The organism is Streptomyces sp. RG80 (genome assembly GCF_040446465.1).
Classification (GTDB): domain Bacteria; phylum Actinomycetota; class Actinomycetes; order Streptomycetales; family Streptomycetaceae; genus Streptomyces.
The window spans coordinates 1-57,671 of record NZ_JBEAAJ010000020.1; the positions used below are offsets into that span (position 1 = coordinate 1).

Annotated in this window: 44 protein-coding genes, 1 tRNA gene, 2 pseudogenes and 1 riboswitch (1 of these 48 running past the window's edge); of the genes and pseudogenes, 21 read left to right on the plus strand and 26 right to left on the minus strand. The window is 69.9% G+C overall.

What is annotated here, in order from left to right:
- Window positions 1-449: 449 nt before the first annotated feature.
- Window positions 450-998: a MarR family winged helix-turn-helix transcriptional regulator gene (locus tag ABKA17_RS45335; RefSeq protein ID WP_353698320.1), complete on the minus strand. Its 549-nt coding sequence runs from the start codon at window positions 996-998 to the stop codon at window positions 450-452.
- A gap of 107 nt (window positions 999-1,105) precedes the next feature.
- Here ABKA17_RS45335 and ABKA17_RS45340 point away from each other — a divergent pair, with 107 nt between their 5' ends.
- Window positions 1,106-2,386: an MFS transporter gene (locus ABKA17_RS45340; protein ID WP_353698321.1), complete on the plus strand. Its 1,281-nt coding sequence runs from the start codon at window positions 1,106-1,108 to the stop codon at window positions 2,384-2,386.
- Window positions 2,387-2,465: 79 nt separating this feature from the next.
- Here ABKA17_RS45340 and ABKA17_RS45345 read toward each other — a convergent pair whose 3' ends face one another.
- Window positions 2,466-4,106 (minus strand): ATP-binding SpoIIE family protein phosphatase, encoded by a 1,641-nt coding sequence (locus tag ABKA17_RS45345; protein ID WP_353698322.1) that lies wholly within the window; start codon window positions 4,104-4,106, stop codon window positions 2,466-2,468.
- Between the two features lie 173 nt (window positions 4,107-4,279).
- Window positions 4,280-5,659: an NAD(P)/FAD-dependent oxidoreductase gene (locus tag ABKA17_RS45350; RefSeq protein ID WP_353698392.1), complete on the minus strand. Its 1,380-nt coding sequence runs from the start codon at window positions 5,657-5,659 to the stop codon at window positions 4,280-4,282.
- 379 nt (window positions 5,660-6,038) lie between these two features.
- Here ABKA17_RS45350 and ABKA17_RS45355 point away from each other — a divergent pair, with 379 nt between their 5' ends.
- On the plus strand, window positions 6,039-6,800 hold the full coding sequence (locus ABKA17_RS45355; protein ID WP_353698323.1) for a TetR/AcrR family transcriptional regulator: 762 nt from the start codon (window positions 6,039-6,041) through the stop codon (window positions 6,798-6,800).
- Window positions 6,801-7,078: 278 nt separating this feature from the next.
- Window positions 7,079-8,953: a sigma-70 family RNA polymerase sigma factor gene (locus ABKA17_RS45360; protein WP_353698324.1), complete on the plus strand. Its 1,875-nt coding sequence runs from the start codon at window positions 7,079-7,081 to the stop codon at window positions 8,951-8,953.
- On the opposite strand, the gene ABKA17_RS45365 is transcribed toward ABKA17_RS45360, so the two are convergent.
- Together ABKA17_RS45365 and ABKA17_RS45370 are read right to left on the minus strand one after the other, a co-directional pair.
- Window positions 8,940-12,314 (minus strand): AfsR/SARP family transcriptional regulator, encoded by a 3,375-nt coding sequence (locus ABKA17_RS45365; RefSeq protein WP_353698325.1) that lies wholly within the window; start codon window positions 12,312-12,314, stop codon window positions 8,940-8,942. The genes ABKA17_RS45360 and ABKA17_RS45365 overlap by 14 nt on opposite strands.
- Before the next feature lie 543 nt (window positions 12,315-12,857).
- On the minus strand, window positions 12,858-14,951 hold the full coding sequence (locus ABKA17_RS45370; protein ID WP_353698326.1) for an asparagine synthase-related protein: 2,094 nt from the start codon (window positions 14,949-14,951) through the stop codon (window positions 12,858-12,860).
- A gap of 694 nt (window positions 14,952-15,645) precedes the next feature.
- On the opposite strand from ABKA17_RS45370, the gene ABKA17_RS45375 reads away from it, so the two are divergent.
- The 4 genes from ABKA17_RS45375 (at window position 15,646) to ABKA17_RS45390 (ending at window position 20,949) form a co-directional block, all read left to right on the plus strand.
- Entirely contained in the window at window positions 15,646-17,070 is a 1,425-nt protein-coding gene (locus ABKA17_RS45375; protein WP_353698327.1) for an NsdA family TPR-like regulatory protein, read from the plus strand.
- A 280-nt stretch (window positions 17,071-17,350) separates the two neighbouring features.
- On the plus strand, window positions 17,351-18,592 hold the full coding sequence (gene lhgD, locus ABKA17_RS45380; RefSeq protein WP_502994549.1) for an L-2-hydroxyglutarate dehydrogenase: 1,242 nt from the start codon (window positions 17,351-17,353) through the stop codon (window positions 18,590-18,592).
- A gap of 142 nt (window positions 18,593-18,734) precedes the next feature.
- Window positions 18,735-19,583, plus strand: coding sequence for a tRNA (guanosine(46)-N7)-methyltransferase TrmB (gene trmB, locus ABKA17_RS45385; protein WP_353698328.1), 849 nt, complete (start codon window positions 18,735-18,737; stop codon window positions 19,581-19,583).
- A gap of 52 nt (window positions 19,584-19,635) precedes the next feature.
- On the plus strand, window positions 19,636-20,949 hold the full coding sequence (locus ABKA17_RS45390; RefSeq protein ID WP_353698329.1) for a PrsW family intramembrane metalloprotease: 1,314 nt from the start codon (window positions 19,636-19,638) through the stop codon (window positions 20,947-20,949).
- A gap of 185 nt (window positions 20,950-21,134) precedes the next feature.
- Here ABKA17_RS45390 and ABKA17_RS45395 read toward each other — a convergent pair whose 3' ends face one another.
- From ABKA17_RS45395 to ABKA17_RS45420, 6 genes are all read right to left on the minus strand, one after another.
- The gene (locus tag ABKA17_RS45395) at window positions 21,135-22,082 is read right to left on the minus strand and encodes an aldo/keto reductase (RefSeq protein WP_353698330.1); all 948 of its coding nucleotides are present in this window, start codon (window positions 22,080-22,082) and stop codon (window positions 21,135-21,137) included.
- A 142-nt stretch (window positions 22,083-22,224) separates the two neighbouring features.
- Window positions 22,225-23,268 (minus strand): M23 family metallopeptidase, encoded by a 1,044-nt coding sequence (locus tag ABKA17_RS45400; RefSeq protein WP_353698331.1) that lies wholly within the window; start codon window positions 23,266-23,268, stop codon window positions 22,225-22,227.
- An 11-nt stretch (window positions 23,269-23,279) separates the two neighbouring features.
- A riboswitch (cyclic di-AMP (ydaO/yuaA leader) is annotated at window positions 23,280-23,438 on the minus strand.
- 233 nt (window positions 23,439-23,671) lie between these two features.
- Window positions 23,672-24,757 (minus strand): PP2C family protein-serine/threonine phosphatase, encoded by a 1,086-nt coding sequence (locus ABKA17_RS45405; protein ID WP_353698332.1) that lies wholly within the window; start codon window positions 24,755-24,757, stop codon window positions 23,672-23,674.
- Window positions 24,758-24,864: 107 nt separating this feature from the next.
- A tRNA-Met gene (locus ABKA17_RS45410) sits at window positions 24,865-24,938 on the minus strand.
- A 75-nt stretch (window positions 24,939-25,013) separates the two neighbouring features.
- A complete protein-coding gene (locus ABKA17_RS45415; protein WP_502994550.1) occupies window positions 25,014-26,237 on the minus strand; it encodes an alginate lyase family protein in 1,224 nt (407 codons plus the stop codon).
- 422 nt (window positions 26,238-26,659) lie between these two features.
- On the minus strand, window positions 26,660-27,775 hold the full coding sequence (locus ABKA17_RS45420) for a dihydrofolate reductase family protein (RefSeq protein WP_353698333.1): 1,116 nt from the start codon (window positions 27,773-27,775) through the stop codon (window positions 26,660-26,662).
- A gap of 68 nt (window positions 27,776-27,843) precedes the next feature.
- Between ABKA17_RS45420 and ABKA17_RS45425 the strand changes: the two genes are divergently transcribed.
- A complete protein-coding gene (locus ABKA17_RS45425; RefSeq protein WP_353698334.1) occupies window positions 27,844-28,347 on the plus strand; it encodes a MarR family winged helix-turn-helix transcriptional regulator in 504 nt (167 codons plus the stop codon).
- Window positions 28,348-28,465: 118 nt separating this feature from the next.
- Window positions 28,466-29,107, plus strand: coding sequence for a GTP cyclohydrolase II (locus ABKA17_RS45430; protein ID WP_353698335.1), 642 nt, complete (start codon window positions 28,466-28,468; stop codon window positions 29,105-29,107).
- Here the strand turns inward: ABKA17_RS45430 and ABKA17_RS45435 are convergent, their stop codons facing one another.
- Together ABKA17_RS45435 and ABKA17_RS45440 are read right to left on the minus strand one after the other, a co-directional pair.
- Window positions 29,108-29,758, minus strand: coding sequence for a response regulator (locus ABKA17_RS45435; RefSeq protein WP_353698336.1), 651 nt, complete (start codon window positions 29,756-29,758; stop codon window positions 29,108-29,110).
- Window positions 29,746-30,900 carry a sensor histidine kinase gene (locus tag ABKA17_RS45440; RefSeq protein WP_353698337.1) on the minus strand — a complete coding sequence of 385 codons (1,155 nt, stop codon included), beginning with the start codon at window positions 30,898-30,900 and terminating at the stop codon, window positions 29,746-29,748. Before ABKA17_RS45440 ends, ABKA17_RS45435 begins: the two co-directional genes overlap by 13 nt.
- 205 nt (window positions 30,901-31,105) lie before the next feature.
- Here ABKA17_RS45440 and ABKA17_RS45445 point away from each other — a divergent pair, with 205 nt between their 5' ends.
- Window positions 31,106-31,732 carry a restriction endonuclease gene (locus ABKA17_RS45445; RefSeq protein ID WP_353698338.1) on the plus strand — a complete coding sequence of 209 codons (627 nt, stop codon included), beginning with the start codon at window positions 31,106-31,108 and terminating at the stop codon, window positions 31,730-31,732.
- Between the two features lie 332 nt (window positions 31,733-32,064).
- On the opposite strand, the pseudogene ABKA17_RS45450 reads toward ABKA17_RS45445, so the two are convergent.
- The 7 genes and pseudogenes from ABKA17_RS45450 to ABKA17_RS45480 form a co-directional block, all read right to left on the minus strand.
- Window positions 32,065-32,282: pseudogene (locus ABKA17_RS45450) on the minus strand (hypothetical protein); the annotation flags it as partial.
- 320 nt (window positions 32,283-32,602) lie between these two features.
- Window positions 32,603-33,388, minus strand: a complete 786-nt coding sequence (locus ABKA17_RS45455; protein ID WP_353698339.1) for a DUF6602 domain-containing protein — start codon at window positions 33,386-33,388, stop codon at window positions 32,603-32,605.
- Window positions 33,381-33,866 carry a M67 family metallopeptidase gene (locus ABKA17_RS45460; protein ID WP_353698340.1) on the minus strand — a complete coding sequence of 162 codons (486 nt, stop codon included), beginning with the start codon at window positions 33,864-33,866 and terminating at the stop codon, window positions 33,381-33,383. The genes ABKA17_RS45455 and ABKA17_RS45460 overlap by 8 nt, the downstream gene beginning before the upstream one ends.
- Window positions 33,859-35,256: a ThiF family adenylyltransferase gene (locus ABKA17_RS45465; protein WP_353698341.1), complete on the minus strand. Its 1,398-nt coding sequence runs from the start codon at window positions 35,254-35,256 to the stop codon at window positions 33,859-33,861. The genes ABKA17_RS45460 and ABKA17_RS45465 overlap by 8 nt, the downstream gene beginning before the upstream one ends.
- 50 nt (window positions 35,257-35,306) lie before the next feature.
- The gene (locus tag ABKA17_RS45470) at window positions 35,307-36,302 is read right to left on the minus strand and encodes an SMODS domain-containing nucleotidyltransferase (RefSeq protein WP_353698342.1); all 996 of its coding nucleotides are present in this window, start codon (window positions 36,300-36,302) and stop codon (window positions 35,307-35,309) included.
- 489 nt (window positions 36,303-36,791) lie between these two features.
- Window positions 36,792-37,319, minus strand: a pseudogene (locus ABKA17_RS45475) (GNAT family N-acetyltransferase); the annotation flags it as partial.
- The gene (locus tag ABKA17_RS45480) at window positions 37,316-38,602 is read right to left on the minus strand and encodes an NsdA family TPR-like regulatory protein (protein ID WP_353698343.1); all 1,287 of its coding nucleotides are present in this window, start codon (window positions 38,600-38,602) and stop codon (window positions 37,316-37,318) included. The gene ABKA17_RS45480 and the pseudogene ABKA17_RS45475, both read right to left, overlap by 4 nt.
- 241 nt (window positions 38,603-38,843) lie before the next feature.
- On the opposite strand from ABKA17_RS45480, the gene ABKA17_RS45485 reads away from it, so the two are divergent.
- The 7 genes from ABKA17_RS45485 (at window position 38,844) to ABKA17_RS45515 (ending at window position 47,854) form a co-directional block, all read left to right on the plus strand.
- The gene (locus ABKA17_RS45485; RefSeq protein ID WP_353698344.1) at window positions 38,844-39,290 is read left to right on the plus strand and encodes an ATP-binding protein; all 447 of its coding nucleotides are present in this window, start codon (window positions 38,844-38,846) and stop codon (window positions 39,288-39,290) included.
- A gap of 227 nt (window positions 39,291-39,517) precedes the next feature.
- Window positions 39,518-39,709, plus strand: a complete 192-nt coding sequence (locus ABKA17_RS45490; protein WP_046259641.1) for a hypothetical protein — start codon at window positions 39,518-39,520, stop codon at window positions 39,707-39,709.
- 188 nt (window positions 39,710-39,897) lie between these two features.
- The gene (locus tag ABKA17_RS45495) at window positions 39,898-40,077 is read left to right on the plus strand and encodes an FxLD family lanthipeptide (protein ID WP_353698345.1); all 180 of its coding nucleotides are present in this window, start codon (window positions 39,898-39,900) and stop codon (window positions 40,075-40,077) included.
- 217 nt (window positions 40,078-40,294) lie between these two features.
- Window positions 40,295-43,249 (plus strand): lantibiotic dehydratase, encoded by a 2,955-nt coding sequence (locus ABKA17_RS45500; protein ID WP_353698346.1) that lies wholly within the window; start codon window positions 40,295-40,297, stop codon window positions 43,247-43,249.
- On the plus strand, window positions 43,246-44,520 hold the full coding sequence (locus tag ABKA17_RS45505; protein WP_353698347.1) for a lanthionine synthetase C family protein: 1,275 nt from the start codon (window positions 43,246-43,248) through the stop codon (window positions 44,518-44,520). The genes ABKA17_RS45500 and ABKA17_RS45505 overlap by 4 nt, the downstream gene beginning before the upstream one ends.
- Window positions 44,521-44,541: 21 nt before the next feature.
- Window positions 44,542-46,623, plus strand: coding sequence for a methyltransferase, FxLD system (gene fxlM, locus ABKA17_RS45510; RefSeq protein ID WP_353698348.1), 2,082 nt, complete (start codon window positions 44,542-44,544; stop codon window positions 46,621-46,623).
- An 88-nt stretch (window positions 46,624-46,711) separates the two neighbouring features.
- On the plus strand, window positions 46,712-47,854 hold the full coding sequence (locus ABKA17_RS45515) for a hypothetical protein (RefSeq protein ID WP_353698349.1): 1,143 nt from the start codon (window positions 46,712-46,714) through the stop codon (window positions 47,852-47,854).
- Here ABKA17_RS45515 and ABKA17_RS45520 read toward each other — a convergent pair.
- The 5 genes from ABKA17_RS45520 to ABKA17_RS45540 all read right to left on the minus strand — a co-directional run bounded on the left by ABKA17_RS45520 (window position 47,851) and on the right by ABKA17_RS45540 (window position 53,572).
- The gene (locus tag ABKA17_RS45520; protein ID WP_353698350.1) at window positions 47,851-49,566 is read right to left on the minus strand and encodes a relaxase/mobilization nuclease domain-containing protein; all 1,716 of its coding nucleotides are present in this window, start codon (window positions 49,564-49,566) and stop codon (window positions 47,851-47,853) included. The two genes, ABKA17_RS45515 and ABKA17_RS45520, sit on opposite strands and share 4 nt — an antisense overlap.
- Complete coding sequence (locus ABKA17_RS45525; protein WP_353698351.1) at window positions 49,563-50,132, minus strand: MobC family plasmid mobilization relaxosome protein; 570 nt, start codon at window positions 50,130-50,132, stop codon at window positions 49,563-49,565. Before ABKA17_RS45525 ends, ABKA17_RS45520 begins: the two co-directional genes overlap by 4 nt.
- Window positions 50,133-50,475: 343 nt before the next feature.
- Window positions 50,476-51,327: a DUF2637 domain-containing protein gene (locus ABKA17_RS45530; protein WP_353698352.1), complete on the minus strand. Its 852-nt coding sequence runs from the start codon at window positions 51,325-51,327 to the stop codon at window positions 50,476-50,478.
- Between the two features lie 506 nt (window positions 51,328-51,833).
- Window positions 51,834-53,108, minus strand: coding sequence for a DUF3631 domain-containing protein (locus tag ABKA17_RS45535; RefSeq protein WP_353698353.1), 1,275 nt, complete (start codon window positions 53,106-53,108; stop codon window positions 51,834-51,836).
- 233 nt (window positions 53,109-53,341) lie between these two features.
- A complete protein-coding gene (locus ABKA17_RS45540) occupies window positions 53,342-53,572 on the minus strand; it encodes a hypothetical protein (RefSeq protein WP_003999991.1) in 231 nt (76 codons plus the stop codon).
- 94 nt (window positions 53,573-53,666) lie between these two features.
- Between ABKA17_RS45540 and ABKA17_RS45545 the strand changes: the two genes are divergently transcribed.
- The 4 genes from ABKA17_RS45545 (at window position 53,667) to ABKA17_RS45560 (ending at window position 57,442) form a co-directional block, all read left to right on the plus strand.
- Complete coding sequence (locus ABKA17_RS45545; protein WP_353698354.1) at window positions 53,667-54,353, plus strand: helix-turn-helix domain-containing protein; 687 nt, start codon at window positions 53,667-53,669, stop codon at window positions 54,351-54,353.
- Window positions 54,350-55,882 (plus strand): site-specific integrase, encoded by a 1,533-nt coding sequence (locus ABKA17_RS45550; RefSeq protein ID WP_353698355.1) that lies wholly within the window; start codon window positions 54,350-54,352, stop codon window positions 55,880-55,882. The genes ABKA17_RS45545 and ABKA17_RS45550 overlap by 4 nt, the downstream gene beginning before the upstream one ends.
- 215 nt (window positions 55,883-56,097) lie before the next feature.
- Window positions 56,098-56,544, plus strand: a complete 447-nt coding sequence (locus ABKA17_RS45555) for a hypothetical protein (RefSeq protein WP_502994551.1) — start codon at window positions 56,098-56,100, stop codon at window positions 56,542-56,544.
- A 196-nt stretch (window positions 56,545-56,740) separates the two neighbouring features.
- Window positions 56,741-57,442: a HEPN domain-containing protein gene (locus ABKA17_RS45560; RefSeq protein ID WP_353698357.1), complete on the plus strand. Its 702-nt coding sequence runs from the start codon at window positions 56,741-56,743 to the stop codon at window positions 57,440-57,442.
- A 115-nt stretch (window positions 57,443-57,557) separates the two neighbouring features.
- Here the strand turns inward: ABKA17_RS45560 and ABKA17_RS45565 are convergent, their stop codons facing one another.
- Window positions 57,558-57,671, minus strand: the end of a protein-coding gene (locus tag ABKA17_RS45565; RefSeq protein WP_353698358.1) for a hypothetical protein. It continues 1,938 nt past the right edge of the window; only the last 114 of its 2,052 coding nucleotides appear in the window; its start codon lies beyond the right edge, outside the window — the gene reads right to left on this strand; it ends in the stop codon at window positions 57,558-57,560.

The following is a 57,671-nucleotide window of genomic DNA, read 5'->3' on the forward strand; positions in this document are numbered from 1 at the left end:
ACTCACCCTCTCGGGCTTTCCTCCGGGCTTTTCCCTTCGGTCTTGCGTTTCCGACTCTATCAGACCGTTTCCGGTTCCGATTTCCTCGGTGCTTTCCAGGTTCTCGCTTTCGCGTTTCCCTTTCCGGCGGTTCCGACTCTATCAGATCCTTTCGGGCCTGACTCCCAGTCAGCGGGGTTTGTCTTCCCGGCTGTTGGGCCGTTCCGACGTCTCAAACCTTAGCGGATCCTCTCGGCAGTTCCTAATCGAGCTGCCGAACCCAAATCGAATTGAATTCGGGCACGCCGAATTCAATCCCGTTGGGAGGTCGTGCTGATGGTTTGTGTGCCGCTGATGCGGCGGGAGGTGTTGTCGAAGAACCGTTACGGCTCTGCGGCAACCCGAAGAACTCTACGGACCGCCGAGGGGGCGTGTCAAGCACCCCTGTCAAGATCTTTTCGGGTGACGTGTCAGTCCAGGTCAGTGAGGCGGCCACCGGCGTCCGGCTGCGCGTGCTCCACGCGACGCAGAAGACGGGTGAGGACGTCGCCGAGGCTGGTCCGCTCCTCGGCGGAGAGGTCCTGGAGGAGGTCCTCCTCGAAGACGCTGGCGAGGCGCATGGCCTCCAGCCACTTCTCGCGACCCTCGTCAGTTAGCTCCACGATGACCCGGACGCGGTTGCTCTCGTCCCGCTCCCGGAAGACCAGTCCCTCCGCGACCATCCGGTCGATGCGGTGCGTCATCGCGGCCGGCGTCAGGCCAAGGCGCTTGGCGATGTCGCTGGGGCCCATCCGATAGGGGGCGCCGGAGAGCACGAGGGCCTTGAGGACCTCCCACTCCGCGTTGCTGATGCCGAGGGCGGAGGTCTGACGGCCGTAGGCGACGTTCATACGGCGGTTCAGTCGGGACAGCGCCGAGACGATCTTCTCGACCTGGGGATCGAGGTCCTGGAACTCGCGCTGGTAGGCGGCGATCTGCTCGTCGAGCGTGGGCTCGGGGATGCCAGGAGTCTCGGCCATGACGGCAGTATCCCACGTCACTTTGCCTCTAAGTCCTTCATTCTGTACTCTTTAGCTTCGAACTTTAGCTTTGAAGTCTTCACTCCTAACTAGTGAGAGAGGTGAACGTGACCAGGCAGATGGGCGCAGCGATGCGCCGGATCCACGTGGGTAACGCACTCAGCGCGTTCGGGCTCGGCTTCACCGTCCCCTACCTGTACGTCTATGTGGCGCAGGTACGGGGACTGGGAGCCATGACGGCGGGGCTCGTCCTCGCCGTCTTCGCCGTGGCCGCGCTGATCGTGCTGCCGTTCGCCGGTCGAGCGATCGTGCGGCGGGGCCCGCTTCCGGTGTTGCTCGTCGCCCTGGTCACCGCCGCGATCGGTGCGCTGAGCCTGGGGCTCGCGAGCAATGCGCCCACCGTGCTGCTGTCGGCGGCCGCGCTCGGCGCCGGGCAGGCAGTGATGCAGCCGGCGCTCGCCACGATGATCGTGGACTGCTCCACGTCCGAGACCCGCTCGCGTGCCTTCGCGATGCAGTTCTTCCTGCAGAACCTCGGGCTGGGCGTCGGCGGTCTCATCGGTGGTCACCTCGTCGACACGACGAAGGTCTCCTCTTTCACCGTCCTCTTCGCGATCGAGGCGGCGATGTTCCTGCTGCTGGCCGTCGTGATGGTGACCGTACGGATGCCGCACTCCCCGCAGGTCGGGGATGCGCCGGCCGGTTCGACGAAGGGCAGCTGGAAGCAGCTGCTGGGCAACCGGGCCATGGTGCAGCTGTCCGTCTTGGGCTTCGTACTGTTCTTCGCCTGCTACGGCCAGTTCGAGTCGGGTCTGGCCGCGTACGGGGTCGAGGCCGCCGGGATCTCCACCTCCGCGCTGGGGACGGCGCTGGCCGCCAACACCGCGATGATCGTCGTGGCGCAGTTCGCCGTACTGAGGTTCGTGGAGCGGCGCCGGCGGTCCAGGGTCATCGCGGCGGTCGGTGTCATCTGGGCGTTCGCCTGGGTCGTCGCCGGTTACGCGGGCCTCGGCCACGGCAGCCAGGAGATGGCCACGGCCGCCTTCGTCTCCACGTACGCCCTCTTCGGGCTCGGTGAGGCGATGCTGTCGCCGACCGTCGCCCCGCTGGTCGCCGACCTGGCACCGAGCGGGATGGCCGGTCAGTACAACTCGGCGTTCGCCCTGGTGAAGCAGCTCGCCCTGGCCGTGGGTCCGGCGGTGGGCGGCCCGATGGGCGCCGCGCTGCACGGGCCGTACATCGTGACGTTCTTCCTGTTCTCGATCGGCATCACGTTCCTGGCCCTGAGGCTCGGACGGCAGCTCACCGCCGTACAGGACCACCCGTGGCGCGCGAGGAGCCGAGTGGTGGCGAAGGGTGGAGTACCGGTGGAGTCCGTCGCCGCGTAAACGGGGCACCCCTTTGGGGGCGCGGGGAACTGCGCGATCAGCTACGTCGGACCCGCAGTCGCCCACGTGCCCCAGGCCCCTACCCCTTGGGCAGCACGAACTCGCACCAGACGGCCTTCCCGCCCCCGGGTGTCCGACGCGACCCCCAGTTGGAAGCGATGGTCGCCACGATGGCGATGCCGCGGCCGGACTCGTCTCCGGGTTCGGCGCGGCGGCGGCGCGGCAGGTGGTCGTCTCCGTCCGTGACCTCGATGATCAGCCGTCGGTCCGTCCGGCGCAGCCGCAGCCGCATCGGTGGTGTCCCGTGCTGCAACGAGTTCGCGACCAGCTCGCTCGCCGCCAGCACGCCGAGGTCGTGCAGCTCCGCCGGGAACCGCCAGCTGGTGAGCACGCCGGAGGCGAACGCACGCGCGCGTGGGGCCGCCTCGATGCCGCCGAGGAGCTCCAGCGCGGCGTTGCGGAAGAGGTCGCTGTCCGGGCCGGTGCGGGCGGGGTGCTGGAGGACGAGGACCGCCACGTCGTCGTCGTGGTCGGCGGTGACGCCGGCCGAGCGGACCAGTCGGTCGCAGACGACCTGGGGTGTGCCGGTCGCGCCGGACAATGCCCGCTGAAGCGCCTCGATGCCCTCGTCCAGGTCCTCGTTACGGCGTTCCACCAGGCCGTCCGTGTAGAGGACGGCCGTGGAGCCGGGGGTGAGGGGGATGGAACCCGAGGTGTGCATCCAGCCGCCGGTGCCCAGGGGTGGGCCGGTCGGTTCGTCGGCTCGGAGCACCGTGCCGCTCTCGTCGCGGACCAGGATCGGGAGGTGGCCGGCGGAGGCGTACACCAGCTTGCCCTCGTTGGGGTCGTGGATGGCGTACACGCAGGTGGCGATCTGGTTGGCGTCGATCTCGGTGGCGAGGCCGTCGAGGAGCTGGAGCACCTCGTGCGGGGGGAGGTCGAGGCGGGCGTACGCCCTGACCGCCGTACGCAGTTGGCCCATGACCGCTGCCGCGCGGACGCCTCGGCCCATGACGTCGCCGATGACGAGGGCGGTGCGGCCGCCGCCGAGGGTGATGACGTCGTACCAGTCGCCGCCGACCGCGGCCTCGGTGCCGCCGGGCTGGTACGTGGCGGCGATGCGGAGGTCGTCGGGTTCCTCCAGGACCTGGGGGAGGAGGGAGCGCTGGAGGGTGACCGCGGTTTCGCGCTGGCGGCGTTCGCTGGCTCTCAGGCGTTCGGCGGCCTCGGCGTGGTCGGTCACGTCCGTCGCGAAGACGAGGACTCCGCCGGTGTCGCCTTCCGTCACCGGGGTGCAGGTGAAGGTGTAGGAGCGGCCGTCGGGGGCCTTGCGGGACTTGACCGTGCGGGGCTTGCCGCTGCGCAGGACCTGGTCGAGGAGCGGGAGGAGGCCGATCTCGTCGAGTTCGGGGAGGGCCTCGCGGGCGGGTGCGCCGGGGTCGCGCAGGCCGAAGGCCGTCACATAGGCGTCGTTGACGTAGGCGAGGCGGTGGTCGGGGCCGTGGACGAGGGCGACGAGGGCCGGCACGCGGTCGAGTACCTCGCGTACGGGGAGTTCGTCGACGGCGGGCACGGGCGGCGCTTCGTCGGTGAGCTGTTCGGCGCGGGCCGCGGGTACGGAGCCCTCCCCGAGTCGGTCGGGGGTGACCTCGTGGTCGGTCCGCGCTGCTGCGCGGCGCTGTGTTCCGGGGAGCCGGGCGCTCCAGCGCGTGAAGTTCACGAATCCTTGCCTCGTGTCGTCGTCTTCGGCCGGCTCCGGACCCGGCCTGGGTCCTCGCGGGTGCGGAGGGCGGGCGTCCACCCGTCCTTGGGTCGGGGATCAGTGTGGCAGTGTGACCGACCGGGTCGACATCCGTCAGACGCCTACCTTGCCGGTGGAGTTCCTCGGTCCGGTCAGGACGACCCCTTCGGGTCGTTCGAGGGGTCCTGAGGAGGCTTTCCACCGGCCGCGAGTTCGAACTCCGCTCGGGGGTGTTCGAGGGAACCCAACGAGACGATCTCCCTCTTGAAGAGCCCGGACAGGGTCCATTCGGCCAGGACGCGGGCCTTGCGGTTGAAGGTGGGCACCCTGCTGAGGTGGTAGGCGCGGTGCATGAACCAGGCAGGGTAGCCCTTCAGCTTGCGTCCGTAGACGTGGGCGACGCCTTTGTGGAGGCCGAGGGAGGCGACCGAGCCGACGTATTTGTGGGAGTACGTCTCCAGGTCCTCGCCGCGTAGCGCGTGCGCGATGTTGTCGCCGAGGAGCTTGGCCTGGCGTACCGCGTGCTGGGCGTTGGGGGCGGTTTCCCTGCCGGGTTCCTGGGCCGTGACGTCGGGTACCGCGGCGGCGTCTCCGGCCGCCCACGCGTGCGTGGTGCCCTCGACGGTCAGCTGAGGGGTGCATTTCAGCCGACCTCGGTCCGTGAGCGGGAGGTCGCTGGCGGCGAGGATCGGGTGGGGTTTGACGCCGGCGGTCCACACGACCGTACGGGTCGGGAAGCGGGCGCCGTCGCTGAGGACGGCGACGCGGTCGGCGCAGGATTCGAGGCGGGTGTCCAGGCGTACGTCGATGTTGCGGCGGCGCAGTTCGGTGACGGTGTAGCGGCCCAGTTCGGCGCCGACCTCGGGGAGGATGTGGTCGGAGGCCTCCACGAGGATCCACTTCATGTCCTCGGGCTGGACGTTGTGGTAGTAGCGGGTGGTGTAGCGGGCCATGTCCTCGAGTTCGCCGAGCGCCTCGACGCCCGCGTAGCCGCCCCCGACGAACACGAACGTCAGGGCCGCGTCGCGGATCGCGGGGTCGCGGGTGGAGGAGGCGATGTCCATCTGTTCGATGACGTGGTTGCGCAGTCCGATGGCCTCCTCGACGGTCTTGAAGCCGATGGCGTGGTCGGCGAGGCCGGGGATGGGGAGCGTGCGTGAGACCGAGCCGGGGGCGAGGACCAGTTCGTCGTAGGTGAGGCGCTGCGCGCCGGTGCCCTCTTCCTCGGTGGCGAGGGTGGTCAGGGTCGCGGTGCGTTTGGCGTGGTCGATGGCGGTGACCTCGCCGACGATGACATGGCAGGCGTCGAGGACGCGGCGCAGCGGGACGACCACGTGGCGGGGGGAGATGGAGCCGGCGGCCGCTTCGGGAAGGAACGGCTGGTAGGTCATGTACGGGTCGGGGGTGACGACCGTGATCTCCACGTCGCCGCGCCTCAGTTCCTGTTTCAGCCTCCGTTGGAGGCGCAGGGCCGTGTACATCCCGACGTAGCCGCCACCGACAACGAGAATGCGCGCGCGTTCCTTCACCACCCCATGACGCACCCGGCGCTTGAGTTTGTCCACAGCCCCGACAATTTGTGTGACCGCGCGTTTTGCGTGCGCCGGGTTGGCCGAATCGACGGCGTGCGGGGAAGATTTGCAGGTCAACGGGTGTGCGCCGGGGGTCTTGAGGGGGTGCAATCGGGACGTATACGACCCGTACTCCGATCGGGGGGCGCTCCGTGCGGAACCTGCCCCTTCTGAATTGACCCCCTCTCAACTATGTTCGTGTGTCGACGGGGTGTAGGGGGATGCACTCATCGGGTTCGCGACGGGCGGCCCGTGTCGCGGGTTCGTTCCCCATGTGCGCTCCGGCTTTCAGTGGCGGGGAGAGTCTCCGGGGGGAGACGTCATTACCGGGGGAACGCTTATGCATGTTCAGGACTCTCATTGGTCTTCCGCGTCTGCCATCGCACCCGGTGGCGGGGCGATGAGCGCGGCGGCGGGGAACGGGCGCGACGGTTCGCGTTCGACGCCGCTGCGTGTGGACGCACAGCGCAATCTGGAGCACGTACTGCGTGCGGCGCGCGAGGTCTTCGGCGAGCTGGGGTACGGCGCGCCGATGGAGGACGTGGCGCGGCGCGCGCGGGTCGGTGTGGGCACGGTGTACCGGCGCTTCCCGAGCAAGGACGTCCTGGTGCGGCGGATAGCCGAGGAGGAGACCTCCCGGCTGACCGACCAGGCGCGGGCGGCGCTCGGCCAGGAGGACGAGCCGTGGTCGGCGCTGTCGCGCTTCCTGCGGACGTCGGTGGCCTCGGGTGCCGGGCGGCTGCTGCCGCCGCAGGTGCTGCGGGTCGGGGTGGCCGACGAGGCCGACGGTGCGGGGTTCGACGAGGCGCGAGTGCCGCAGCAGCGGTCGCAGCCGGGCTCGGGTGAGCTGCGGCTGGTGTCGGAGGACCCGGGGAACGGGGTCGAGGACGACTCGGGTGCGGCGGCGCTGCTCGACGTGGTGGGCCGGCTCGTGGAGCGGGCGCGCGCGGCGGGTGAGCTGCGGGCCGATGTGTCGGTGTCGGACGTCCTGCTGGTGATCGCGACGGCGGCGCCCTCGCTGCCGGACGCGGCGCAGCAGGCGGCGGCCTCGGCGCGGTTGCTGGACATCCTGCTGGAGGGCCTGCGGTCGCGTCCCTCGTAAAGGCCGCTTGACGCGGTGCCTCGATCAGGTGACGACGGGGTGTGGGTGCTGCGCCGCCCGCGCCTCGTTCGCATGCCCGGCTTTTCCGGCACGTCCCCAACTCCTGCTCAAGACACGTCGGTTGAGCCTTCCCCGGACGGGTGACGGCTAGTACTGCGGTGCGGCGAATCCCCACGGACGAGTGGATGCGCCGCACTGACGGGTCCTGACCAAAAGCCAATATGGCACGCTGACCCGGTGTTCGTGACTGGTTGGGCAGGCGGCGGGGGCTTTCCGCGATGAGCGTTGACGGGCGGGACGAGTCACAGGGTGACGGCGACCCGGAGGCCGGTGGCCTGGCGTCGCCCCAGGTGCCCAGCCAGGGGGGCCGGGCGGGCCGTCGGCCGGTCGGCGGCGACCCGGCCGAGGGCGGCGTCCCGACCCAGCGCGACCGGCGCGAGGACAGCGTCCTGCCCCCACCGATCGAGCTGCCGCCCGGCGACGCCGACCTGATCGGCCGGATGCGCTCCGGCGACGACACCGCCTACGAGGAGCTCTACCGCCGCCACGCGGACGCCGTGCGCCGCTACGCCCGCACCTGCTGCCGTGACGCCCACACCGCGGACGACCTCACCGCCGAGGTGTTCGCCCGCATGCTCCAGGCGGTACGCGGCGGCTCCGGCCCCGAGCACGCCGTACGCGCGTATCTCCTGACGACCGTCCGACGCGTGGCCGCGAACTGGACGAAGTCGGCGAAACGGGAGCAACTGGTCGACGACTTCGCGGTGTTCGCCGCGCAGTCCGCGCGGATGACCGAGGTGTCCGACGACGACACACTGGACCTCGGCGCCGACGTGCGCGCGATGCACGAGGCCGAGCAGTCCATGGCCATGCAGGCCTTCCGGTCACTGCCCGAGCGCTGGCAGGCCGTGCTGTGGCACACCGAGGTCGAGGACGAGTCGCCGAGCGAGGTCGCCACGCTCTTCGGGCTCGACGCCAACGGCACGCGCGTGCTCGCCAGCCGCGCCCGCGAGGGCCTCAAGCAGGCCTATCTCCAGGCCCACGTCAGCGCCAGCCTCGCCGACGACGAGGAGTGCGCCCGCTACGCCGACCAGCTCGGCACCTACGCCCGCGGCCGACTGCGCACCCGTGCCGAACGGGGCCTGCGCAAGCATCTGGAGGAGTGCGCCAAGTGCCGGCTCGCGGCCGCCCAGATCTCGGAGGTCGCGAGCAGCATCCCGGCCGTGGTGCCGGTCGCGGTCATCGGCTGGTTCGGTGCCGCCGGGTACGCCAAGGTCGCGGCGCTCATCGCCGGCGGCACGGGCGCGGGGGCGGCGGGTGTCGCGGGCGCTGCCGGCGCGGGCGGTGGTGCAGCGGCCTCGGAGGGCGTGGGCATGCCGGTGAAAATCGGTCTCGCGGCCGGTGCGATGGTCGCGGCGGGTGTCGTGGTGGCGCTCGCGCTGGCCAACAACGACAAGCCGGTGGACAACAAGCCGGAGGCGCACCCGCCCGCCACCACGCCCGTGGTGAAGCCGGCCGAGAACTCTCCCAAGCCCCCGAAGAAGGAGCCCGCCGCCGCGCCCCCGGTCATCGCCCCCACCCCGACCCCGACGCCCACCCCCACGCCGACGCCGAAACCCAAGCCGACCCCCACGCCCACCCCTACTCCGACGCCGGCCCCGAAGCCGAAGCCCAAGCCGACCCCCACGCCCGCGCCCACCCCGCCTCCCCCGCCCGCGCCGGCCGTCTACCAGTGGAGCGAGCTGGTCTACGACGTCAACGGCGACGGCACCGAGCCCGAGATGCGGATCGGCGAGAGCAGCTGGGTGTGGCAGCGGTACGGCGTCTCGGTCGGCGGCACGCGTTACGAGCACGGCGTCACCGTTCACGGCCGCTCCTCCGTCACCATCGACCTCAACCGCGAGTGCACCGCCTACGACGCGCTGGTCGGCGTGGACGACATGGCGCTGGGGCTCGGCAAGATGTACTTCTCCGTCTACGCGGACGGGGTCCGGCTGTGGAAGTCCGGGCTGGTCGAGGGCGGGGACGCGGCGGTGCCGGTGCATGTGAACCTCGCCGGGCGCGAGACCGTACGGCTGGTGGTGGAGCCGCACAGCCCCTACGACGACCTCATGCTCGCGGACTGGGCGGAGTCGAAGTTCAGGTGTTCGTAGCGGAGTAGGCGCGCTGGGCCTCGGCGAGTTCGCCGAGAACGTCGTCCGGGGTGAGGGCCGAGCCCTGGGCGTACTCCGCCGTGTGCCGTTCGGTGCCGAGGGCCGCGCGGGTCTCGGCCTCGGCCCGTTCGACGTCGGCGAACCCCGCGCGGGGGCGCGGGTGGCCGCCGCGCCAGCGGTCACCGGCGGCGAGCAGGCGGGCGGCGCGTGGATGGTCGCCGAGCCGGGCCGCCAGGACCGCCGTACCGTCGGCCAGTTCCGCCTTGAGCGCGTCGGAGCAGCGCGTCTCGATCGCCGTGCGCAGGGCCTCCGTCAGCTTGGGCAGGGCGGTCCCGGGGCCGGTCACAGCCGCCGACACCATGGCGTCGACCGCCAGCAGCAGCACCCTGAACTGCGGTGGCGGTGTGGCCTGTCCAATGGCCTCGCGGGCCCCTTCGTACAGGTCGCGCGCGTACTCCACGTCCTTCTCGTCCAGCGCGATCTGGGCGCGCTGGAGCAGCACGAACGCCCGGGAGTCCGCCACGGCGTACCGGTCGGCGGTGGCGCTCGCCTCGTCCAGCGTGGCCAGGGCCACCGTACGGTCGCCCGCGCGGTAGGCGATCTCGGCGAGCCGGGCGAGGAGGAACGGCTTCTCGGTGTGGGCACCCACCTCGTGGGCGAGCCGCAGAGCCTCCTCGTACTCCCCCTTGGCCTCGTCGAAGCGGCCGCGCGCCATGGCCGCCTCGCCCGCGGCGCTGCACACCTGGGCCCGCAGCCAGCGGTCGCCGACCCGTCGGCTCAGTACCCGCAGTTCCGCCAGGTCGCCGTCGATGCCGGGCATACCGCCCGGGGAGTCGACCACCAGGTGCGCGCGGAACATCAGCAGGATGCCGACCTCCCAGTCGCCGCCGTGGGCACGGCAGTTGGCGACCGCCCGCTCCAAAACCGGCCGGGCGTCGTCCACCGGGCCCGGGGGCAGGAAGACCGTCACCGGCCAGGCCAGACCCGGCAGCCGGGCCGCCTGTGGTCCGCCGGCGCCGAAGTGGCCCCGGATCCGGTCGACATACCGGCGCATCCGCTCGTCCCGGCCGTCCAGCGGCGGCTCGACCTCGGCCATGAGGAAGAGATGCAGCATCCTCAGGTCCATCCGCAGGGCGTGCAACGGATGGCTGCTCTCACCCTCGGGTTCGGCGAGGAAGGTGTCGACGGGGTCCATGGACGTCATCAGGGAGCACCGCGCGTCCCACTCCGCCGGGAGAGCGCCCCCGGCCGCGTCCAGGGCCGCTCCCAGCCGCAGCACCTGGTCGGTCCAGTCCGCGCCCTCCCTGCGGTAGTTCCGCAGCCACCAGAACCAGGTCATGGCGACGGCCAGGGCGCCGGCCTCCCCCTCCGCACCGGCCTCGACCGCGCGGTGGAGGGCAGCGCGGATGTTGTCCAGCTCCGTCTCCAGGCGGGAGATCCACGGGAGTTGACCGGCGGAGCGCAGTTCGGGCTCGGCCTCCTCGGCCAGGGCGCGCGCCCAGGCACGGTGGCGGACCTCGGCGGTGACGCGCGCGTGGGGGGCCTCTTCGGCGCGTTCGACGGCGTACTCGTGGATCGTCTCCAGCATGCGGTAGCGCATGGAGTCGCCGCCGGACCGCTCGCACGGGGCGGCGACGATCAGGGACTTGTCGACGAGCGCCCCGATCAGCTCGGCGGCGGGACCGGTGCACACGGCCTCCGCGGCGGCGAGGTCCCAGCCGCCCGCGAACACGGCCACCTCGATCAGCACCGTCCGCTCCCGCTCGTCGAGCAGGTCCCAGGACCAGTCGACGACCGCGCGCAGGGTCTGCTGGCGGGGCAGGACCGTGCGGCTGCCGGAGGTGAGCAGGCGGAAGCGGTCGTCGAGGCGGTCGGCGATCTGGCGCGGGGTGAGCAGGCGCAGCCGCGCCGCCGCCAGTTCGATGGCGAGCGGCAGTCCGTCGAGGCGGCGGCAGATCTCGGTGACGGCCTCGGTGTCGCGGAGGACGACGTCCGCGTCGGGGCGGACCGCCGTCGCGCGCTCGGTGAAGAGCCGGTGCGCCTGGTCGGGGAGGAGGGGCTCGACCGGGCGCACGGTCTCGCCGGGGACGCCCAGGGGTTCACGGCTGGTGGCGAGGATCGTGAGGCCCGGGGAGCGGGTGAGGAGGGTTTCGGCGAGGTGGGCCGCCGCTTCGATGACATGTTCGCAGTTGTCAAGGATCAGGAGTTGGCTGCGCGCGGCGCAGTACTCGACGAGCAGGGCGAGCGGGTCGTCCTGCCGGTCCGTCAGCTCGGTGGTGATCAGCTTGGTCTCCCGCAGACCGAGCGCGCTGACCACCGCCCCTGGCACCGCCTCCGGCCGGTCGAGCGGCGCCAGCTCGACGAGCCACGCCTCCGGCCGCCCGGCGGCGGCCTCCTCGGCGAGACGGGTCTTCCCCGAGCCGCCCGGTCCGGTGAGGGTGACCAGGCGGGCCCTGTGCAATTCGGAACGGATGGCGTCGAGCTCGGGTTCCCGCCCCACGAAAGAGGTAAGGCGCGGACGGAGGTTGCCGGGGCGCGGGGTGCGGGGGTGTGGGTGTGCGGGGTTTGGGTGGGGCGGCGTGGAGGGCGGGGCGGGCGTCGGTGTGGGGGGCGGGGTGGGTGCCGGGGCGGGCGTCGGGGCCGGCGTCGGGCTGAGCAGTTCGGCGTGCAGGGACTGGAGTTGCGGGCCCGGGTCCGTGCCGAGGCCGTCCGACAGAGTGCGGCGGGCCGACTCGTACGCGGCGAGTGCGTCGGCGTTGCGGCCGGTGTCGCGCAGGGCGCGGATGAGGAGGGCGTGCAGCGGTTCGTCGTACGGGCGGGCCGCGGTCAGTTCCGTCAGCTCCGGTACGACGTCCTGGGCGCGGCCGAGTCGCAGCGCGGCCTCGGCTCGGGTGCGGGTCGCCTCCAGGCGTCGGGACTCGAGGCGGGTCGCGGGGGTGCGGTCGGGGAGGTCGGCGAGGGCGGGGCCGCGCCACAGGGCGAGGGCCTCGTCCAGGGTGTGGGCGGCGGTGCGGGGGTCGCCTCGGTGGAGGGCTTCGGTGCCCTCGTGGGTGAGGCGTTCGAAGACGAAGAGGTCCACGTCGTCGCGGGTCGCGGTGAGGCGGTAGCCGCCGGCTGTGGAGGTGATCGCCTCCTTGCCGAGGGTGCGGCGGAGGCGGCCGACGAGGGCCTGGAGGGCGGCCGGGGCGTCCTGGGGCGGGGCGCCGTCCCAGACGTCGTCGATCAGGGTGTGGGGGGCGGTGACGGTCCCTGGGCGGAGGGCCAGGGCGGTGAGCAGGGCTCGGAGGCGGGGGCCGGTGAGGGGTATGGGGGTGCCCTGGTCGTCCTCCGCCTGGGTGATGCCCAGGATTCTGTACCGCACCGGGTCATTGTCGCCGGGGTGGCTGGGGGGGGTGCGGGTTTTGGGGGCGTGGCGTGTGTGGGGGCGGGGTGAGGGGCGGTGCGGGGGTGAGGGCGGTGGGTGGGTGCGGGGTGGGCGGGAGCGGGGTGGGCGGGTGCGGCGTCGTGGGGGTGCGCGACGGGTTTTTCTCGCCCCCGCCGCCCCTACCCGTTCCCATCCACCAGGGGCTGCCGCCCCTTCGACCCCGCCCTCCAGGGGGCTCCGCCCCCTGGACCCCCGACGGCCCTGAAAGGGCCTTGTCCTCAAACGCCGGACAGGCTGCAAAACACGACACGGTCCGGCGTCGAAAGGCGCAGCCCCTCCCGGGTGGGTGGGGGATCGGGACGGCAAGACCTCGTCCTCAAACGCCGGACGGGCTGAGATTGCCTGGGCCGGCCTATAGATGCGCAGCCCCCTCCTGGGTGGGTGGGGGATCGGGACGGCAAGGCCCCGGCCTCAAACGCCGGACGGGCTGAGAAACACAAACACGACACGGTCCGGCGTTGGAAAATGAAGTGCGGCCCCCTACCCCCTCCGCGCCCCCGCCCCCAGCGCCCCCCTCTGCGGCGTGATCCCCGCCGGTACCGCACGCGCGCGGGCCGGGGTGCCGGTCCAGCAGGTGCCTCGGCGGGAGAGGAGGCGGCGGAGCCAGAGTTCTAGGGAGACGAGGTCGGCGAGGCCGTCCAGGGGGAGGGGTTCGCCTTCCGCGGCCGCGCGGAGGGCCTTGCGGACCACTCGGGCCTCCACCAGGCCCGCCTCCGCGAGGAGGGGCGTGCCGAAGAGGGACATCAGGGAGTCCGCGGCCACGCGCAGGCCCGTGCGGGCGGCCACCGCGGCCGAGGCGTGGGAGGGGGCGCCCCAGCCCGGGGGGAGGTCGGCGACGCCCGCGCCCTGCAGGACCGTGCGGAGGATCGCCGCCCTGGCGCCCGGCTGGACCCGGAGCGCCTCCGGGAGGGCCCGGCAGGCCCGGACGACCTGGTTGTCGAGGAACGGGGCGTGCAGGCGCTGGAAGCGGACCTCGGCGGCCTGTTCCAGGATGCGCACGTCCGCGGCGGTCCTCGCCAGGGCCGCCCGCGCGCGGTAGTCGCCGGGGCGTTGGCCCGGACCGACCGAGGAGCGGCTCGTCGCGCCCTGGAGGCGAACCGATACTTCAGCCAGCGCCTCGCCGGTCAGCCAGCGCGCCGCGGGGCCGGGTCTGGCCCAGGCGAGGGCGGCCAGCGAAGCGCCCACGGCACCGCCCGGCTCGTCGAAGCGGCGGTCCATGAGCCGGTCGGCGAGGACTTCCAGGCCGGTCCGGTAGGGCGTGCGGGCGAGGCGGCGTGCCGCTCCGTACACGCGCGCGGGGACCATCACCGAGCCGTCCGCCTTCGCCAGCGCGGCGACCGGACGGACCAGGTGGCGGCGCTTGCGGTCCATCAGGAGGTCGGCCAGGCGGGCCGGGTGCGCGTCCAGGACCTGGCGGGCGCCGTATCCCGTGAAGTGGTCCGCGCTGCCCGCCGCCAGGCGCGCCCGGTGCCGGGCGGCCGTCACCAGGGAGGGGCCCGGCTCGTCCGTCAGCGGGCCGTCCAGATCGGCGTACGGCAGTGTCTCCTCGCCGCCGGCCACCACCACGTGGTGCAGGCGCGGGTTGGCCGCGAGCGATCCCGCCCGTTCCACCTCGGCCTCCCGGCCGCGGACGGCCAGGTCGTTGAAGGTGACCGCCAGCAGCCGCTCGCCGGCGCCCGTGCCGTGCCCGAGGACCGTGCCCGGCATCCCCGGCAGGCCCGCCGCCAGCAGCGCGAGGGTGCCCGACGCGGGGCCGCCCGACAGATCCGCCCCGATCCCCGGAACCGGCGTCCCGCGCGCGGCACGCCGTTCGGCGGGACCCATGCCCGGGACCGGCCCCGGGTCGATGTCCGCGCCGGGAACGTGCCGGGGCGCCGACAGACGCGCGCGTACCGCTTCCACCAGCGCGTCCCGTACGGCGTCCACCGCGCTGTCCGGGTCGGCCGAGGGCGCCGCCACCGCGAGGGAGGCGACCGCCTCGTACCCGGCGATCTCGCGTGCTCCGTTGCGCAGGATCAGCGCGTGCCCCGGCGGAATGCGGCGCACGCCGTCGTACGGGGTGGAGTCGTGGAGCGCGGCCGGGACGTCGGGGGCCGCCAGGAGGGCCGCCAGGTGTCCGAAGTCGAGGTTGGCCTCGATGAGGTCGGCCAGCGGGAGGGCGGCGGTGGCGTAGGCCGTGCCGCCGGCCCAGGGGGTGTAGAACACCGGGCGGGCGCCCGCGAGATCGCCGCAGACGGTGATGCGGCGGCCCACCTGGACGACGGCCGTGTAGCTGCCGGGCCAGGCCGTCAGATGCCGAAGGGCGCCTCCGCGCGCGGCGAAGAGGCCGACTCTCAGTTGTTCGTCCGTCGCCCCGCAGGTGCCCAGGACGGCGATCCGGTTCTGCGCGTCGGCCTTGACCACCCGTACCTCGTCGGGACGCCAGTCACCGACCGCCCACAGCGGATCGGGGTCTCCCCAAAGGAGTTGGGAACCCACCGGGTGCACGGTCTCGCCGTCGCCGCCGGTCGCCCCCGCGGAGCCGATCTCGGCTGCTCCCGCTGCGGTGCTGCTCCACCCCACCAACCACCGCATCGACGCCTCCACAGGCTGTGGACCACCAGTGCACCGCACGAACGGTTCACCATGCTGCCATGAAGGAGGCGCACCGGAGAGGCGGTGGAGCCGCTTGTGCTCCGGGGAATGCGCCGTCGCGCGCGTGTCCGGGGCGAGACGGTACGGAAGCGAACGCCCGTACAGGGCAGGGGGCCTGCGACGCGAATGCGCCCCCGATACGCTCCCCCAGAACGCCCTTCGCGCCGTCAATTTCCATGGTGGGAGCGGTAATTGCCCAGGAGATGCGGGGTCGGTTTTCGGCCAAGTTGGCGGAGCGGGGACAGGCTCGCGCACGCTCCGTACAGGCTCTGCGCACCGCATCGGCAACGCGCAGTCCGGGGAACGGAGTTCGCCCCCCGGACCGTTCCGCCACCCGCGGGGATGTAGGTGGCGGAATCCCCCAGCCCACTGGATCCAGTACAGCGGGCCGACCCACGCACGATCCATGGAACCGCTCCCCCGATGGCCGGAGAAGAGCGCACACACAGGCGCACGGCCACACAGCGGGAGCACGACGCAACGGTACGTATGGGAGCCCGTACGTGCGTACGGACCACAATCCCGCCATCCGGAACAATGCCTCTTAACGCTTGGGATGCGGCGAACTACGCTGGGTTTACGAATGCCGCGTGGTTATGCCAGCGCGGCAGCCGTCTGTGTCGAGGGGTGGCGCATGTCCAGGGAGCAACGCGGGCCGAACGAAAAACTCGGCGCCGTTCTCGCCCTCGCGGGAATCAGCAACGCAGGACTCGCGCGTCGCGTCAACGATCTTGGCGCTCAACGCGGGTTGACTCTTCGCTACGACAAGACGTCGGTGGCGCGCTGGGTGTCGAAGGGCATGGTGCCGCAGGGCGCCGCGCCGCACCTCATCGCGGCCGCCATCGGCCAGAAGCTCGGCCGCCCGGTACCGCTCCACGAGATCGGTCTGGCGGACGCGGATCCCGCACCCGAAGTGGGCCTCGCCTTCCCCAGGGACGTCGGTCAGGCCGTCCGCTCGGCGACCGAGCTGTACCGGCTGGACCTCGCCGGGCGCCGCGCCGGCACCGGCGGCATCTGGCAGTCGCTCGCCGGGTCGTTCGCAGTGAGCGCATACGCAACGCCCGCCTCACGGTGGCTGATAACCCCGGCCGACAGCTCGGTCGCGCGTGAGGTGAACTCCGCGGAGGGTTCCGGCGGACCGCTCAAAGTCGGCCACAGCGATGTGCAGAAGCTGCGGGAGGCCGCCGAGGACGCCAGGCGCTGGGACTCCAAGTACGGAGGCGGCGACTGGCGTTCGTCCATGGTGCCGGAGTGCTTACGGGTGGAGGCGGCTCCGCTGCTGCTCGGCTCGTACTCCGATGAGGTGGGCCGGGCCCTGTTCGGCGCCTCCGCCGAGCTGACGCGTCTCGCGGGCTGGATGGCCTTCGACACCGGTCAGCAGGAGGCCGCGCAGAGGTACTACATCCAGGCGTTGCGACTGGCCCGCGCGGCCGCCGACGTACCCCTCGGTGGGTACGTGCTGGCGTCGATGTCCTTGCAGGCGACCTACCGAGGCTTCGGCGACGAGGGTGTCGACCTCGCCCAGGCCGCGCTGGAGCGCAACCGTGGTCTGGCCACGGCCCGCACGATGAGCTTCTTCCGGCTCGTCGAGGCACGCGCGCACGCCCGCGCGGGTGACGCGCAGGCGGCCGGGGCTGCGCTGAAGGCGGCCGAGGGATGGCTGGAGCGGTCCCGGGACGGGGACCAGGATCCGTCGTGGCTGGGCTTCTACTCCTACGACCGTTTCGCCGCGGACGCCGCCGAGTGCTACCGGGACCTCAAGGCGCCGCGCCAGGTGCGCAGGTTCACCGAGCAGGCGCTGTCGAAGCCGACGGAGGAGTTCGTACGCTCGCACGGGCTGCGGCTGGTCGTGTCGGCGGTGGCGGAGCTGGAGTCGGGCAACCTCGATGCCGCGTGCGAGCAGGGCGTACGGGCGGTGGAGGTCGCGGGGCGCATTTCGTCGGCCCGCACCACCGAGTACGTGAAGGACCTTCTCCATCGGCTGGAGCCGTACGGCGACGAGCCGCGCGTGGTCGAGCTACGGGAGCGCGCACGGCCCCTGCTGATGGCCCCGGCCTAGGGTCTGTCGTTTGGATCAGGTCGGCCGTGAGAAACAGCACTTCGGGGCTGACCCGAGCGGGGTCTGGTGCGGGCAGCTGCAAGGCGGAGGAGGCTGTGACATCAGCCGCTGCCGCGGCGGGCGACGCGGAGCGTCGGCGACCGACGACAACGCGGCTGGGGGTGCCCCCTCTGGGGGAGTGCGTGCCAGACCCCGCGAGGCCGAGCTGATCCGAACGACAGGCCCTGGGCGTGGGCACCTCCTCCCGTTCCCCGCGTTTGAAGGCATTGTCAGTGGCGCAGTGCACTATCTAGAGCGGGAGGTGGTGCAGGTGCGGCCGGAGATCGCTTATGACTGCGACGTGCTCGTGGTCGGGGGCGGGATCGTCGGGTTGTCGACGGCGTATGCGATCACGCGTGCCGTTCCGGGGACGCGGGTGACCGTGCTGGAGAAGGAGGCGGGGCCCGCCCGGCATCAGACCGGGCGGAACAGCGGGGTGATCCACAGCGGGATCTACTACCGGCCGGGGTCGCTGAAGGCCCGGTACGCGGTCAAGGGCGCCGCCGAGATGGTGAAGTTCTGCGCCGAGTACGGGATCGCGCACGCCGTGACCGGGAAGCTGATCGTCGCCACCGAGCGCTCCGAGCTGCCGCGACTGCACGGGCTCGTGCAGCGAGGCCGGGAGAACGGAATTCCGGTGCGCGAGATGGGCCCCGCCCAGATCACGGAGTACGAGCCGGAGGTGCGCGGTCTCGCGGCCATACACGTGGGCACGACCGGCATCTGCGACTTCGTGGGGGTCGCCCGGCAGCTGGCGGAGGCGTCGGGGGCGGAGATCCGGTACGGCGCCCGGGTCGAGCGCGTCGACCGGCGGCCGGACCTCGGCGTCGCCGTCCGGACGACCGCGGGAGACGTCGTCCGGGCCCGGGTGCTGGTGAACTGTGCCGGGCTGCACTGTGACGAGGTGGCACGGCTGACCGGGGACGACCCCGGGATGCGGATCGTGCCGTTCCGGGGCGAGTACTTCACGCTCGCGCGGCCCGAGCTGGTGAAGGGGCTGGTGTATCCGGTGCCCGATCCGGCGTTCCCGTTCCTCGGGGTGCATCTCACGCGCGGGATCGACGGAAGCGTGCACATCGGACCCAACGCGGTGCCGGCGCTGGCCCGCGAGGGGTACGGGTGGGGTGTCGTACGGCCGCGGGAGCTCGGGGCGACGCTGGCCTGGCCGGGGTCGTGGCGGATAGCGCGGCGGCACTGGCGGTACGGGGCCGGTGAGCTGCGGCGGTCGGTGTCCAAGGGCGCCTTCACGGACGCGGTGCGCAGGCTGCTGCCGGCCGTGCGGGAGGACGATCTGGTGCCGTCGGCGGCCGGGGTGCGGGCGCAGGCGGTGCTGCGGGACGGGACGCTGGTCGACGACTTCCTGATCAAGGAGGGTCCGCGGACCGTGCATGTGCTGAACGCGCCTTCTCCGGCGGCGACGGCCTCGCTGCCGATCGGGCGCGAGGTGGCTCGGCGGGCGCTGGCGGTGCTGGAGGCGGGGTGACCGGGTGTGGGGCCGGGGTTTGAGGGCCGGGGTGTGGGGGTGCGGCTCGTTGGGGCCTCGTCCGCAAACTCCCCCAGAGGGGGCCCCGGACGGCCCCGGACGGGCCGAAGGGCGCCCATCGCCCCGTAAAATCGACCCCACTGTGTCTGACTCCCACAACGCCCCCGACGCGTCCCAGCCCTCCCACACCCCCGGTGTGTCCGTTCGGCACACCCGGGACAAGGGGGAGCCGCGGTTCCCCGACGGGCCGAAAGCCGATCCCGCCGGGTCGCACTTCGAGCGGCGGATCCGGAGTTTCCAGCCGCGTCGGAGCCGGGTGACGGCGGGGCAGGCGGACGCGTTGCAGCGGCTGTGGCCCAAGTGGGGGCTGGACATCGACGGGCAGCGGGTGCTCGACCCCGCCGAGCTGTTCGGGAACGACAACCCCGTCGTGCTGGAGATCGGGTTCGGCATGGGCGAGGCCACCGTGCGGATGGCGGCCTCCGACCCGGGGACCAACATCCTCGCCGTCGACGTCCACACCCCCGGTCAGGGCAACCTGCTCAACCTCGCCGACCAGAGCGGGCTCACCAACGTCCGCGTCGGCAACGGCGACGCCATCATCCTGCTGCGCGAGATGCTCGCCCCGGACTCGCTCGACGGGCTGCGCGTCTACTTCCCCGACCCCTGGCCCAAGAAGCGGCACCACAAGCGGCGGCTGATCCAGCCGGAGTTCCTGACGCTCGCGGCGACCCGGCTGAAGCCGGGGGCGATCGTGCACTGCGCGACCGACTGGGAACCGTACGCCGAACAGATGCTCGAGGTGCTCACGGCGCACCCGGACTTCGAGAACACCCAGGCCGACGGCGGTTTCGCGCCGCGTCCGGACTACCGGCCGCTGACCCGTTTCGAGGGCCAGGGACTGGACAAGGGACATGTCGTGAACGACCTGTTGTTCCGGCGCGTACAGCGGGAAGAACCCCACAACGACCAACCCCCCACCGGCGCCTGAGACCACCTCGCCCCGCTGCGGGCGGCGCCCCTGACTCGTTAGGGTCGATGCCGTGGCCACCTTTCCCCCGTACCCGACGCACCACCCCACCGGTCCACCCGGCGGCGGTGCGCTCCGGCACGCGCACTGGTGGCAGCGCAAGTGGGTTCGATATGGCGCGCTGATCACGCTGCTCGCGCTCTCCGGGCTGGTCATCCTCGCCCTGGTGCGCGAACAGACCGGCACCCAGGGTTTCCTGGTCGGGCTCGGGCTCGGCATCCTGCCCGTACCGCTGCTGATAGCCGCCTTCCGCTGGCTCGACCGGGTCGAGCCGGGCCCCTGGCGCAATCTGCTGTTCGCGTTCTCCTGGGGCGCCTGCGCGGCGGCGCTGATAGCGATCGTCGCCAACAGCTTCGCGACCCGGTGGATAGCGACGGCGACCGCGGATCCGTCCAGCGCCGACACCCTCGGCGCGACCGTCATAGCGCCGATCGTCGAGGAGACCGCCAAGGCGACGGCCGTCCTGCTCGTCTTCCTGTTCCGCAGACGGGACTTCACCGGGATCGTGGACGGTGTGGTGATAGCCGGCGTCACAGCCACCGGCTTCGCCTTCACCGAGAACATCCTCTACCTCGGCACCGCCTTCGGCACCGACCAGCTCACCGGCGACTCCGGCATCGCCTCGGTCACCGCGGCCACGTTCTTCGTCCGCGTCATCATGTCGCCGTTCGCGCATCCGCTGTTCACCGTGCTCACCGGCATCGGCTTCGGCATCGCCGCGCTGTCGCCGGACCGCCATCACATACGGCGCGTGCTGCTCCCGCTCTCCGGCCTGCTGCTCGCGATGGGCATGCACGCCGTCTGGAACGGCTCCTCGACCTTCGGCGAGTACGGCTTCTTCGCCGTGTACGCGGCCTTCATGGTCCCCGCGTTCGGCCTGCTGACCTGGCTCGTCATCTGGACCCGGCAGCGCGAACTGCGGACCGTCCGCGAGGAGCTCCCCGCCTACGCCGTCGCCGGCTGGCTCACCCCCGCCGAACCCTTCGCCCTCGGCTCGATGCGGGCCCGCCGGATCGCCCGCCAGTACGCCCGCACCCACGCCGGCAAGCCGGCCGCCCGCGCGGTGGCGCAGTACGAGGCGTACGCGACGTCCCTGGCCTTCCTACGGCACCGGGGGCGCCGCGGCCGGGCCAACGCCGACTTCGTCGTACGGGAGCGGGAGCTGCTGCACGAACTGTGGGTACGCCGGGAGGCGGCGCGCCCCGCCCTGGACCACGCGGCCCGCGTGACGGCACCGCCGGTGCCGGTGCTGATCCCGCCGACGCACTGGCCGATGCACGGGTACCCGGCGGTGCAGTACCCCGGCTACAACCCGTACCGCACCTGAGCGCTGCGCTGGACGTGCGGTGGACAGGTCGTCGTTCGTCTACGGCACCGTCGTGGCCGGTCGCACCCACGCGGCGGCAGCCCCGAAGTGACACGGCCCCGCGCCTCTTCTGGGCGCTGCCGAACCGCAGTGGACTTCCCCCGGCCCGCTCAGGGCCCGCAAAGGCGCGCCTCGGGACCCCTGTTCTAGGCCGACGCCTCCGTCAGTCGTGTCACCTCGTCGTCCGTCAGGCGCACCTCCGCGACCTTCACCAGCGCCGGCAGCTGCTCCACCGTCCGCGCGGACGCTATCGGCGCCGCCACGGTCGGCTGGGCCGCCAGCCACGCGAGGGCGACCGTGGCGACCGGCACCCGGTGTGCCTCGGCGATGTCGTCGAGGGCGGCGAGGACCGCGCGACCGCGTTCGGTCTGGAGGTGCTTGCCGGCGCCGGCGGCGGCCCGGGCGCCCTCCACCACCTCGCCGTCGCGGTACTTGCCGGTGAGGAACCCGGAGGCCAGCGCGAAGTACGGCACCGCGGCCAGGCCGGTCCGCTCGGCCAGGTCCTGGAGCTCACCCTCGTACGTCTCGCGCGAGACCAGGTTGTAGTGCGGCTGGAGCGCCACGTACCGGGCCAGTCCCTCGCGCTCGGAGAAGGCGAGGGAGGCCTCCAGGCGCTCGGCGGAGATGTTGGAGGCGGCGATGTGCCGGACCTTGCCCGCCTTCACCAGCTCGTCGAGCGCGCCGATGATCTCCTCGACCGGCACCTCGGGCTTGTCGAAGTGGGTGTAGTAGAGGTCGATGTGGTCGGTGTCGAGGCGGCGCAGGGAGGCGTCCGCCGCCGCCTTGATGTTCGCGGCCGTCAGGCCGGGGAAGTCGGGGTGCTGGCTGACCTTCGTGGCGATCACGACGTCGTCGCGGTTGCCCCGCGCCTTCACCCACCTGCCGATGATGGTCTCGGACTCGCCGCCGGCGTTGCCCTCGACCCAGGCCGAGTAGGAGTCGGCGGTGTCGACGAAGTTGCCGCCCGCGGCCGCGTAGGCGTCGAGGACGGCGAAGGACTGCGCCTCGTCGGCGGTCCAGCCGAAGACGTTGCCGCCGAGGGAGAGCGGGAAGACCTCGAGGTCGGACGTGCCCAGCTTGCGAAGAGAAGTCATGTACGGGGCCAACGCCCGCACGGAGGGCGCTCTTCCGGAACGGCCGCAAAGTTCTTGTAAACGCGGGAAGTGCCGGAAACGCAAAACCGGCGGCCCTGACGTCGGGGGGTGTGCGTCAGGGCCGCCGGTGGATCAAGAAACCTCAGGGCGTGAGCCCCTTGCTCCGCAGCCACGCCATCGGGTCGATCCCGCTGGACGAGCCGTCGGGGTGGACCTCCAGGTGCAGGTGCGCGCCCGTGACGTTGCCGGTCGCGCCCACGCGCCCGATCACATCGCCGGTGCCGACCTTCTGACCCACGCTCACGCTGATCGACGACTGGTGGGCGAACCACAGCTCCGTGCCGTCGTCGAGGGTGAGGACGGTCTTGTAGCCGTACGAGCCGTCCCAGCCCGCCTGCGTGATGGTGCCGCTGTGGACCGCCTTGATGAGCGTGCCCGTGGGAGCGGCGAAGTCGAGACCCGTGTGGTAGCCGGAGGACCACAGGGAGCCGGCCTGCATGAACGTGGAGGTGATCGTGTACGAGGAGGTCGGCAGCGTGTACTGCTTGGCCAGCTCGGCGAGGCGCTTGGCCTCGGCGGCCTTCTCGGCCTCCGCCTCCGCCTTCTTCTTCGCCTCGGCGGCGTCGTCCGCGGCCTTCTTCAGCGCGGCGGCCTCGGCCTTCGCGGCCTCGTCGGCGACGGCGGTCTGGGTGGCGAGCCGCGCCTTGCTGTCGACCTGGGTCTGCTGGCTCTCGGCCTGCGCCATGATCCGGTTGCGCAGCGACTCACCGGCGCCCGAGGTGCCGCTCTCGACGGTCTCCGTAGCAGTGGAGACGGTGGCGAGGCTGCTCAGCGGGGTGGTGGAGCCCTGGGGGGCCTCGTCGTCACCGCCGAAGACACCGCCCACGGAGGGCATGTCGGGCATCGAGATGGAGACCGGCGGCTTGCCGGTGTTGGCGCTGGCCATGCCGGCCCCGCCGACGGCGGCTATGACACCGACGCCCAGAACAGTGGAGCTGCGGGCGAAGCCACCGTTGCGCTGCTTGGCGACCCGGTGCTTGCCGCGTGCCGGTCGGACGGAGTCCTCGGTGGGATTCCAGACCTCCTGCGGGCCCTCGTCGTGGTGGTAGCTGCCGTAGCCGAAGGCATCGGTGCTGCGCTGGCTCGGCACGTACGGGGCCTCGGGGGCAGGCCGGTTTGACGCCACGTGGGCGTGCTCCTTTCCTTCCTTCTCGCCTACCGGGTTAGCTGACGGGTTCGGAGCAGGAAGGTCTCCTACGCGCGTATAACGACCGTGCTGCCACGGCGGCATTGGCGCGATTCACCCCAGGGTTGATGGTTCCCCGGCTCCCTTGCGGGATTAAGCGCGTGAGCACGGAGCCGTCTCTTGTGACGGCTGGGACGACCGCGCTGCGTTATCGAACGTTAATAGACCCGGGGTGTGGATTCCAAGCTGTTCCGCTTGATCATTAACCTTTCTCGCCTGGACGTACGGGTCCATGAGCGGTGAAAAACGGGCGAGTTGACCCCGCCACAGCGACCCCACAGGTATTGACGGTATGTCAGTTGTTATGCGGAGGGCGGTCGCCCGATCACCCCACGTGACAATGTCACGGTCGGCGTACGGCGAGCAGCGCCATGTCGTCCGTCATGCCGCCCCCGGTGTGCCGCCGTACCTCCGCGGCGAGCGCGGACAGCAGTCCCCCCGGATCACGGAAGGCGCGTCCCGCGAGCCGCGCCGCCGGGTCGTAGAACTCCCCGTGCCGGTCCCGTGCCTCGGAGAGCCCGTCGGTGTACAGCAGCAGCGTGGCCCCGCCCGGGAAGCCGGCCTCCTCGGCACGGTCGGGCCAGTTCCCCAACTCCCCCATGCCGAGCGGCAGCGCGGCCTCGGCGGCGGGCAACGACCGCACGGTGCCGTCGGGACACAGCAGCAGCGGCGGCGGATGGCCCCGGTTGACGATCCGTACGACCCCGTCGCCGTGCGGCAGTTCGGCGAGTACGACGGTGGTGAACCCCTCGATGGCGTCCGGCCCCTCGCGCCGCGTGCCCTCCCGCGCCAGCGCCCGCTCCAGCCGCCCCGCGACCGCCTCCAGGCTCGCCTCCTGCTCGGCGGCCTCCCGGAACGCCCCGATGACGACGGCGACGGCGGCCACCGCGCCCATGCCCTTGCCGCGCACGTCCCCCACCACAAGGCGCACCCCGTGCGGGCTGTCCTGCACGGCGTACAGGTCCCCGCCGATGAAGGCGTCCTGCTGCGCCGCCTCGTAGCGCACCGCGATGTCGAAGCCGCCGATCCGGTCGTCGGGCTCGGGCAGCACCGCGCGCTGGGCGGCCTCGGCGATCACGCGCTGGGAGGCGAGCCGCTGGTCGCCGCGGCGCACGACCCGGTTGAGGAGGGCGGCCAGCACGGCGACGGTGGCCACGGTGAGCACCTCGGTGAGGGCATCGGCGTCCACCTGGAGGCCGAACCGCAAGTGGACGGCGAAGGCGGCGGCCAGCGCCACGGCCCCGGTGACCACGGTGCCGGCCAGCGGATAGAGGGGAGCGGCGACCAGCGGGGCGGCGGTGAAGAAGGGGATCGCGGTGAACGCGCGCGGGGTCAGGACGTCGTAGACGATCCCGCCGACGATCAGTACGACGGGCAGCACTCGCAGAAGGGCGGAGATGCGTCGCCCCTCCTCCGCCTTCCGATCCACCTCTCCAGGCTTCCCGGACCCGGGCGGGGCGGCGAGCGGTGTGGCCCGACCGGGGGAAACACTCAGGGCCGGAGTCCAGTGACTGGACTCCGGCCCTGAGCCGTGAGTAGCGGGGACAGGATTTGAACCTGCGACCTCTGGGTTATGAGCCCAGCGAGCTACCGAGCTGCTCCACCCCGCGTCGGTGAAACCAGCATACGCCATCCGCGGGACGCTCAGCACCACGGTTTATGCGCGGCGCCGCTGACCTGCTCTTTCAGCCGGCGGGGTTGTCCGCGTGGGTGAGGGTCTCCCAGGAGACGAAGAGGTTGTCGGTGCCGGCGGGGCGGGTCTCCTCGGCGAGCCGGTGGGCGGCCGGGACGGAGATGTCGAGCCGGCCCTCCAGGTGGTTGAGGGCGACCTCCAGGTCCGGTCCCATGTTCCGCTGCACCTTGCCGCCGCACAGCCATCCGGGCGCGGGCTCGCCGGCCTGGTACCGGGAGTGGAACGTGAGCGCCGCCTCCAGCCGGTCCTTCACCTCGCCGTACAGGTCGACGCCCTGGTGCCAGGCGGTCTCGGCGATGTGGGCGGTCGCGGCGATGGAGTAGCCGACGTGCTTGAAGTTGCGGCAGGTCTCCTGGGAGACGCCGTCCTTGTACGTCTTCTGCCCGAACCAGTACGTCGTCAGCTTGGCCGGTGTGTTCACACCCGAACCGGCCGGGGTGAGCGGCACCCGGCCGTCCTTCTCCAGGTAGAAGTAGGCGGGCACACGCTCCCGGAACCGCTGGACGGCGTGGTCGAAGGCCTTGTGGTCGTCGAGGAAGACGGCGATGCCGATGGCCGCGTCGGTCATGACGAGGTCCCAGTTGCCGTTGTAGTCGGGGACCTTGCGGGTGACGGTCGGCAGATACGCGCTGCGCAGCATGGTCTCGAACCGCGCGACCCGGTCCTTCGGCCACCCCGCTCCCGCGCTGTGCCGCACGATCTCCGCGGCCCGCGCCCAGGTCGCCCCGGCCCACCCGGTCTGGAGCCCGGCGTCCTCCTCGGTGTGCTTCCGCATCCTCGCCGACCAGGCGTCCATGATCTCCCGCGCCTTGACGGCATGCCGCTGCTTGCCGGTGACCCGGAAGAGCAGCGCCTGCGTATAGGCGGCGATGGCGTCCTCACGCTCCTGGACACACCCGTGCGCGGGCCGCTCGGCATGGTCCCCACCGGGACAGTCCACGCTCGCGTACGGCTCCGCCCGGTACTTGTACGCCCCGTACTTGCTGTCCCGCATGTCGAGGTAGGCCTTCAGCCACGGCTGCTTCCCCGCGGTGACGTTCTTCCGTACGACGTCCAACTGACCGTCGCTGACGAGCACTCCGGGGTGCGTGAACGCCGCGTCCGGGGGCAGGGCGCGAGCCATGGTGCGGGTGCCCTCGTCGCTGCCCGCGCAGGCGGTGGCGAGCAGCGGGGCGACCAGCAGCACGGCGACGGCACGCATTCGAACTGACCTCATGCAGGCAGCGTCACCCTCCGGGGGGCGCCGCGCAGGAGATGTTGGGCTGATCGGTCGGTCGCCCGGCCCCGGTCGGGCCTTCCGTGAGGCTGCCGCACGCCGTCGGCTCCCCGTCCGGGTGACTCGCGGCGCCGCTGGATTCGGCGCCCGACCGGGAGACCAGTGGCACGGCGTCGGTACGGGGCTTCAGCGCCGGAGGTGTCCGCTGGGCCCTGGATGCCGGCCGCACCCCCGACGACACCACGGCCGCCCTGACAGCCGGCTCCGCCACAGCCTGCGGACCCCGCCTTCGCGAACCGCCCGGGCCGGCCCGCAGAAGGAGGCCAGCCGAGATCGAGCACGGCCGAGCGGTCGGCCGCCGGCACCCGGGCGGGCCCTTTCGAGGGAGCCCCCAGGGTTCCCCCCTTCCGGCCGCGTGTCGGTCAGGGCAGCAGGTGACGGTTGGGTGCCTTGGCCTGGTGCTCGAACTCGGTGAGCAGGACCACCTCGACGCCCTTGGCCGTGAGCAGCCCGTTGCCGTCGGCGGACGTCACGAAGGTGTCGGGCTCCTGCCAGGCCGTCACCACGCGGCGTACCCCGGCGTCGAGGATGAGCCGGGCGCAGGGGGCGGGGCGGGAGGCTCTGCGGGCGCAGGGTTCCAGGCTGCTGTAGACGGTCGCCGAGGCCAGTCGGGGGTCGTCCGCGGGGATCTTGGCGAGGGCCGCCTCCTCGGCGTGCACCGCCTCGTCGCCGCCCTCCCGGGAGTGGCCGCGCGCGAGTTCGGTGCCGTCGGCGGCGACGACCACCGCGCCGACGCTGAAGGCGGTGCTCGAGGGCGGGCACAGGGCGGCCAGTTCGCAGGCGAGGCGGAGCCAGTGGCGGTCGGCGGCGGGGCCGCCGGGTGCGGTGGGCTCGTAGCGCATGAGGACGACGTCCTCGATCCGCCGGGACTCGACCAGGCGCAGGCGTCCGCCCTGGTAGGCGCCGGGGCCGAAGAGGCGGGGGGCGACGGCGTCGCCGACGAAGAGGGGGGCCAGCACCAGTTGGAGCTCGTCGGCCAGGCCCTGCTGGAGGAGCTGGGTGTGGATCTTGCCGCCGCCCTCGACCATGAGGCGCTCCACACCCCGGGCGGACAGGTCCGTCAGCAGCCGGGACCAGTCCAGGTCGGCGCCGAGGGAGACCACGTCGGCGGCGAGACCCGCCTCGCGGGCCCGCTCCGCGCCCTTCTCCGTCGTATAGACGACCTTGTCGCCGCCCGTGTGCCAGAACTGCGCGCCGGGGTCCAGGTCGCCCGAGCCGCTGACGGTGACCTTGAGGGGGTACTCCGGCTTGCCCGCCGCCACCCGGGCCGCGCGCCGCTCGGCGGAGTTGACCAGCAGGCGCGGGTTGTCGGCGCGGATGGTGCCGGCGCCGATCAGGATCGCGTCGACCGAGGCGCGGACCTCGTCGACGCGGTCGAAGTCCGCGGGGCTGGACAGCAGCAGGCGGTCGGGGCCGGTGTCGTCGAGGTAGCCGTCGAGGGAGACGGCGGCGGAGAGGAGGACGTACGGGTGCGGCATCGGAGCGGTCCCTCTCACTGTGACGTGCGGCTCTTGGTTCAAGTTTGAAACAAACCTACACTGGCGGCATGACGACTCGCTGGCTCACGCCCAAGGAGCAACGCGCCTGGCGCGCGTACATCGCCGCGTCGCACCTCCTGGAGGACGCGATCGACCGGCAGCTCCAGCAGGACGCCGGCATGCCGCACCTGTACTACTCCATTCTGTCCACCCTCTCCGAGGCGCCGGAGCGGAAGCTGCGGATGACCGATCTCGCCGAGGGGCTGAAGATCACCCGGCCGCGGCTCACGTACGCCGTGACCCGGCTGGAGAAGGACGGGCTGGTCGGGCGGGAGAGCTGTCGCTGGGACAAGCGCGGCAGCATCGCCGTACTGACCGACGCGGGCCTGGCAGAGGTGGAGCGGACGGCGCCGGGACATGTCGAGACGGTGCGCTCCGCCCTCTTCGACCGACTCACCCCGGAGCAGGTGGGGCAGCTGGAGGAGATCTCCAGGGCGATCGCGGACGGGCTCCAGGAGGACACGGGGGACGAGGTTCCGTGGCGGCGACGGTCGTCCCCGTCCTGTTCGTGACGAGCGCCATAACCCTGTTGCTTCAAATTTAAAGCATGGGGTAGGGTCTCGATCCGTAGACATGCTTCAAATCTGAAGCAGAACCGTGCCTACGGACCCTAGGGACCGGAGTACCCGCATGACCGACTTCCCCGCCGCGACCCAGCGCTCCCGTGTCCGCGTGCCGCTTCGCTTCGGAGACGGCTACAGCGTCGACACCGAGCTCGTCACCTTCCACGGCCTGACCGACGGCCAGGAGCACCTCGCCGTCGTCCTCGGCGACCCGGCTCCCGGCACCGTCCCCCTGGTGCGCCTGCACTCCGAGTGCCTGACCGGCGACGTCTTCGGCTCGGCCCGCTGCGACTGCGGCCCGCAGCTGCGCGAGGCGGTCGAGCGGATAGCCGAGCGCGGCGGCGTCCTGCTGTACCTGCGCCAGGAGGGCCGCGGCATCGGCCTCTACAACAAGCTCGACGCCTACGCCCTCCAGGACCAGGGCCTCGACACCTACGCCGCGAACACCGCGCTGGGCCTGCCCGAGGACGACCGCGACTACACGGCCGCGGCCCAGATGCTGAACGCCCTCGGGATCGGCGAGCTGGACCTGCTCTCCAACAACCCCGACAAGGCGGGCCAGTTGCGCGACCTCGGCATCGACGTCCGCGACCGGGTCCCCACGGGCGTGTTCACCACCGCCCACAACGTCCGCTACCTGCGCGCCAAGGTCCTCCAGACCCAGCACACACTGCCGCTGGCCGAGCTGACGGAGACCATCGCCGGCTAGTCACCTGGGCGTGTGCGCCAGATAGGCGAGCACCGCCAGCACCCGGCGGTGGCCGCTGTCGCTCGGCGGCAGGCCCAGCTTCAGGAAGACGTTGCCGATGTGTTTGTGGACGGCGCGCTCGGTGACGACGAGGGTCTTGGCGATGGTCGCGTTGTCGTGGCCCTCGGCCATCAGCTCGAGCGTCTCCCGTTCACGCGGGGTGAGCGAGTCCAGCGGGGTGTCCTTGCGGCGGGTCAGCAGCTCGGTGACGACCTCGGGGTCCAGGGCCGTACCGCCGGCCGCGACCCGCTCCAGGGCGTCCAGGAACTCGTCGACCCGGCCCACCCGGTCCTTGAGCAGATAACCGACCCCGCTGCTGCCGCCGCCCAGCAACTCGGCGGCGTACGACTCCTCGACGTACTGCGAGAGCACCAGCACCGGCAGCCCCGGGATCTCCTTCCGGGCCTCCAGCGCGGCCCTGAGCCCCTCGTCGCGGAAGCCGGGCGGCATCCGTACGTCGAGGACGGCGACGTCCGGCCGCTGCTCGCGCAGGGCGGGCAGGATCTCGGGCCCGGTGCCGACGACGGCCACGACCTCGTGCCCGGAGGACGTCAGGAGCAGCACCAGCCCCTCTCTGAGCAGGGCGTTGTCCTCGGCGATCACCACACGCACGGCAGCTCCACTTCGATCACGGTCGGCCCCCCGACAGGGCTGGACACCTCCACGGTCCCGTCGAGCGCGGCGACCCGGCGCCGCATGCCGAGCAGCCCGGAACCGGAGCCCTCCTCGGCACCGCCCCGCCCCTCGACGTCACCGACCCGCACGCGCAGTCCGCGCCGCGTCCTGGTCAGCGCGACCTCGGCCCGGGGCGAACCACTGTATTTCGCGGCGTTGGTGAGGGCTTCGGCGACCACGAAGTACGCGGCGGCCTCCACGGCGGCGGGCGCCCGCACCTCCTCCCCCATCCCCGCGTCGTCGACGACGACCTGGAGCCCACTGCTCGCGGCCAGGGCCCGCACCGCGCCCACGAGCCCCCGGTCGGTGAGGATCGGCGGGTGGATGCCGCGTACGACGTTGCGCAGCTCGGTCAGCGCCTGCTCGGCCTGGTCCTGCGCCTCGTCCAGCAGTCTGCGGGCGGTCTCCGGGTCCCGCTCGTAGGCTCGCTTGGCGAGCCCGATCCGCATGGACAGCGCGACCAGGTTGGCCTGGGCGCCGTCGTGCAAGTCCCGCTCGATACGGCGCAGTTCGGCCCCGTGGGCGGCGATCGCGTCGGCGCGGGTGGCGGCCAGCTCCGCCACCCGGCGCGCGAGCTGTGCCTTCGGGGACGGCTTGAGCAGGGCGGTCGACCAGTCGGCCTCCAGGTCCGCGATCCGCACGATCAGCGGCAGGACCAGGGGCTTCTGCCGCAGCAGCCCGGCCCACACCCCGTCGACGACGAGCCCGACCGGCCACAGCGGCAGGGCGAGGACGACGAGAGCGCCGTAGAGGTAGTACGCCACCATCCACCGGAAGTCGGTCAGCGTGCCGGGGTCCCCGACCGCCGTCCGGAACCGCTCCCGGACCGTCCCGGTGAGCGGCTGGTACGCCTCCGGGATCCGGACCCCCGTCCAGGCGGCCGTCAGCTGCCGTTTGGCCCCGGCGATCCGCCGTATCAACAGCACCGTCTCGGGCAGCAGCCAGGCACCGACCACCGCGAGCGTACCGACGGCGGTGATCAGCAGGACGGTGACGAAGATGTACATCCCGAACGCCATCACCGCGGCCAGCAGGAGGTGCCCGGTGGCCCTCGCGGCCCGCCGCACGGTCTTCCACATGGGGGAAGGCTAGATGACCGGAATGCCGGAACACGGTGGAGCAGGCTCCCCTTCGAGGGTGTAGCCCGCTCCACCCGGACCGGCGCCCGGGAGGCGCACGCCCCGGGCGCGGGAAAACGGCGGAACCGGCGGTTCAGAGCATTCGGGCCGCCCGCCCCGCGTCCCGGTGGTAGATCTCTGCATCTGACACACCTTGGGGGGATCCATGCGCGCGCCCACACGCGATCTGGCCAGACCGTCCGAACCGATCGGAGCCGCCGGCTGTCTCTACGCGGCCGCCGCCGTCGTCCTGCTCCCGGCCGCGCTCCTGGTCTGGGCCGACGGCAACGGCACGGGCGCCCTCGTCCTCCTGCTGGTCCTCGCCGGCGGCGGCGTCGCACTCGGCAAGCGCCGGGCCCGCCAGGCCGCCGAACGCCATCGCGTGCGCACCCTGCGCTCCACGGAGGTGGCGCGCTATCACGCCATGGACCCAAGGGAGTTCGAGCACGCCGTCGCCTTCCTCTGCGAACGCGACGGCTGTCTCTCGGTCCGGGTCGTGGGAGGCGCCGGGGACCTCGGGGCCGACGTGGTCGCCGACGCCCCCGACGGGCGCCGCGTCGTCATTCAGTGCAAGCGCTACGGCCCGACGACCAAGGTGGGCAGCCCGGACCTCCAGCGGTTCGGCGGCACCTGCTTCAGCGTCCACGGCGCCCATGTCGCCGCCGTCGTCACCACGTCCGTGTTCACCAAGCCGGCCGCCCAGTACGCCTCCGGCACCGGCATCCGCCTCTTCGACCAGTCCGCCCTCGCCGCCTGGGCCACCCACACCGGCCCACCCCCGTGGGGGCCGTAGGAACACCGAAGCCCCCGCCTCGGAACGATCCGACGCGGGGGCTTTTCGGGTAGGCCCTGTGGGACTCGAACCCACAACCAATGGATTAAAAGTCCTGGAGCGATCTTGTGGAGTGGTTCCGGACGCTGACTCGGTGTCCGGAACCACCAGGTCAGGACAGGTTCGTTGTGGGACGCAGTCCACGTCAGGACGGCTCCTGCCACACCGTCCGCTCACGCATCGCTCACGCAGAAGGGGCTGTTGACCAGTGCGTTCGCTCCTTGTGGCGCATCGCGGACCGAGTACAGCTGTCGCTTGCTGCTCCCCTCGTGGAGGAGACGCTATCCCTAGAAGTTGCTGCGTACGCATTGGGTGGCGCTGTCGGCGTTCTGGGGAGTGAGCGCTTCGTCGGCGAGTGCGGCGGCCCGGTGCTCGATGTCAGTTGTCCGCCGTGGCGGTGGTCACTGACGATGGGCTTAGCGAAGCGCTCCTGCAGTCGGTCGACGTCGCTCATGCCGATACAGCGAGGAGAGGCGTTGCCAGGCGCGGCTGCTGCTGCCGCAGCCGATATCCGAAACCTTCCGCCCCATCTGCGTGGCCACCAACCTTTCGCCCAACATCTTCCGCGACCTCCAATACTTCGCAGCCACCTTCACCCACGCGGGGGCAGCGATACCCATAGGGTAAAGGAAGTTCCTGCGCCGTTCCACGATCGCATTGATATTGAACACATGCGCGAGCCCTCTTCACAAGTTGGCCCGAGAGGCCGCAGAGAGGGCCGCCGCCTCGTTCCTCAGACACACAACGATTAGTATAGAACCTATACGCTCTCCAATTCTGATGCACCACCGACTGGTGGCTTAAAGCCCAGATGATGCAGTGCACAACTGGCTAGGGCTGATCAGAAGATAGAACAGTTTCGTAAGCATCAATATCGGGAGCGAGCGCTGTTGCAAGCGGTCGCAGCCGCTTGAAGAGATGCATCGCAAAGAAAACTAGCTGCATACCTTCGGGGCTGTACTCGATCGACCCCTCCGTGATATCGAAGGCTGTTACGTCGAGCACGAGGCCGAGGTCAATACGGCCTTCACCTCGTTCAGCAAGGAGGTTTGAGCGGGCAACTCCTCCTCCCATGTCGGTCCAACCAGAACGTTGCGTGATGACGCCACCCAGGATCGGCTGATCGTCTGGGTCTTTCCCGGGACTCACTCCATTCAGATGATATACGTCGGCGGATGTGCGATACAACTGACGGACACTGGCGATATGATCAGCGGCATACTCCACGTAATTTTTGTTGAGCTCCTGTTTAATCTCAAATACCGCGTAGACACACTCAGCCGGAACGAAGAGAACCGAGGAACTACCAGGAGTCTGAAAAAATAGCGGCGAGTATTGCCGATCGTAGATGGCAAGGTCAATCTGTTTGCTTTGCCCACCACGGCTATCAACGGCGAAGATTGGCCCCACACCGTAGCGGGCTGGCAAGAAAGAGCTGAGCATGCCCGACCAGTCGGCCTCGGTGGCGTCACCAATGGTCGTCCCGTGATTGGTAAATGTGGCCGGGATGCGCAGCTTCGCTGCGAGCGCCTCCTGACGCTGCCTGTAAGCCACTGCCAAGTCGAATTTTGGAGCGTCGTCTTTGTCTTGAGGTACGGTGCGAGCGTCGTCAGCCATCCACGCAGTTTACTTCCAACCGAACGCAGTGTGCGAGTGCGAGGATGACCCTTTCTTCCATCCGCCGAGCGGAGACACCATGCAGGTCAACATCACCTCGCGTACGGTCCCATGCCAGAACGACGAGGGCTATAGGGGCGTCGATTTGGCTGGCTACTGCGACGATGGATTCTTTGTCTGTTTGGCTAGGCGGTGCTGACACTGGATGGGTGTGCCATTCTCCAACGTAGCCTGCGAGCGGATCCGTCGCAGTTTCAAGGTAAGAATTAAGCGCTTCGCTCGCTGCGGCATGCCGGCGAACATAGTGTGCTGTCCGTGCCCCGACGTCAGCAACAGGTAGCGCGGCTACAACAACGATATGAGCGCCGTCACGCCAACCTACGAGGACCCCTCCAGCCTCCTTGGGTAACGCCGTGCGCAGCGTCTCATACATGGACGCGAAGGCCGCGCGGCCCAGCCTGATTTGCGGCTCAGCCATTTGGGCACACTGTCGTCTGCTGAATAATCTCCCCGGCGGGTGTCAGGGGCGTTCCTGTCAGCAGGCCGATCGCATGAGTTGCTGCGAGCGCCGCAGCCTTTACGACTGCATGAGGCGGTGTCGGAGAGATGGGGTCTCCGCATCCAGCTTCATAGAACGCTGGATGCGGCGAATCCTTCAGTATAGTCGGCTCCAAGGGTTCGCCCGTCAGGGGCGGGAGGAGATCAACTCGACAAACCTCTCCGTCGTTCTGAACACAGACGCTCAGCACTGTCCGGCCAATTATATTTGCGCATTCATGCAGCATAGCGGTGACAATTCCATCGGCGGTGGCGTCGACAACAAGATCGTACTTTTCGATCACACTGGCGACATCGCGAGTATGCAGCAGAGGCGTCGGGTCAGACAAAACATCCACACCATATCCGTTACAAAGCCGTTCCGCAACGGCATCAGACTTAAATTGTCCGATGCTTCCGCGATCACACAAGTGCCGGATAGTATTCCCAGGCGTCAAGCGGTCGCCATCCTTAACAGTGATGCTTCCAACTCCATCCCGGGCAAGAAGGTCAGCCAAGAAAGACCCGACTGCCCCAACCCCGACGACCAAAACGCTTTTGGTAGCCAGCGTTTCGCGATCGGGACCACTACGATATGCGCGCACCTCAACCGCGTCGCTTGCGGAAGCGTAAACACTGATTGAGAATTCCTCGCCAACGGGAGTCACTCGCAAGGGAAGCATCGCAGAACGGCCACTACGCGAGTAGATCAAAAAGACCCCGATGATACGCCTGTCCCTGATCTCCTGTTCGAGGGAATCGACGTCTTCAACAAGAATTCGGACATCTTTCCATGATCGAATCGGGCGGGAGATCTCACCAACGTCCCTAATCGCAGCATAGCGACGACGCTTCCTCCCCTTTGGGCGGTGCGGTGGCGTTTCGCCAAGTCGAAGTGTGACGACCTTGCCAGCTCCTTCATGAAATCGGACGTACTGGCCAACTCTTGATTCCAGGTCGCCGTACACGATCATGATGCCAGACTTATCAGGATTAACGTAGCGGTCAGCGTCCAAAATGGGAACGTCATCCGGCCAATCCTGCTGCGCCTGGTCGAACCATGCCGTGATTCGCCCCAGGAAGGCGTCGACACTCATCCAAGGTTTCATGTTGCGGTCATTCTCTGTATAAAGGCAGAGTTGGCCTAAGCAGTCCGTATGCCATGTGACTTCGACACTTTTCGTATCCGCCCCAGGCGTAACGTCTGGCGGCGCATACGGAAATCTTTCACCAAGACCGACCAGCACCAAGCGCTTCCCGTTAGCCGTATCTACATGACCCTTTAGAATATTTCCTTCAGGTCCGATAGCGGTGAATCCACGCTGCTCCAAAAGATCCCGGTAATCAGCACGCGCTGACGCAAGGCGCTCACCCCAGCTACTCATCCGAAGCGCCTATCACCAGCCGGTACGGTGCGATCACCAGCGATGAGGGAAGCAGATTTCTTGGTGCCATCGGCATTACAGTCAGCAGGCATAGGGAAAACCCGATCAAAGTCATCATTGCCTCCGAGTAGGCGTTGAAATCGAAGGGCCGCCCAGCAGCGGTTGGTCGACTCAAAGGCTTCGCGGGCGCTTGTCGCTGCGTCACGAACCCTTCTCTGAGCGGTTCGCCACTGTGTATCTGTGGCTCGCACGGTGATCACTTCTTCAGGCATCGACGGGTTGGGGAGATCAATTCCCTGATCCACCTTCTCGTCCAAGAGGTCCGCAATTCCCTCCAACGCTGTGGTGTACTGCTCGGCCTGATTGCCTGTGGCTGGCACGACTCCTCGTTTGCACGCTTCGTAGGTGGCCATCTCAAACCAGAGGCCACCAGGGCGCTTACTGAGTAGAGCACGCCGTGTCTGGCGGACAAGCTTCACAGTCGGCACGTACAGGCACTTGTGATGCTCGTTCATCTCCGTGGTGAGGTCGCCAAGGACGAGAGGATTGGTCTTCTGCCACTGTCCTTCATCGCCACGTTCCGGAATCTCCCACATGCCATCATCTGTGGGCCTGGCGGGCACCGCATCCACGTAGAGACCGTCATACGAGGGAAATAGAATTTGTACTGACCGGTCTTGTCGTTTCACACGCGCGTCACCGTACTCATCCGTAAGGACGTCAAAGAATCTCTCCACCAACTCGTCTCGTGTAATATCGCTAGGCAGGGAGATAAGTCGGCAGAAGACATCGACATCGTTAACGCGACGAATCGAAACATGCCGCGCGTACGAACCGATGAGTGCTGGGTCGATACCCCAGTCGGCCAGCTCGGTGTCTGCCTGCAACACCTCCCGTACTTCGGCATGAGCCTCCGGCGCGTTGTCCTTGTCGTCGTCTGACGGCTCGATGTTGCTAAGGGCTGAGCCGAACTGGTCTGTCAGTGCTGCCATTACTCCCCCAGATGCCGTGTTCTCGGCGCCCTACCTGAGCGCCGCGAGTTGTCCTTGTATGAGAGTAAGAGCCGGGTCTGACATTCCGCGCCCTGCGACGAACTTTCCCCAGCCTTCAACCGCGCAGAGGGATCGTGACATCAGGTCGGCAGCAGCCCTCCACCGAAACCGTCGCCACTAACCTCGATCGTTCATGAGGGTCCGTCAGCTTGCTTGACGGACCCTTTGTGAAGTGCTGGTGGGGGTTTCGGAGTCTGGCCGGGCTTGAGCGCCCGGCTCTCGTGTCGGGTGGGCGCCGGGTTCCACGGCTCCGGTCGGGTTGGTGCTGCTCGCAGGGACGGGAACGTGCTGGTCAGCCGGGGTTCGGGAGGGCGTGGAGCCGGTCCAGGGCATCGGTCATCACATCGGTCCAGGGCCAGTGCCTGGCGAGGCGGAGGTAGCGGCGGCGGCCGGTGCTGACGAGCTGAGCGGCGGTGGAGAACAGGTTTCTCGAACCATCACCTTGAGAACCGGCGAGGCTGGTGACGGTTGGCTTTGCCCGATGTCCTCATACCCCCACGACCTGTAGAGCGCGTGGACTTTTCCCTCCCCGGCCGCCGGGTTGACCATGAGCGTGACGTACGGCTCGTCGCGCGTGGCGAGGAGGGCGTCATGGATACGACGGGCGGTGCCCGTCTTCCGCCAGGTCGGCCGGACCCCGATCTCCTTCAGGGCCACCGCCGGGCGCTCGGTGTACTTCTCAACCGGCGTCGGGCTGGTGCGCTGCCAGTACCGGTCGCCGTGCTCGATGGTGTTGCCGTAGGCGTAGCCAATCGGATGTCCGTCCGCGTACGCGAGGACGGCCGTAAACCCCGGTTCGGTGCCGTGCCGGTCCAGGCGCTCGCCGAATGCGGTGACGGCGTAGTTCGGCAGGTGGAGGAGTGGGGCGCGCACGTCGGCGTACACGTCGAGGAGGTCGCCGCGGGCTGTATCGAGGGTGGTGAAGGTGCGCAGTTCGATGGCGGGCGCCGTGGTCATGCGGCCATCCTCCAGACGGCGGTGTGCTCGGTCCAGGTCTGCACGGTAGGGCTGCCCGGCGCAGTGGCGCGCAGTGCGGCCCCGAACTCCTGCAGCATGCGCGTGACCCGGGCGTGCTGGGTGGCGGCTTCGGCGGGGACCTTCATCGCGGTGGCTGTGCCGGCGTCGGGGGCGCCCTGGGCGAGTTGGGCGTGGGCGAGCCGGGTGGTGGTGATGGCGCGGGACCGGATCATGTGGGGTCGGAGGGCGGACAGGCAGCGGTGGGCGTGGTACTCGGCGGTCGAGTAGTCGCCGAGCGCCAAGTGTGCGGAGAGGGCCAGGGAGTCCAGCTCGGCCTGGTCGTAGAAGGCGAGCATCCACACCGGCCGGTAGTCGGCGGGGTCGGCGCGCAGCATGGCGTCCTGTGCCTGCTCGAAGGCGCGGCGAGTGCCGGTGCGGTCCTGTGCCGCGCCGTGGATGGCGCCCTGGCGGGCCAGGCCGAGGGAGGCGAACAGGGGGTCTCGGCGGGTGAGGTGCAGGTTGCGGGCAACGTCGTTGGCAGCGAACGCGTCCGCCGGTCGGCCCATGTGGCGGTACATGGTGCCGGCGTGGCTCCAGATGCGGAACTTGATCGCCTGGTCGCCGGACATCTCGGCGAGGGCCTGGGCCTCGCGCATGTGGGCCTTGGCGACGTCGTAGCGCCGGCCGTCGATGGCGGCCCACATCGCGGAGGAGCGGAAAGCGGCTGCTGAGGCGTAGAGGTTGCTGCGTACCCGCTGAGTGGCGCTGCCAGCGTTCTGGAGGTTGAGCGCTTCGTCGGCGAGGGCGGCGGCCCGCTGTTCGATGCCGAGTTGTCCCCCGTGGCGGTGGTCGCTGGCGATGATCTCGGCGAAGCGCTTGTTCAGGCGGTTGACGTCGCTCATGCCGATACGGCGCGGTGACGCGGTGCCGGGAGCGGCTGCTGCCGCAGCGGCTGCCGCTGCGATCCCACCGACGAGGGTACGACGCTTCATATCGGGGTCCTCCTGCTGCGGTGGAGCCGGGGTGGACGAAGGCCGGCCCCGTGGCACGAACCCTAAAGCGACGGCAGGCAGTCCGGTGATGCCCTCAAGTGCCTTGCGGGCAGCTGACTTTGGCCACGTGACCCGGCCCGCCTTCCACGCTCGGACCGATGAGCCGTCGAGCCCTCCAGGACGCCCGGTCAACCGTTCAATGGCCCTGTTCACGGCCTCGGCGAGGCTGTTGGAGCTGTAGCCGTGTTCGGTCATCCACGCCTCAAGAACGGTGTTGCGGGTGGTGTCCATGCGGGCACGGTAGTCCGCGCGACCCCCACCCGCCAGGTAAAGGAGAGGTCAAAACGCCCTAGGTCGGTCCGTCGGCCGAGTCCCTGAACGTCCTAACCGACGTGCTGTGAAAGGGAGTTGTCTGGGTGCTGGTCGCCCGCCGCGCCCCACCGTGCGGGTGGCTGTTGACGGCCCGGCCCGCCCCTGGGGTTCCCCCGCGGGGGCGGGCCGGGCGCCGAGACGACACGAAGGCTCCACCCCAATGACGAGTCTGAGAACAACAGTTGAGGCCCTCTCCGTCGGCCGCCCCACGTACAGCCAGACCTTCCCGTGCAAGCCGTCTACGGCCGAGATCGGTCGTGAACTCGTCCGGGACGTCCTCGGCGTGTGGCACCTCGACGGCCTCGCCGACCGTGCCGCGCTAATCATCACGGAGCTCATCGCGAACGCCTCCAGGCACACTCCGTGTCCCGAGATTCGCCTCACGGTTGGGCGGCCGAGTGCGACTCGACTGCGTGTCGGGGTCGTGGACCGGGAGCCATCGCGTCTTCCCATACTCAGCCAGGCGGCTGACGACGACGAGTCGGGGCGCGGGCTGCTCCTCGTCGATGCTGTCGCCGACCGCTGGGGCTACGACCTGCACGGCCCAGGCAGACGCGCGTGGGGCAAAGAGGTCTGGGCGGAACTCCGAACCGAGGGTGGCAAGTGAGCATCCCGGCCACGGCACCCTCGCCCCTTCCGGAGCTGACCCGACTCCGGCCCCGCCAGCAGATGGCCATGGACTGCGCCCTCTGCGCTCGGCCACTGGGAGCGAGCGGTCGACTGCTGGGCGAGATACGCCACCGGGGCCTGCCGTTCCAGCTCTGGGCCTGCGCTCCCAACTGCCAGGCCGCCAGATCGACTATCCCGACCAGCTGAGAAAGGGGACGTCCTTCCGTGGAGGAGTGGCCGTGGATCACCGGTGATTGCTGGCTCGGCTGCGGCCGGACCGGAGTCCTGGTGATCTGGCTCGGCCCGGTGCAGTGGGACGGGCAGCACGCCCCCTTCTACGCGTGCGAGCCGTGCCTCGATCGCCTCAAGGCCCAGGCGCTCGCCTATTTCATGGAGCGGCGACCGGCATCCGCTTGATCAGAATCCCGGCACATGACTTCCCGGCGTGAGGCAGGCAGCCCGCAAGGACCTCCTACGCGGAGCGCGCCCCTCGTGCCGGGCGGCCAGGAGCCGTCCGCGGAGCAACTGTGTGGCAACGCTCCCGTGACGGCACCTGGTGGGCGATCCGGCCCAGTAACACCACAACGATTACGAGGAGTTGAAGCATGACGCGCAGCACCGTAGTTCCCAGCCGCACCGAAGTACGCCCGCAGATCCCCGGGGCATCGGACGGCTTCGACCTGGACGTCTCCCTCGTCGAGGTCGCCGACCCGGCGGGCCTGGTCAACCTGACCGACGACAACTGCGGGTCCACCTGCGGCGCCTGCACCACCAACGTCGCCTGACCCGGCCCTCAGATCACCCTGGTCTGGTGCCGCCGCGTCTCCGCGCGGCGGCACCAGCCGCCCGTCCCCTCGCCTACGGAGGTCCTTGGTGGTTGCTCCGACCGCAGCGTTCAGCGCCGGTTCCACTGCTCTCGTGCGCGCCGTGGCCCGGCCCTCGCTGTCGTCTCCTCCATGCCCTGACCTTGATGACCGCGCGCCCAGTGGTTCGTCTGCCCGAGTGGCGTGGCTACGCGCGGTCTGGGCGGACAAGGACGTCACCGAGGCACTCCAGCACTCCAGCCCGGTCCTGGCCGCGCAGGTAGAGGCGCTTTGCACGGCCGGGCATCCCGCCCTCCGGGATGTGCAGCGCGTCGCGCTGTCCGTGGCCCGCTACCTGCTGCGCGCCCAGCACCGGGCGACACCCTTCGGCCTGTTCGCCGGCGTGGCCGCCGCGGAGTTCGGCCCGCAGGCGCGGGCCGACTGGGGCAAGGAGCACGTGGCCGTCGGCCGCGCGGGGGCAGAGTGGCTAGCGGCTGTGGTCGAGCGGTTGGAGTTGTGTCCTGACCTCCTCGAACGGCTGCCCGTCGTCGTCAACAACACCGTGACGTACCGGGGTGACCGGCTCGTCGTGCCGTTCCAGCCCGACGTCCATGACGACCGGACTCGCGCGGTCGAGGCGTCCTTGGCCCTGACCGAACCGGTGCGCGCCGTCCTTGCCGCGGGCCGACTACCGATCCGGTTCGGCACCCTCGTGGAAAAGCTCCAGGCGGAGTTCCCCGAGGCCGGTCCCGAGAAGGCGCGTCAACTGCTGGCGGAGCTGATCCGGCGGCGGGTGCTGATCACGGGCCTGCAGGCTCCGAGCACCGAGACCGATGCCCTCGGGTATCTGGTGAGCCAGCTCGACGTGATCGACGCTGGAAGCCTCGCCCCAGTCGCGGAGACCGTACGCGAACTCCACGCGGTCCGGGCGGGCTTGGAGGAGTGCACCACGCACGGCGGCCGGGACAGCGTCGCGGCGCGGATGCGAAACCTCGTCCCTGGCCTGCGTCGCCACCCCGTCGCGCTCGACCTCCGCCTGGACGCGCAGATCGTTCTGCCGGAAGCGGTCGCCCGCGAGGTCGAACGCGCCGCTCTTATCCTGACCCGCTTGAGCAGCCGTCCGTACGGGACCGCCGCCTGGAACGAGTACCACCAGCGGTTCTACGAGCGGTACGGCATCGGCACGATGGTGCCGCTCGCGGAGGTCGTCGCGGACAGCGGCACCGGCTATCCCGACGGCTACCCAGGCGCTCCGGCCAGCCCACGCAGGCCCCGCGTCTCCGCTCGGGATGACGTCCTCGTACGGCTGGCCCAGGCCGCCGCGCTCGACGGCCGTGACGAAGTGATCCTCACGGACGAACAGATTGAGGCCCTGGACGTGGGTCCTGACGAGCCTCGGCTGCCGCCGCACTTGGAGATCGGGGCGCGGGTGTATGCGGCCAGCCTGGAGGAGTTGCACCGTGGGCGGTTCCGGCTGGAGGTCGTGAGCGTGTCCCGTGGTGCCGGCGTCTCGATGGGCCGGTTCCTCAGCGTGCTGGCCCCCGCCGACCGGGAGGCTCTGGCCGCCGAGCTTGCCGACCTCCCGGCCGCAGACGGCAACACCGTGCCCGCGCAGCTCTCTTTCCCGCCCCTGCTCTCCGAGAGCGCCCACGTCACCCGCTCCCCACAGGTTCTACCCGCCCTGATCAGCCTTCAGGAGCACCGCGTCCCGCAGGACACCGTCCTCACCCCGGAGGACTTGGCTGTGGGGTGCGACGGCCGCCGCATGTACCTCGCCGCCCCCGAGCGCGGACACCGGGTGGAGGCCGTCGGGATGCACGCGCTGAACCTGCGCACGCACACCCCGCCGCTGGTGCGGTTCCTCACCGAACTGTCCCGCGCCCAGTGCGCGCAGGTCACCGTCTTCGACTGGGGCGCCGCAGCTGCGATGCCGTTCCTGCCACGTCTGCGGTACGGCCGGATCGTGCTGGCCCCGGCGCGCTGGCGGCTGGAAGCGTCCGAACTGCCCGGCCATGCCCGCCCTCGGGCCAAGTGGGACGCCGCGCTCAGCAACTGGCGTGCCCGGCGGAGGCTGCCGCGCCGCGTCTTCCTCGTAGAGGACGACCGGCGCCTCTTCCTCGACCTCGACGAGGCTGGCCACTGTGCACTCCTGCGTCGACACCTCGACCATTCGCGCTTGGCCGTGCTCGTTGAGGCCCCGGAACCCGAGGCGTATGGCTGGTGCGGTGGGCGAGCCCACGAGGTCGTGGTGCCCCTCAAAGCAACCGGGCCGTCGGCATGGCCGCCACTGCCAGCCCCCAGCCGGGCCCGTGCCCTGTCTGCGGCCCAGCGGCAGACGCCTGCCGCTTCCTCGGTACTTCTGGCCGCCCTGTACGGCGACCCCCGCCGCCAAGACGTCTTGCTCTCCCGGCACTTGCCCCGCCTCCTCGAACAGCTTGGCAACCCGCCGTGGTGGTTCATCCGCTTCCGCGACCCGGACCAACACCTCCGCGTACGCATCGCCCTCCCCGACCCGCAAACCTTCGCCGACACGGCCCGAACGGTGAGCGCTTGGGCCGACGAGCTACGAAGCACCGGCCTGCTGGCCGACCTGCGCTATCCCACCTCCTACCGCGAGATGGGCCGCTGGGGCTCCGGCACCGCATGGGAGGCAGCCGAGGAGGTGTTCCGGGCGGACTCGCGCGCCGTCCTGGCCCAGCTCGCGCAGCCACAGCGCCCCACTCAGCGCACGCTGGTGGCGGCCCACACGGTCGCCATCACCTCCGCCTTCCTCGGCACCACCGAGGCTGGGATGCAGTGGCTGATCAACCATGTCCCGCCGACCGCACCGGTGCCCGTTCCACGCCCGCAGTTCACCCAGGCCGTACGGCTCGCCGACCCGGGCGACGACTGGTCGGCCCTGCGCAGTGTCCCAGGCGGAGACGCCATCGTGTCCGGATGGGCCGACCGGGAAGCGGCACTCGCCGCGTACCGGCCGCACCTGCCCGGCCCGGACACCCAAGGCATCGCCCTCGACGACGTCCTGACCTCCCTGGTGCACGTCCACTTCGTACGTCACGTCGCCGTGAACTTCCCGGAGGAAGAGGTATGCCTCTACCTGGCACGTGCCGCCGCCCTGGCCTGGACGGCTCGCACCAGGGAGAGGGCCTCGTGACCGCCCACCCCGCGCTCGGCCTGGTCGGGGCCATCGCCGCCCAGCTCGCCAACCCCGACACCGTGGCCCTCGGTCCGAGGACGCTGTCCTCGGACCGGCAGCACCTTGCCTACGGCCCACCCGGCATCGCGCTCCTGCACATCGAGCTGGCCGCGAACGGCCTCGGCCCGTGGCACCGCGCCCACGACTGGCTCGCCGCCGCCTCTCGGCAGCCGCTCACCAGCGGCCCAGACAGCCACCCCTTCTACGGAGTGCCCGCCTTCGCCCACACCCTGTCCTGTGCGGCCGATCACCTTCCCGGCTCCTACCAGCGCGCCCTCGACGCGATAGAAGCCCAGATCGCGGTCGACGTCGAGCGCCGTCTCGACGCCGCACACCGCCGCATCGACGCCGGACGCCTGCCGCAACTCGCCGAGTTCGACACCATCCGGGGCCTCACCGGATACGGCGTCTACCTACTACGCCGAAAACCCGGCAGCTCCACGATGCGCGCCGTTCTCGACTACTGCGTACGCCTCACCGAACCAATCACCCACCACAGCGAGACCCTGCCGGGCTGGTGGGCGGAGACCGGACCCTCGGGCAGCCCGGACGACCGATTCCTCGGCGGGCACGCCAACACCGGTATGGCGCACGGCATCGGCGGCGTGCTCGCGCTCCTGGCCCTTGCCGCTCGGAACGGCTCCGTCACCGATGGGCACCACGCAGCACTACGCACCATCCTGGCCTGGCTGGACCGCTGGAAGGGGGAGGCTGACGGCGGACCGGGCTGGCCGTACTGGGTCACTCAGGGAGAGCTGCGAAGCGGTCGTCTCGCCCCGTCCGCGCCACGTCGGCCATCCTGGTGCTACGGCACCGCCGGCCTCGCCCGCGCCGAGCAACTTGCCGCGCTTACCCTCGGCGACACCCGCCGCCAGATTGCCGCGGAGAACGCACTCGTGGCCGCTCTTACCGACCCCGAGCAGCTGAAGGCCACGACGGACAACGGCCTCTGCCACGGGTTCGCCGGCCTCGCCCACGTCGCCGCGCGTACGGCCGTCGACGCCCGCCCCTCGACCGCGGAGAAACTCCGCGCCGCGATCCCGGCTCTCCTGGCTGCGGTCATCCCACCGGGCTCCGACCCCGAACTCACGGCCATGGCGCTCATCCAGGACGAGGAAAGCGGCCCCGGCCTACTCGACGGCGCCGCTGGCATAGCCCTGGCCCTCCTCGCACCCAGCACCGCCGCACCACCCCGGTCCGCCTGGGACGCCTGCCTCCTCATCGCTTGATCCACCGACCGAAGGACCTCAATGCCTCCCGACCGCTGGCAGCAGCACAACATCACCTTCGTCGACCGCGAGATCGCCCGGCGCACCATCGCCGAACGCCTCGGCCCCACCCTGATCGAGGCCGAGGCCGACGGGCAGCTCACCGGCTGGTGGTTCATGAACAAGCAACCCTGGCCGCTGCGTTACCTCGCGGACAAACCCTCACCAGCCATTGAGTCGCTCTTGAGCGATCTAGTCGGCGACGGCGTGGCCGTGTCGTGCCTGCCCTGCGTCTACGAGCCCGAGACCGACGCGTTCGGCGGCCCGGAGGCCATGGACGCAGCCCACGAACTGTTCCACAGGGACTCCCGCCACCTGCTCACCTACCAGCCGAGCCCGATGCACTTGGGACGCAGGGAGACCGCCGTCCTGCTGGCGAGCGCCATGATGCGCGGCGCGGGACTCGACTGGTTCGAACAGGGCGACGTATGGGCGAAGGTCGCGGCCCTTCGACCGGCCACCGCTCCACAACCGCCCGAACGAGCCGCCGCACTGGCTCCGGCCATGCGCAAGCTCATGACCGCCGACGCCCACAGCCTCTGCCGCCCGGATGGCCCACTCCACGCTCACGAGGAATGGGTGACCGCCTTCGAACAGGACGGCGCCACGCTCGCAGACCTCGCAGGCCGCGGCGCCCTCACCCGCGGCCTACGAGCCGTCATCGCCCACCACGTGATCTTCCACGCCAACCGCGCCGGTCTCCTCCGGGACGACCAGAGCGCCCTGTCCCACATCGCACGAGAGGTAGTCATGGGAACGAGTGACCACACCGAGTCGCCCACCGAGGCAACGGCCGACACCGATAGCTTCAGCGCGGTGAACACCGACACGATCACTACCCCCACGGCGGACGCCGAGCGCCTCCGCAACGCCCTGGTCGACCAGCTCCGCGCGGACGGACACGCCCGCACGCCCGCCGTCGAGACCGCGTTGCGGACCGTACCCCGCCACGTGTTCGTGCCCGACGCGTCACTCGAAGACGCCTACGCCAACGCACCCGTGCACATCAAGTACGACACTGACGGCACGTCCATCTCCTGCGCCTCCCAGCCGGGCGTCGTCGCCCTCATGCTGGACCAGCTCGAAGCGCAGCCCGGCGAGCGCATCCTCGAACTCGGCGCCGGCACCGGCTACAACGCCGGTCTACTCGCCCACCTGGTCGGCGAGAACGGACACGTGACCACCCTCGACGTCGACGACGACCTCGTGGAAGGCGCCCGCACGCACCTCGCCGCCGCCGGGATCACCAACGTCCAGGCCGTGACCCGCGACGGGGCGCTCGGCTATGCCGAAGCAGCGCCGTACGACCGGATCATCGCCACCGTGGGCGCGCACGGCGTGCCGCACGCCTGGCTGCAGCAGCTTGCCCCCGGCGGCCGGCTTCTCGTCCCCCAGCGTCTCAAGGGCACGGTGTCCCGCTCCATTGCCTACGAGCAGCATGACGGCCGGTGGGTATCCCTCGGCAGCGAGATGAACACCTTCATGCCGCTTCGGCGGGGCATCGCCGACGACGACCGCCGAGTGATCCCGCTCAGCACGGACGGCACCGTACGACTCCAGGCCCCCGCCGGACTCAACATCGACGCCGACGCCCTCGCAGGTGTACTCGACCAGCCGCGCACCGAGGAGTGGACCGGCTTGACGGTCCGCGCCATGGAATCGCCGGAGTGGATGGAACTGTTCCTCACCTGCTCCCTGCCCTCCGGCCTGATCCGGATGCTGTTCCCTCAGAGCACCAAGGGCACTCTGCTCACCGAGGATCCCTACCCCTCGTCGACCGCCGTCGTCGACAAGGGCGCCGTCACCTACCTGGCGCGGCGGCTGTCGGAGAAGAGGACCCCCGAGGGCGGCAAGCTCTGGGAGTTCGGCGTTATCGGCCACGGTCCCGGCAGCGACGAGCTGGCCGCGAAGGTCGCCGACGCCATCCGCACCTGGGACCGCGAATACCGCAGCCGCGAAGCCACGTTCGAAATCCAGCCCCTCGACGCCCCCAGCATCGAGCGGCGCCCCGGCCTCTTCGCTCTCGACACCCCGCTGAACCGCATCGTCGTCGACTGGCAGTGACGCCCCACGCGTAGCGGACGGTGCCCGTCGACACATGGCTGGCGGGCACCGCCGCCTCAGCATTCCTCACTCTCGACAAGGGGGATCCATGGACCCACACGGCTCCACAGCCCAGCGCTTCCCGCTCGTCGCCCGATTCCGACCTGCCTGCCTGCCCCTGCCTGAACGCGTACGCGCACTCGTCGACCTGGCCGACACCGCGGTGAAAGAGACTGACCAGGGGCTCGCATCGGCCGTCTACAACCAGGCCGCGCTCATCGCCTCCGACCTCGGCCTCCCCGACCTCGCCCGCGAGATGTGCCACCAGCACGCCGCCGCCTACCTTCATGCCTGCCCCCTGCCTGGCATGAGCGCGATCCGAGGACTGGAACCGGTCGTCAACCTCGCTCGCCTCCAGATCCGCGCCGGTCACGCCGATGAGGGTCGGCAGCGAATCCTCAACCTGTACAAGGCCGTCGAGGCGGGCGCAGCCGCCCGGTTCGAGCGCGTCACCGTACCCGCGAGCCTCACTGCGACCGGCGAAGACCGCCAGGAGGTTCGCGCGTGGCTGTGGCGCGTCCTCCTCGCAGACGGCACGCGCACCCTCACCACCGAGGGGCGATGGGCCGAAGCCCTGGCGCACATCGAGGCCCACCATGGCATCGGAAAGCGGATGCTCGACGGTCGGCAGGTCGCCGTCCTCGCCGCTCTCGTTGCGGGTGACACCGCGTGGGCCGCTGCCCTCCTTGCCGACACGATGCCCGGCGACCCATGGGAACAAGCCGTCACGACATGCCTGACCGTCCTATGCCGCCGCGACGCCGGGCAGCCGACCGACGGTCACCTGGCGGACCTGGTGACGGTCTACTCCGGACGGAAGGCCGAACCCGGGATGATCGTCTTCGACACCCGGCTCGGACTTACGGTCCTCGACGCGATCGGTTCCGCCGAGGCGCTCGCCGCGCACGGCATCGTCGAGGACCTCCACCGCAGGACGACGGACACCGAAGACGGCTATGCGGCTCGCGAGAGCTTGGCTCATCCTCTGTTCACCGAGACCGCCACGGACCGGCAAGTGCAGGACTGTCGCGCGCTGGTACGCGCCTGCGCCCTTGGCTCAGGGACCCTCCCGAACGAGCTGCGAGGAGAACTGACGGCGGCTCTGCGTGCCAGCGACCGCGTGATCCGGGAAAGCCTCGCACGTTCCTCCGATCCCGGAGGAACGCAACCCTGCGGCTCTGACGGTGCCTAACGGCGCCGTCGGTGCTGCTGTTCGGCAGGCGTCGTAGTGGTCGATGGAGTCTGACCGTTTTGGATCTGCTGGACGCGGACCGCGGGTGTGATAGTCGAGCGTCGGCGGGCAGCTTCAGCGCGGCGGTTCGGGGCCGGGTTCCGGCCGGTGTGCTGAATACGGGTGATCAGCACCCGGGCAGGTTGGCGGGCGCTGGTCAACTCGCGTTGGGCAGCAGCCTCCTTGAGGAGCTGGTGGGGTTGATGGCCACGGGCTTCGGCGTCGGCGAGGACGGTGGCAAGTGCCGGCCAGGCCGGGTCGGCGAGGATCCGCTCGGCGTGGTCGGGGACGGCTGCTCGTACGTCGTTCGCGAGAACGCGGCGGGTTTGCTCCCTGGGCGGTCGGGCTGTGAGTTCGGCGATAGTCGGAGCAAGGGCACGGTCGGCGGCCATCTGGAGGTGCTGGACGGCCTCGCGGGCGGCGTCAGCCTGGTGGGCGTGGTTCTTCGCTTCGTGCCAGCGCCTGGCGACGGTGGCGGCCCAGACGAGGGCTGCGACCATGGCTACCAGTGCGCTGCCGTCGGGACCGGTGGCGGTGTGGACGATGTCGCGGGCCGCGCTGCGCAACGCGTGGGCGGCACGGTCTTCAGCTCGGATCTGGGAGCGCTGGGCTCGGGCGAACGCCTTGGCGGCGGCCTGGAGTTCGGTGCGCAGGTTGGCGGGTGCCTTCTGGGCGGTGGCTTCGAGCAGTTCACCGAGGGCGGTGATGTGGGCCTGAGCGTGGGTGTCGTCGGCGAGGTCGCTGTGGAGGGTGTCGAGGGCGTCGGTCGCTTGGTGCCAGGGGGTGCTGGGGTGGTTGCGGCGGGCGGTGGGGTGTTCCTCGGGGCGGCTGGATTCGAGGCGGGCCGTGATCTTGGGCAGGGAGAGGTCGGGGGAGATCTTGCTTCCGGGGTGGTAGATCTGCTCGCCGGCCTCGTTGACGTCGCCAGGTCGGCCGGCGGCGTAACCGAGGAGGTCACCTGACGGGCCGCGCCGGACCTGGACCTCGACGCCGCCGGCTTCGAGGTAGGCGATGAATTCCTCGCCGTTGGTCACGTGCGGGATGGCAGCGCGGATACGGTCCTGGAGCCATGCAGGGCTGGGCTGTTCCCAGCCAAGGCGTTCGGCCTTGTGCATCTCGGCCTGGGTGAGGCGGCGGGCGCCGGTGCGGTCGCCCTTCTTCAACTGCCTGAGCCCGTAGTCCTTTTCGATCTCGCGGCAGGCATCGCCGACGCGGATGCCACTGTCATGGAGTTTGGGGCGGCGGCCGTCCTCGCGAACGGTGGTGGCCAGGATGTGGATGTGGTCATCGGCGTGGCGCACGGCGATCCAACGGCAGGCGAGGTCGTCACCGGCAGGGGCGATGCCGGCGGCCTGGACGATGCGCTGGGCGATCTCGCCCCACTCGGTGTCGGAGAGGTAGCGGTCCTCGGGGGCGGCGCGCACCGGGCAGTGCCAGACATGATCGGTGACCTTCCTGCCGAACTCACTGTTGCGCAGCCGCACGGGCTCGTCGAGGTAGCGGGCGAGTTCGGTGAGGGTGGCGTTCTCGTCGCGGCCGGGGTCGGGCATGCCGAGCATCGCAAAGCCCGCGACGATGTGCGGGTCGAGGTGCTCGTCGTGGTCGCCGGGGCCGTAGAGGTAGGCGAGCAGGCCGCGGGTGTTGGACCCGGCCGGTTTGATGGCGGCGATCACGCGGCTGCCTCCGCGTCCGGGTCGGTGGGCTGGCGCAGGGCCTCGGCGATCAGCTCCAGGAGTTGGCGGAGTTCGGTCAGATGCTGGCGGATGTCGGTTGGGGTGTGGTCGCTGTTGAGGGCGCGGGCGATCTGGTTGACGTTGACGCCGATCCGGTTGAGCTGGCGCAGGACCTGGGCGCGGAAGTGGTGGGTGCGGCGGCGGTCCTCGGACAGGGGCAGGTTGGCGGTGAACCGGCCGGTGATGAAGGCGACGACCACGTCGGCGGCGAAGCCGCCCTCGCCCTTGTAGCCGTGCTCGGCAGTGGCCTCCTGGAGGAGGGCGAGCTGATCGGTCGTGAAGCGCAAGGGGCCGACACGCTCCTTGCGTTTGACTCCGGTGAAGCGGCGGATCGTGGGCTGGACGATCTTCACGACGGGCTCACCGCCGACGCTCTCGGCGGTGTCGGTGACGCGTACGGGACGCAGGGTCTCGCGCTGGACGGTGTGGAGCGTGTCCTCGTCGGGGCTGCCCTCGGTCCCGACGTCCTGGCCTGTCGCCCCCTGGCGCTGGCCCTCCTCCGCCACCCCCGGGGCGGAGACCCCCGAAGACCGGCTGTGAGTCGGACTCGGGGTACTACTGGCTCCGCCCGGGGCAGCCCGTCCGAACGCGCGGCGCCAACGGTCCATCGGCGTAGGGGACTTCGTCAGCGTCGGAAGCTCGTCGGGCGTGTTCTCGGGTTGGAGCGGGTCGTGCGTCATGGACGGTTCTCCGGAGAAGAGGTGGGAGGGCGTGCGGGTCACGCGGAGGTCAGCGCGGTTCGGGCGGCTGCCGCCTCGTCCACAGGTGTGGACGATCGCGCGTTGCGCGGGGCGGTGGCTGGCGGGCCGGGTGACCGGAAGGGTTCCGGTCACCCGGTGGCGGTTCCGGTCAGTCGCCGGGCCGGTCGGTCTCGGCGGGGGCTTCGGGTTCGGCCCGGAGGAGGTCCATGACGTCGGTCAGCCGCTTGCTGCCGATCGTCAGCCCTTTGTCCTCAACTGCCGTTCGGACGACAGTCCGGGTGAGCTTGCCCTGCTCAGCGGCTGCAGCCCGGCCGATCTCCACGAGTACCTCAAGCGGGGCGCCGGGCGGACGGCCACCGCGCGGCTTGCCTGCTGCGGTATCGGCGGGCGATTCCGGCGGCTGGACGGATGCGGCGGTCGGCGGCTCAGTGGTCCGACCGGGCTGAACCAGTAGGTCGGCAGGCCGGACGTCCTCGGCCGGAACCTCGGCAGACGGGCCGACCGCGGTCGCCGACGCCTCGGCGGGGTGGACGGATGGGGTGGCCGGTGGTTGCGGCACGTGCGCTGAACCGGGGGCCGGATGGCCAGCAGCAGGCTGTGCGACGAGTTCGTGGATCTGCCTCATCAGCACGCCGAAGGCCACCATCGCGGCGGCCGGGGGAACCGCGGCGACCACGTAGTCGAGCAACGGCACGCTGCCGACGTCCCGCGTGCCGGTCACCCCGGCCACGTTGAGCCCGATGGAGCCGATTGAACCGATGGCGGTGACGCCGATGGCCCACAAGTCGGTGACGCGGCGCAGGCCCGCACGGAGCATGAGCAGCTCACCCGCGACGATGAACGCGTCCACTGTCGCGGGCCACGCCCAGCGGCGGGTCGGCGAGTCACGGAGTCCATGGTGGGCGGCAACCTCGGCCAAGTGTGCGTAGGAGAGCCAGAACGCACCGGCGGTCAGGGCCACGATGACGATGCCGGCCGCGCGAAGCACGAACTGCTCCACAGTCAGCTTCGTCTTCGCCGGCTGCTCCTGACCGGGCTGGTCGTCCAGCGGCGGGCGGTCTCGGCGACGGAATATGAGAGGGATCCTCAAGCGGAGTACTCCTGGGGTAGTGGTGTGGTGCGTCTTTGCCGTCTTGGCCGTTGCAAGCGCAGGTCAGAGCAGGTACGGCAACCGCCTCGGCCCTCCGTCCTGGCGGGTGCCGCCTGTGTCGTGTTCCGAGTCGGAACACGACACAGGGGCGTCCTGCAGGGCTTGGTTGCGGATGGACCGTGTCCCGAGTCGGGACAGAGGCGGTGCGTCGTCCGTCCCAGCGGGCGGGGCTGTGACCTGCGGTGATACGGCAGGACGGCGGGGGACGGCGCAAGACGGATAAGGGCGGCGTCTTGGCGGCGGGCTGCGATGGTCGATCGCGGTGCCGTCTTGGCCCCGGTTCCCGTCTTGGCTGCATGCCCTTTGACCTGCGAGATCACGGCAGGGACGGCAGGTACGGCAACTGGGGGAGGGCCTCAGTCCTCGCCGCGCGTGGTGTCGGCGTCGACGGGGTGGACGGCGGGGCAGTACCGGCGCCAGGCGTCGAGGAACTTGTTGCGCATGTAGCCCTTGCGCTGGGTCCTGTCGGCCATGCGCACGTTGCCGGACTTGATCTCGTACGCGCGCAGCATCCTGCCCAGTTCGCGGGCGTCCAGCCCGCCGCGTCCCCATTCCGCCCACGGTGCCTCGGGGTCCTGGCGCAGGCGGTGGAGGAGTTCCTCGGTGGACAGGCTGTCCACCTCGCGCTGGGCGACGAAGACCCGGCGGATGTCGGCGAGGATCCGCGCACCGCTGGGGTGGTCCTCCTCGGCCGCCTCTTCGGCGGCGACCATCCGCGCACAGGCGACCCGCGCCAGCCGGGGCCAGTAGCCACCGGCTAGGTCGGCGACGATGACCAGAGGTTCCCAGGTGTCCGCGGCGCGGTCCTCGACCGGCATGTCCGGCTCCAGGTCCGCGGCCTCGTCCAGCAGCGGCCTGGCCCACGCGTGCAGACGGTCGCGCAGCTCATTCAGAGCCGGGATGTCACGCCGCGACCGGAACGGCTTGACCTTCTCGCCCTCGGCCCGGCGCCGCATACGGATCACCACTGCCCGGTCCATGACCGTGTCGGGCAGGTCGCCGATCCCCGCGATGGCCGCCATGGCGAACGTAGCGAAGCGGTGCGGGGTGTGGTCGTTGCCCACGACCCGGGTGACGTACCGGTTGCGCTGGTGGCCTGCGTTGAGCAGGCCGCGCATCTCCTCGTTCTTCTCGGCCATCTTCGGTGTGCCGAAGATGGTGTCGGCCTCGTCCACGAGGAGCGTGGGCGGGTTCTCTTCGGTGATCGACCGGAAGATGGCCGCCGGTGTGGTGTTGATGGTGAGCATCGGTTCGTGGACCGTCTCGGTCAGCACGTCGAGGAGACGCGACTTGCCGCACCGCTTCGCCGGCCCCACCACCGCCAGGCGCGGTGCGTGCTGCCACGCGGGCTGTAGGTGCGTCGCCGCCACCCACAGGGTGATCGCGTCCAGGGCCTCCGGCGAGGGCGGGATCACGAACTGGGCGATCTGCGACCGCAGTTCATCCAGCAGCTTGGAGCCGTGGGTCGGTTCCGCATCGGGTATCGCCTCCAGGCCGCTCGGCGTCTCCGCCTCGTCGGCGCCGTCAGCCTGCGCGGCGCGCAGGTGGGCGCCGGGTCGGCCGGGGATGGCCGCTGCGGGCCAGACAGCCTGGGCTGGGGCGGAATAGGGCTCAGGGTTCTCGGGTTGCACTCGGCAGCTCCTCGTCTGGCGGTGGCGGGCTCGCACGCCCTTGCCGCCGGGTTGGTTCTTCCAGGGCCGTTCGGGGTTGCTCGGGCCTCCGGCGTTGCACCGCCGGGGGCCCACCCCTTTCTCGCGGGCGCCAGGCCATCGCGAGGGAACACGGACCGTACGTCCACACCCGGCAACAGTCCAGCGTTTCTGTGTCAGCTCAGCGCAGAACGGGCTGCTATGACTCCCCGCTCTCACGCGGCCAGGCCCAGCAGAGCCAGCAGGTCGGCGGTCACCACCCGGTAGGCGTTGCCCAGCCGCAGCACCTTGCACGGGTACTGGCCGCGCTTCGCCAGCTCGTACCCCTTACTCCGCCCAAGCCCCAGCGCCCGGTTACCTGTCTCCAGGTCAACGGCGGCGGGAAGCTCCAGCAGCTCCTCTCGACTCATGCCCTTCACTCGGCCGGCGAGTTCGTTCTCGCGCATACGCGCTCCATCCATGACTGAGCCCTCGGCGAACACGGCAATCGCGCTCGTCTCCAAGCCATGGAATCAACGTTAGGGAAGTTAATGTGTCGTCATGACACAACACGGTTGGGATGCTGGAGGGGACGAGGACGACGTCCCGGAGTGGGTGGACCAGGTGATGGCCACCGTGGCCGCCGAAGTCCGCAGACGAAGGAAGGAGCTAGGGATGAGCGCCCAGGACCTGGCGGACCGCTGTGAGGGGATCGGGCACCCGATCCCACGCAACGTGATCGCCAACATGGAATCCGGCCGCCGAGCCAACCTGCCCCTGGTCGACGTCATCGTCCTCGCCGAAGCCCTGCGAACCTACCCGATCTGCCTGCTCTACCCCGTCGGCTACGTCGACCGAGTCCAGCGCCTTCCCCTTCAGCACTCCGAACCGACCTGGGATGCCATGCGCTGGTTCACCGGTGACAGCGAGGACTTCGGCTTGGAAGACGACATGCTCCGTTCCTTCCGTGCCCACGTCCGCCACCAGCGCGCCGCCCTGGCCGCCCTGAAGGGCGAGAAGCACGAGCGCTGGAAGGCCGAGACGGCACCCAACCGGGCAGAACGCGAGGAAGCCGTACTCGCCCAAGCCGACTACGCAGAAAGGGCGTTGGAAGCCAAGTATCGGCTCCGCAGCGCCCGCGCCTTCATCCGCGAAGACGGCGGCACCCCACCGCACCTGCCACCGGAACTCGCCGACGTCGACCCACCCGAGACCGACCCCAGTACCACCGAGGAGAACGATCTTTGAAGGGTTCTACCCACCGCCGCTGCTACTGCCGCGACCCCCACACCGGCAAGCCGCTCGGCAAGAAGTGCCCCAAGCTCTCCAGCCGCAAGCACGGCTCGTACTCCATACGCCAGGAACTCCCGCCCCGCGAAGACGGCACCCGCCGTTCCTTCAGCCGCGCCGGCTACGAGTCCCTCAAGGACGCGCAGGCCGACCTCGACCACGTCCGGTCTCTGCTCGCCCTCGCGGAGAAGGACGACCCCGACAGTCTTCAGCGCCTTGTCGACATGCTGGAGGAGGTCGCGGTCGAGAAGGCTCCGCTCCCGGCCATCGAGGAGACCCGACGCCGCCTGAGGGCGGGTCTGGCCCTCCGCGGCAGCCTCACCGTCGGCGAGTGGCTCGACCAGTGGTTCGCCGCGAAGAAGCGCCGCAAGACCACGCTCAACGGCTACGCCTCCCACATCCGCGTCCACCTGAAGCCGCGCATCGGCCACGTACGCCTCGACCGCCTCAACGTCGGCCACCTCGTTGAGATGTTCGACGGGATAGCCGACGACAACGAGGTCATCGCAGCCGAGAACGAGGCCCGCCGCGAACAGATCGCCCGCTGCAAACCGAGCAAGCCCGGCCGCCCCGTAGGAGCCGAGCGGAAGCTGCTCGCGGTCGAGCGGGCCAAGCTGGCAGAGATGAAGCCGTTCCGGAAGATCACCGGCCCGGCATCCCGTCAGGCGATACGCCGAACCTTGCGCGCGGCCCTGAACTCCGCGATCGCCCAGCAGCTCATTACCTTCAACTCGGCGTCCCATGTCGAGTTGGAGTCCGGCAAGCGCCCGAAGCCGCTTCTGTGGACCGATGAACGAGTCCGGCGCTGGCGCGAGACGGGGGACATCCCCGGCCCCGTGATGGTGTGGACCCCGCAGCAGTTCGGCGCCTTCCTCGACGCAGCCGAGGGCGACCGCCTGTACGCGATCTTCCACCTCATGGGTACCCGCGGCCTCCGTCGCGGCGAGGCGGTCGGCCAGGACTGGCACGAGATCGACCTCGACGCCGGCCTCATAACGCCCGCCAAGGAGATCGTGGTGGACGGCTGGGACCCCTACGAGTCCGAGCCGAAGACGGACGGCAGCGCGAACACGATCGCGCTCGACAGCACGACCATCTCCGAACTGCGCGACCACAAAGCCCGCCAGGACAAGGAGCGCGCGAAGTGGGGCGAAGCCTGGCAGGACACCGGCAAGGTCTTCACTAAGGAAGACGGCTCGTGGCTCCACCCCGGAACGGTCTCCGAGACCTTCCGCCGCATCCTCGCCACGACCGGTCTGCCGCCCATCACTCTGCGGGACCTACGCCATGTCGCCGCAACTCTTACGCACGGAGGCGGCGGCGACATCCACGCTGTGAAGGAAACTCTTCGGCACTCCACGATCACGCTCACGTCGGACACTTACACAAGCCTGCTCCCTGAGCTAGACCGTGAAATCGCCGAAAAGGCAGCGAATCTGATCCCTCGGTCGCGTCCGGCAGCCACCGATTCAACCGCTTCAGCGTGATCAATGGGCGCCTCCGGGACTGGTAACTTTCGTGCCCCTCTGGCTGGCTGTCTGGGACGACGCGGCGATGTCGCCCTCCCACTGCGTGCAGGGCTACGGCCACGGACAGCAAAGGTCAGGGGGCGGATACTGATCGCCTGCCGTTGCTGCCACCATGACGACCGCACAGTGGCGGCCTACCCTTATGTGGAGGCACACGTAAGGTCGTGACCACCATGGAGATCCCATCCATTCCAGACCAGCTCGGTCCAAGAGGACGCCGTGCGCGAGAAATCTTCCGCGACATCCCTTGGCTTGTCGACGCGTGGGACTCCCACGGCCGGGGAGTGTCAATCCACGGTTTCCAGTGGTTGGAGTATTGCCCCCATCGGCCCAGCGGTGAGGAGATCGTGGTCGACGTCCACGCACCCAATCACCTGTATTGCGAGCAGTGCGCCCAGGAACAGTTGTTCGTGCGTACTGACATTCCATGCAGAAATTGTGGGCGACTCCCGGATAATCCCGTCAGATACTTGGTGCGCGCCGGCACCTCTCTGCTGAACTTCTACGCCGTAACGTGTTCCGACTGCCCCGACGGCATCCCTGAGCAGTGGAAGAACCCGCAGCCGCCCAGCGTCGACCAATACGTATGGCTGATCGAGGATGACCTCCGAGCACAGTGATCGTGCTTAATGGCTCAGCTGCCGAGTTCCCGGCCACCGGCGATGACGGCTCGTTCCCCGCTCCAAGCTCGACGAAGAGCACCAAGTGCAACCGACGAGCTTCCCGATTCGCGACTTAGACCAGAATCAAACCTGCCAGACCCCAGCGCGAACGAGCCAAGTAGCCGTCAGGTTCGGCAGGGGAGAAGATCTATCCATGACGATCGCTTATGGAAAGGCGCATCGTAGCCTGCTCGATGACGCCGTACCCGACATCCAGAGACTAATCGACTTTCACGAGAAGGAGACAGGCGCGAAGAGAGGACGTCGACGTCCTGAGATCCAGGTTGTCAGCCGGTCGGCTGTGGTACTGACCTGCGCTTCTTGGGAGGCGTTCTGTGAGGACTTGGCCGCCGAGGCTCTCCGTCACCTGGCTGACCACGCTTCGAATGCCATCGAGCTACCCAAGGAGATCAAGAAGACCCTGAAGAACAGCCTGCTTGACGAAAAGGACGACCTGGCGATTTGGAATCTCTCGGATGACGGTTGGCGCACCGCGCTCCGAGAGCGAGCTGACATGCTCTCCCGAGATGAAGATCGCACCCTGAACACCCCTAAACCCACTCAAGTCAAGGAGTTTTTCACTAAGAACGTCGGAATCAGCGACATCACTGCCTCCTGGCGGTGGCATAAGAACGAACCCAGCCGAACACGACAGCGACTAACAGATTTCGTGATCCTACGAGGGTCCATTGCCCATCGCGGCTCGCCAAAGGGCGGCGTACTGAAGCGGCATGCCACCGACGGTCTTGATCTGGCCCAACGGCTAGCAGGGCAGAGTGCGAAGCGTGTCAGTGACCATCTTCTTCAACACACAGGTACTGGGCTTCCGGAGTTGGAAGCACCGGCGGCCGAGTAGAGCTCCGCGGCTAAACGGATCGTTCAGATCCGCAAGTTGGCAAGGCGCTCGTCCAGATGATCCACCGAGACGCATTTCTCACGGCGATCTGCGAGAGACACAAAACCGATCTCCACTATTCGTTGCGTGGCGGTAGTACCTCCCATGGCTCTGCGACGCCTTCTCCCGGTTCCCAGCCGTACGCCCGCAAGCTCCTGCCCTCTGCCTTTCGGCCAGCGGTGCCCAGTAG

Excerpts from the sequence above, each read along its gene's own strand:
- ABKA17_RS45335 (WP_353698320.1), bottom strand. The coding sequence starts at position 998 with ATGGCCGAGACTCCTGGCATCCCCGAGCCCACGCTCGACGAGCAGATC.
- ABKA17_RS45355 (WP_353698323.1), top strand. The coding sequence starts at position 6,039 with ATGCATGTTCAGGACTCTCATTGGTCTTCCGCGTCTGCCATCGCACCC.
- ABKA17_RS45360 (WP_353698324.1), top strand. The coding sequence starts at position 7,079 with ATGAGCGTTGACGGGCGGGACGAGTCACAGGGTGACGGCGACCCGGAG.
- ABKA17_RS45370 (WP_353698326.1), bottom strand. The coding sequence starts at position 14,951 with ATGCGGTGGTTGGTGGGGTGGAGCAGCACCGCAGCGGGAGCAGCCGAG.
- ABKA17_RS45375 (WP_353698327.1), top strand. The coding sequence starts at position 15,646 with ATGTCCAGGGAGCAACGCGGGCCGAACGAAAAACTCGGCGCCGTTCTC.
- ABKA17_RS45395 (WP_353698330.1), bottom strand. The coding sequence starts at position 22,082 with ATGACTTCTCTTCGCAAGCTGGGCACGTCCGACCTCGAGGTCTTCCCG.
- ABKA17_RS45415 (WP_502994550.1), bottom strand. The coding sequence starts at position 26,237 with ATGAGGTCAGTTCGAATGCGTGCCGTCGCCGTGCTGCTGGTCGCCCCG.
- ABKA17_RS45420 (WP_353698333.1), bottom strand. The coding sequence starts at position 27,775 with ATGCCGCACCCGTACGTCCTCCTCTCCGCCGCCGTCTCCCTCGACGGC.
- ABKA17_RS45425 (WP_353698334.1), top strand. The coding sequence starts at position 27,844 with ATGACGACTCGCTGGCTCACGCCCAAGGAGCAACGCGCCTGGCGCGCG.
- ABKA17_RS45430 (WP_353698335.1), top strand. The coding sequence starts at position 28,466 with ATGACCGACTTCCCCGCCGCGACCCAGCGCTCCCGTGTCCGCGTGCCG.
- ABKA17_RS45440 (WP_353698337.1), bottom strand. The coding sequence starts at position 30,900 with ATGTGGAAGACCGTGCGGCGGGCCGCGAGGGCCACCGGGCACCTCCTG.
- ABKA17_RS45445 (WP_353698338.1), top strand. The coding sequence starts at position 31,106 with ATGCGCGCGCCCACACGCGATCTGGCCAGACCGTCCGAACCGATCGGA.
- ABKA17_RS45455 (WP_353698339.1), bottom strand. The coding sequence starts at position 33,388 with ATGGCTGACGACGCTCGCACCGTACCTCAAGACAAAGACGACGCTCCA.
- ABKA17_RS45460 (WP_353698340.1), bottom strand. The coding sequence starts at position 33,866 with ATGGCTGAGCCGCAAATCAGGCTGGGCCGCGCGGCCTTCGCGTCCATG.
- ABKA17_RS45470 (WP_353698342.1), bottom strand. The coding sequence starts at position 36,302 with ATGGCAGCACTGACAGACCAGTTCGGCTCAGCCCTTAGCAACATCGAG.
- ABKA17_RS45480 (WP_353698343.1), bottom strand. The coding sequence starts at position 38,602 with ATGGACACCACCCGCAACACCGTTCTTGAGGCGTGGATGACCGAACAC.
- ABKA17_RS45485 (WP_353698344.1), top strand. The coding sequence starts at position 38,844 with ATGACGAGTCTGAGAACAACAGTTGAGGCCCTCTCCGTCGGCCGCCCC.
- ABKA17_RS45495 (WP_353698345.1), top strand. The coding sequence starts at position 39,898 with ATGACGCGCAGCACCGTAGTTCCCAGCCGCACCGAAGTACGCCCGCAG.
- fxlM (WP_353698348.1), top strand. The coding sequence starts at position 44,542 with ATGCCTCCCGACCGCTGGCAGCAGCACAACATCACCTTCGTCGACCGC.
- ABKA17_RS45515 (WP_353698349.1), top strand. The coding sequence starts at position 46,712 with ATGGACCCACACGGCTCCACAGCCCAGCGCTTCCCGCTCGTCGCCCGA.
- ABKA17_RS45540 (WP_003999991.1), bottom strand. The coding sequence starts at position 53,572 with ATGCGCGAGAACGAACTCGCCGGCCGAGTGAAGGGCATGAGTCGAGAG.
- ABKA17_RS45545 (WP_353698354.1), top strand. The coding sequence starts at position 53,667 with ATGACACAACACGGTTGGGATGCTGGAGGGGACGAGGACGACGTCCCG.
- ABKA17_RS45555 (WP_502994551.1), top strand. The coding sequence starts at position 56,098 with ATGGAGATCCCATCCATTCCAGACCAGCTCGGTCCAAGAGGACGCCGT.
- ABKA17_RS45560 (WP_353698357.1), top strand. The coding sequence starts at position 56,741 with ATGACGATCGCTTATGGAAAGGCGCATCGTAGCCTGCTCGATGACGCC.